Genomic DNA, 56005 nt, shown 5'->3' on the forward strand with positions numbered 1-56005 from the left:
CGGCGTCCATGCTGAGTGCGCGGATAGCGTTGGCAAGCTCTTTACGAGAGGACATAACGAAACTCCAGTGCGATTACAGTTGAGCGGCCAACATGTCTTCCAGCTTCTGCTGGTCGACGGCGAACAGGCGAATGCCTTCGGCGAGTTTTTCCACCGCCATGGCGTCCTGGTTGTGCAGCCAGCGGAACTCCGCTTCGGCCAGCGGAGCCGGTTGGTGGAAGCCCTCGGTAGACGGGGTCAGCTTGCGTTCGACCGGCTGCTCGCTGTTTTTCAGCTGTTCCAGCAGGTTTGGCGCGATGGTCAGGCGATCGCAGCCGGCCAGCGCCAGGATCTGCTCAACCTTGCGGAAGCTGGCGCCCATGATCACCGTCTGGTAACGATGACGCTTGTAGTATTCATAGATGGTGCGCACCGATTTCACGCCCGGATCCCGATCGGCGTCGTAGTCGGCGACAGGCTGTTTGGCCTGGTACCAGTCATAGATGCGGCCGACGAACGGCGAGATCAGATACACGCCGGCTTCGGCGCAGGCGCGAGCCTGGGCGAAGGAGAACAGCAGCGTCAGGTTGGTGTTGATGCCTTCTTTTTCCAGCTCCTCGGCGGCTTTGATGCCTTCCCAGGTGGAAGCCAGTTTGATCAGGATGCGCGATTTGTCGATGCCTTGTTCTTGGTACATGGCGATCAGCTTGCGCGCTTTGGCGACGCACATGCCGCGGTCGAACGACAGGCGGGCGTCCACTTCGGTGGAGATGCGGCCCGGCACGCTTTTGAGGATCTCGACGCCGATATTGACCGCCAGCTTATCGCTGGCGTTGATCAGTTGGGTTTCCTTGCTGCCGCCCTGGCGGCGGGCATACTCCAACGCTTCGGTGATCAGCGCCTTGTACTGCGGCAGCGCGGCGGCTTTCAGGATCAGCGAAGGGTTGGTGGTGGCGTCCTGGGGTTCGAACTGGCGGATGGATTCGATATCGCCGCTGTCGGCGACCACCGTGGTCAGCTGCTTGAGTGCGTCTAATTGATTCATTGATAAGCTCCTTGACCAAGCTCAATGTAGGGAAATGAGAACCTTTTTCATCATAGGGGGAACACACTGCATCATCGGATCGAGAATGAAAATGCGCTTTTTCTGATTGTTGCGATGGATAATAACAATGAATGCCGAATAAACCCAGGCGGAGCGCGGCTTGCGCGCGACCGCCATCGAGACGGCAGGCGGTTTAACGCCGTCCGGCCGCGTTTTCGTAATAGCCGATCCGCTCGACTTTCGGCGCCGATCCCCCCCCTTCAAACTCCGATTCCAGCCAGGCATCGACGATGGTTTTCGCCAGTTCGGCACCGATGACCCGCGCGCCCAGCGTGATGATCTGAGCATCATTGCTTTTGCGCGCCCGCTGGGCGGAGTAGGTATCGTGACATTGCGCCGCACGAATGCCGGGCACTTTATTGGCCACGATGCTCATACCGATGCCGGTGCCGCACAGCAGGATGCCCCGCCGATGTTTTTCCTCCCGTATCGCCTGCGCGACGCGATAGGCGATATCGGGATAGATCCCCGTTTCTGCGGCGCGATCCGTCGTGTAGTCAATGACGGGGATGTCCCGTTGTTGCAGGTGGGCAACGATCAGATCTTTCAGTTCAATGGCGGCATCATCGGCGCCGATGGCGATAGGCAGCATAGCGGTCTCCTGATTGGTAACGAAAAGGGTGGCGATCCTCGGTGGCGCCACGTTCATTACCGTATCCCTGTTTAATCAAATGTTCAATCTGTGTTCTTTTGTTTTTTGCCTGGATTTTCAGTTTGCCACTGTAAAAGGTGATCTTAGTCACTAAAAAAGGGCTTTTAATCGTTATTTACTCTAGTGGAGATGGGTTTTTGAGCGATGTCACACTTTGATAAGTTCACTGTGGGCAAATTGAATGCATGGCGTTAGTGTTCATTTGTTCTTTGTTTGTGTTAATGATCAAAAGAAGTTTCCCTACCAGAGGAGAGTGCTATGTGTCAGACCTGCATAACAGAGGCGAAAATGGCGGCCGGTATCCCCGAGATCATGAAGGCGGTTGTGGCGTACGCCCCGAAAGATTACCGCCTGGAACAGGTGCCGGTACCGAAGATCGGCCCGAAAGAGATCCTGGTGAAGATCGAGGCCTGCGGCATCTGCGCCGGTGATGTTAAAGCGTTCGAAGGGGCGCCCAGCTTCTGGGGTGATGAAAAACAACCGGCGTACATCAAGGCGCCGATGATCCCCGGCCATGAATTTATCGGCCATGTCGTGGGGTACGGTGAAGGCGTCGAGGGCTTCAATCTCGGCGATCGCGTGATATCAGAACAAATCGTTCCCTGCTGGCAATGCCGCTTCTGCAACCGCGGTCAGTATTGGATGTGCGAAAAGCATGACCTGTACGGTTTCCAGAAAAACGCTAACGGCGGCATGGCCGAGTACATGAAGTTCACCAAAGAGGCGATTAACTATCATGTGCCGGCCGACCTGCCGATCGAAAAAGCCATTCTGATCGAACCCTATGCTTGCTCCTTCCATGCGGTGCAACGCGCCAATATCAAACTGGGCGATGTGGTGGTGTTGGCCGGCGCCGGCACCCTGGGGCTGGGCATGATCGGGGCCATCAAGAAATCCGGGCCCTCGAAGCTGGTGGTGCTGGATCTGTCCGACGAACGTCTGGCCTTGGCGAAGCGCTTCGGCGCGGATGTGACGCTCAATCCCACCCGTGACGACGTGCCCGCCGCGGTTAAAGCGATGACCGAGGGCTACGGCTGCGACATCTACATCGAGGCGACCGGCGCACAGAAGTCCGTGGAACAGGGCCTGACGCTGATCCGCAAGCTCGGCACCTTCGTCGAATTTTCCGTGTTTAAGGATCCGGTGACCGTCGACTGGAGCATCATCAGCGACCGCAAGGAACTGGACGTGCTCGGTTCGCACCTCGGCCCTTACTGCTATCCGCTGGTGATCGAAGGCATCGCCAATGGCGATCTGCCGACCGAAGGCGTGGTGACGCATACGTTGCCGCTGGAACAGTTCGCCGAAGGTTTCGAGCTGATGAAGCGCGGTATCGGTTCAATCAAAGTGGTGCTTAATCCAAACCTCTGAAACCTGCGTCGTTCCTCGGGTGCGGGCGAGCCTGCGCCTCCATAATCACATGTGCTGGGGTGTTCTATGTTGCATGGACTGATTCATCGCATTGGTCTGTCACCGAAACTGCTGCTGGGCTATGCCGGCGTGTTGGTGTTCATGATGGGCGAAGGGCTGGAACAGGGCTGGCTGTCGCCGTATTTGATTGGCAAAGGGCTGAGCATTCAGGAATCGGCGCTGCTGTTCAGCGTTTATGGCTTTGCGGCCGCCATCGCCGCCTGGTTTTCCGGCGTGTTGGCGGAAATCTTTACCGCCCGGCGGGTGATGTTGGCCGGCCTGCTGCTGTTTCTGTTCGGTTCGGTGTGTTTTTTGACGTTCGGCCTGCCGAGCAACAACCTGGCGATCATGGTGCCGACCTATGCGCTGCGCGGCTTGGGTTATCCGTTGTTCGCCTACGGTTTTCTGGTGTGGGTGGCGTATGAGGCGCCGCCGGAAAGGCTGGGGTCGGCGGTGGGGATTTTCTGGTTCGTCTACAGCGGCGGGCTCAGCGTGCTGGGCGTGCTGTATTCCAGCATCATGCTGCCTTATCTCGGCGAGATCCACACGCTGTGGAGCGCGCTGATTTTCGTCGTGCTGGGCGCGGTGATTGCGCTGATGCTCAATCGCGACGACGGCGCGGCACAGAGCGGCAACCGGGAAAAAGCGTCGCTGGGTTATGTCTTGAAGGGCATCACCATCGCGTTTGAAAACCCGAAGATTGGCCTGGGCGGCATCGTGCGCACCATTAATACCTCTGCGGCTTACGGCTTCGTCGTATTCATGCCCATGTACATGATGGATATGGGGTTCACCCGCACGCATTGGCTGCAGATGTACGCCGCGCTGTGGACGGTCAACATCATTTTCAACCTGATTTTCGGCGTGATCAGCGACGGGCTCGGCTGGCGCAATGTGGTGATGTGGTTTGGCTGCGTCGGCTGTGCCTTGACCACGCTGATGTTCTACTACGTGCCGCAATTCTTCGGCGCCAACTACCTGTTGACCGTTTGCGCCGCCGGGTTGTTCGGCGCCTGCCTGGCGGCGTTCGTGCCGCTGTCGGCCATCATGCCGTCGCTGGCGCCGGACAATAAGGGGGCGGCGATGTCGATTCTCAATCTGGGCGCCGGCCTGAGCACCTTTGTCGGCCCGGCGGTGGTGGGGCTGTTTATCGGCAGCCTCGGCACCGTTGGCGTGATCTGGATCTTTACCGGTTTGTACCTGTTCAGCGGTGTGCTGATGAAATTTGTCACGCTGCCGAAAGAAAGCGCGACGGTGCAGGAAGAACGCGGCGCGAGTTTGGCGAAAATATCCTGACCGAGGGTGAAGTTCACAGTTTTAAGGGGAAATTTATGATTAATCATCAAACTACGGCGCCGCGCGAGCTCTCGCTGCAGGGCAAGGTGGCGTTGATTACCGGCGGCGCTGCGGGGATCGGTCTCGCTATTGCCGAACGCTATCTGCAAAACGGCGCGCGCGTGGCGCTGCTCGATCGGGCGCCGCAGGTTGCGGAAGTGGCGCGACAGCTGGACGCCGAGGCGGCGGTGGGCGTCGTGGCCGACGTCACCGATGCCGCGTCGGTGGAGCGGGCGATAGCGCAGATTGAGGCGCATTTCGGGCGGCTGGACGTGCTGGTCAACAGCGCCGGCATCGTCGCGCTGCATCCGGCCGAGGAGCTGCCGGAAACGGCGTGGGATGCAACCCTGGCGGTCAATCTGAAAGGCGTGTTTCTTACCTGCCAGGCGGTGGGGCGCCGTTTCATTCGCCAGCGCGGCGGCAGCATCATCAATCTCGCCTCGCAGGCCGGGGTGGTGGCTTTGCCTAATCACCTGGCCTATTGCGCCAGCAAGGCGGGCGTAATCGGTCTGACCCAGGTGTTGGCGCTGGAGTGGGGGCCGCACAACGTGCGGGTCAACGCCATTTCGCCCACCGTGGTTTTGACGGAGCTGGGCCGTAAGGCCTGGTCAGGCGAGGTGGCGGAACAAATGAAGCAGAAAATCCCGCTGCGGCGTTTCGCCGAGCCGCAAGATATCGCCGCCAGCGCCCTGTTTTTGGCCGGCGACGCGGCGGCGATGATCACCGGCGCCAACCTGGTGGTCGACGGCGGTTACACCATTCAATAATTTCTTATTCAGGCGACAGAGAGGCCGCGATGAACAGAATCATTAACGATCCCGATCACGTAGTGGAAGACGCCATTCAGGGCTACAGGCTGGCCCACCCGAACTATTATGCCGCCACCGACAATGCGCGGGTGTTGAAATATCCGCCTGCGCCGATCGCCGGCAAAGTGGGCATCGTCACCGGCGGCGGTTCCGGCCACGAGCCGGCGTTCCTGGGGTATGTCGGCAAAAACATGTTGGATGCCGTCGCGATTGGCGAGATTTTTTCATCGCCTACGGCGGGGGCTTTTCTCGACGCTTTCAAGGCGGCGGACAGCGGTGCGGGCGTCGCTTGCCTGTACGGCAACTACGCCGGCGACAACATGAACGTCAAGATGGCGATCAAGAAGGCCACGGCGGCCGGCATACGGGTGAAAACCGTGGTGGCCAACGATGATGTCGCCTCGGCGCCGGCCAGTGAGATCGATAAACGGCGCGGCGTGGCCGGCGAAATTCTGATGTGGAAGATCGGCGCGGCGGCGGCGGCCAAGGGGTACGATCTGGACGGCGTGATCGGCGCGGCGCAAAAGGCCATCGACCGGTGTCGTTCGATCGGCGTCGGCCTCAGTTCCTGCACCATTCCCGCGGTCGGCAAACCCAATTTTCATATCGAAGACGGCAAGATGGAGATCGGCATCGGCCATCACGGCGAACCGGGCATTGAGGTGTCGCCGATCCAGTCGGCGTCGGCGATGGCCGGCACCATGCTCGATTTCGTGCTCAACGACATGCCGCTGGAACAGGGGCAGGAGGTGGCGTTGCTGATCTCCGGGCTAGGCGCCACGCCGGTGATGGAGCTGTATATCTATTATGCCGAAATAGAGCGTCGGTTGACGGAGAAAGGCGTGCGGGTGCATCGGCGCTACGTCGGCAATTACTTCACGTCGCTGGAAATGATGGGCGTGACGCTGACGCTGATGACGCTGGATGACGAACTGAAAACGCTGCTGGACATGCCGGCGCAATCTTTAGGCTTAACCCAGGTGGAGTGAATCATGACGGAACAAATTTCAACCCGGTACGGCAGTGAGATCGTTACGGGGCTGATAGAAACCATTGTCAGCAACCGCGAGTATCTGAGCGAAATCGACGGCGCCATCGGCGACGGTGACCACGGCATTAATATGTCGAAGGGATTCGCGATGTGCGGCGATGCCATTCGCGGCCGCGAGCTCACGCTGGCGCAGGCGTTCGATGCGGTATCGGATGCGCTGATGGAGGGCATCGGCGGTTCGATGGGGCCGCTGTACGGCAGCCTGTTCATGGGCATGGCGGAGAGCGTCCGTGAGCGCAGCGTGCTGGACAAGCAGGCATTTTTGGCGATGTTGCACGGCGGGTTGCGCGAACTGCAGGACATCAGCAGCGCGGGCGTGGGCGACAAGTGTCTGATGGATACGCTGATACCGGCGGTGGCGGCATTTGAGCAGGCGGTGGGACGCGGTGACGACTTCACCGCTGCGCTGGAACAAATGAAAATCGCCGCAGAGCGCGGGCGGGACTCCACCCGCGAGCTGGTGGCGAAAATCGGCCGCGCCAGCCGTCTGGGCGAGCGTTCGCGCGGCGTACTGGACGCCGGCGCGGTATCTTGCTGCCTGCTCTTGACCCGATTGGCGGACGAGGTGGAGCAACGACTGAATACCGTTGCCGCCTGAACGCGTTATACTAGCGGGCATTCAGCCTTGTCGGAGGGGCGTGTATCGTCCCTCCGCCATCATCAACCGGCCTGCCGTGGGGAAACGTCTAACGGATGGAAAAACAAACTGTGTCCCAGGATAACGAACTGCTGACCGAAATCGCCGTTGCTTATTATCAGGATGAGATCACGCAGGAAGAGATCGCCAAAAAGTTCGGCATCTCACGGATCAAAGTCGGTCGTTTGCTCAAGCGCGCCAAGGAAGAAGGCATCGTCGAGATCAACGTGCGTTATCACCCGGTATTCAGCACCCGGCTGGAACAGCAGATGATGGAACGTTTTCCCATCAGCCGCGCGTTGATCGCGCTCGACCATCAGGACGAAGAGGAACAGCGTCGGCAGGTGGCGGCGCTGGTGTCCAATTATCTGGCGATGTCGCTGAAAGACGATATGGTGTTGGCGGTCGGCCAGGGACGCAACGTGGCGGCGATCGCCGATCATGTCGGCAGCGTGACGGAACGCAACTGCAAGTTCATCTGCGGCATCGGCGGCACCCACCGTCCGGGCGACGCGATCAACGCCGACCATATCAGCCGGCGTCTGGCGAAGAAGTTCGGCGGCAGCAGCGAGACGCTCTATGCGCCGGCCTACGTCGAAAATCGCGCGCTGAAAGACGCCTTCATGCAGAACGGCACGATTAAGGAAACGCTGGATCGTGCGCGTAAGGCCGATGTGGCGTTAGTCGGCATTGGCGACATGAATGAAAACAGTTATATGGTGAAATTGGGGTGGTTTACGCCGCACGAGATTATCGACGCCAGCCTCAATCAGGGCGTGATCGGCGACATCGCCGGCTATGACTTTTTCAATGCTCAGGGGCAGCATGTCGACACGGTGATGAATGACAGAGTGATCGGGCTGAGCATTGATGAGCTGCGCAAAATCCCTTGCGTGATCGCCATTGCTTCCGAGAATACCAAGGCGCTGGCGATTTTGGGCGCTTTGCGCACCGGCGCCATCGACATTATCGCCACCAGCGCGCTCAATGTGCGCACTATCCTCAACATGTCGCAATAGCGGCACCTGCAAAAAAGGGTTCAGCGCCAGGCTGAACCCTCAACGATCTCCTCATTTGACCGATTATTTGCTCAGGTTGACGTCGATCGCCTGATAGAAGGCGTTAGCGGTGTCGGCTATGTCCCACACGGCAAGGATCACGTGCGAACCGCTGCGATCTGCCGGTATGTTGCACTGGTGGGTGACCTGTGCGGCAGGGATGGCGCCGCCGTCGTTGAACTGGCAGAACGGCGTCAGGTCAAAGGAAGCGCGGGTCAGCGGCTGCGAAGCGTCCCAGTTCGGCTTGGTGATGAAATAGCGCCAGCTGGTGGTGCTGTGACGCGCGGTCAGCTTCCAGGTAAAGGAGTTCGGACCGGTTTTCAGGTTGAGCTTGTTCCAGCGCGTCGGCGTTTGCTGATCCAGTTCGAAGAAGGTGGACTTGTCGGCGCTGGCGATATGGCCGTCAGCCGGGCCGGCCTGCGGGAAGCCTTTCAGGCCCTCGACGCTCTGCGGTTCGTACTGCACGCTGCCGCACTGCGTGTTGAGCTGCAGTTTGCACTGATAGGCGCGGCTGGCCGGCGATTCGACATAACCGTGGGCATTCGCCTGTTGCGAAACGCCGAACATGGCCGCGCTCAGCAGGCCCAGAGAGAGCAGGGTACGGGAAGTTTTGTTCATAAGTCACTCCTGACTGAAATTATGTTGTAAGTTGAGCGTATTTCACCGACAAAATGAGAGACTAATAACGCAATTGGAAATAACCATTTCTGTCGGCTTGTTTTATTTTTACCATTCTGGTTTGGCCGTAGATCGGAATGTTTTACCGGCTATTAACGAAAAATATTATGATGACAATCTTTGATCGTTAGGCCGAATTTATTTAACTGTCACAGTGTAAAAGCACGGCGCTATGATGAAATTTATATCAAGTAGTGATGAATAGTATTTAAGATAGCGCTCTCATTTATGAAGTATATTGCTTGTTGCTATGAGTACCCTTGTTCGATTTGATCGATTTTTGTGCGCCACCACCTTGGGAATTTAGTGTCATTTTTCTTATTTTATTTTAAAGAGGAATTTGTATGACTAGATTATCCCTGGACGCGATTAAAATAATCAGCACCATCAAGAGCACCGGATCTTTCTCTATGGCCGCGGAGGCGCTGCATAAAACGCCTTCGGCGATCTCTTATCGGGTTTCCAATATTGAAAGCAAACTTTGCGTGAAACTTTTTCATCGCAATGGCCCCATGATTACCCTGACGGATGAAGGGGAATTTCTCCTGCAGGAAGGCAGTTGGATTTTAAATGCGGTGCAGGATCTGGAAAGCCGGGTGCGCAACATCCCCAAGCTGGACAATAATATCCGCCTGGCGGTAGACACCTTCTTCCCGCTGGAAACGCTGACGCAGGATATCCGCGACTATATTCAGCATTGCCCGAACGCCAATATCTCGGTGCAGCGGGAAGCGTTGAACGGCACCTGGGATGCGCTGAAAAACAACCGGGCGGATCTGATCATCGCCATCGGCCAAATTCCCGACAGCGTGCAGGCCAAAACCCTGATGCTCGGCAAGCTCAACTTTGTGCTGTGCGTATCGCCTTCGCACCCGTTCGCGGCGCAGAGAAAGCCGGTGTGCAAGAAACAGCGGTTGAACGACATCGTGGTGGTGATCGCCGACAGCAGCCATGAGCTGCCCAAGCGCAATCACGGTACGCTGCCCTTGCAGCGTCAACTGGTGGTGTGCGATGTGGAAAGCAACCTGGCGCTGCTCAAGCGCGGCATCGGCCACGCTTTTCTGCCGCCTGCGCTGATCGAAAAAGAACTGGCCAGCGGCGAACTGGTGACGGTGCCGGTGGAGATGCAAAAGGGCGACGAAATGATTTGGCTGGCGTGGCATCCGGCCAGCAAGGGCGCCGGGTTTAACTGGTGGCATGAGCGGCTGACGCGTAAAAGCGATGTCTACAGCCTGATGGGCCGCGAAGTGGTGCGGGATGGCGGCTATCCATGGTGCCACAACTGAAGGAATAGAGACGAAGGGACGCGAAAATCAAACGGTTAACTCAATGAAAACCCCGCAGCATTCGGCTACGGGGTTTTTTTATGGTTTACGCTACGCGGCCCACCTTCAGCCAGGCGCTGTCTGAACCCGGTGCAGAGGTGATGTAACCCCACTTGGTCTGCCAGACGTAGCCCTGGTAGGACACCAGCGCGCCCTGCGCGTAAGTGGTGCCCGGCACATAGGCCGGCGCGGTCATGATAGGCAGGTTGCCGGGGCCGACGCCGGTGTAGCGCAGCCCGGTGCCCATATCCAGCTGGCTGTCGTCGTAGTCTGCGGCGTTGAAATAGCGATCCAGCGAGGCCAGCAGATCGCCGTTGCGGTTGTCTTGCCCCAGATGCCAGAACATCACGCCGCCCAGCTGCTGCTGCTTGATGTACTTCGCTTTGTATTTGAAACTCTCGGCATCGTCATAGGTGACGAACAGCCCGTTCTGCGCATGATACAGATAAGGGGTTTTGGTCTTGTCGTTCCACAACCGCTGATAGCCGTAGTTGCCCTGCAGCATCTGCTCCAACTGGCGATAGGAGGCGATGCGCGGATCCTTGTCGCGCACGCACTCTTCGCAGCCCACCAGCCAGTAGTCGGTGCTCGGATACGGATCTTCGCCCGGCGTGCTGTGGCTGCTGTATTGCCCACCGTTGCCGCCGCTGACGCCCTTGAAGGCGCGGCCATAGAAGGGCACGCCCATGACGATTTTGGCGCTCGGCACGCCTTCCATCATCAGGTGTTGCTGCACGGCGGCGTCGACCGTCAGGCTGAACGGGCTGGGGAAGGCGCGGGTCAGCTCTTCCCAGCTCCAGCCCAGATTGGCTTCGCGCAGCGCGTTGTAGAAGGTCGGCCCGGCCGCGTCGCCGAACAGCGCCGCCTGGTGGTTGGTTACCTTCTCCCAGGGGCCGGCCAGATCGTAGGTCATCAGGTTGATGTAATCGAGCGGCGCGACGATCTGCGCCAGCTTGCTGTAATAGCGCGACAGGAAGAAGGCGCCGCCGGCGCCGGCGATGGTCAACTGGTACGGCAACGCCTGGCGGCCGTCGGCGACGGTTTGCTGATTCAGCAAGGTGCGGATCTCCTGCAGCGCGGCGATGAAGCCGTCCACTTCCGCCGCCTGCGGATACTCCCAGTCGATGTCCACACCGTCGAAACCGTAATCCTTCATGATGCGCACGCAGGATTGGGCGAACTTGGCGCGCGACGCCGGGGTTTTCACCGCGTTGACATAGTTGGCGTGCGACACGCCCAGATCGTTGGAGTAGTACCAGCCGCCGATGGAGAACATGATGCGCAGGCTGGGGTTGTGCGCTTTGAGCGCGGTCAGACGGTTGACCACATCGCGCGCCTTGGCGTCGTTGGTGGCCGGATCCCAGGCGCATTCCAGATTGCTGTTGATATCCAGGAACGAGAAGTTAATGTGCGTCAGCTGTTTGGCTTTGGCCGGCGTAATGTTGGAAACCGGGAATGGCACGACGGACGTATCGGTCTCGGTGTAGTTATTGATTTGGTTGGTTGGAATAAAATAATACCCAATAACGGCTTTGCGTGTGGACATGGTATTTCTCCAGAGTGGATGTTTTTATGATGGGGAAGTATTTCCCACCGCCATTAATGTTTATTTTTCGTAAAAACAAAAGTCGAAATAAATCACCATAAGAATGAATTTTTTATTCACTGCCGCCTGTCTTGGCGTTTATGTGTTGTGCCAACGTTCAGCGTGAATGAATTCGACCATAGGGCCTGTATTTATTCATTTGCTTTGTAATAGCATCCTTAACTAGATTCTGATTATCCGCTGTCCCACCGGCCGTGATTGGCATTTAATTAAAAATAAAAAAGGAGATGAGCTATGTCCAGCATAGAGCCTGACGCTGTTGGCTTAATAGTCCAGCGAGTATGTGAATATCTTCAGCCGGTATTGAACGCCATTCTGGCCGGCGTGATGGCGCTATTACATGGCGCCTACCGCAACGTGGGCATTCGGCGACGCTTATTGAATGCGGCGATGTGCGCGTTATTGGCCTGGACGGTGCGCGATGCGCTGGCGTTGATGGGCCTGGAATTAAAGTGGGCGAATTTGGCCAGCGTATTGATTGGTTTTATGGGGGCGGATTACATCAACGCCTTAATTAAAAAATTCATCGGCAAAAAGACGGGGTTTAAAAATGTTAAATGACATCGAAGAGATTCGCTTTACCGCCCGCAGCGAAGAGAATCTGCGCGGCGTGCATCCGGATCTGGTGCGCGTTATTCGTCTGGCGCTGCGCTATTCGCTGGTGCCGTTTTCCGTCAGCGAGGGGCTGCGCAGCATGGCGCGCCAGCGGGAAATGGTGCGCGCCGGCAACAGCCAAACGCTGCGCAGCCGCCATCTGACCGGACACGCGGTGGACGTGGTGGCGATGCCGGCGGGCGTGGTCTCCTGGGAGTGGGATTACTACGCGCAAATTGCGGTGGCGGTGCGGCGCGCGGCGCGTGAATGCGGCATCAACGTCGAATGGGGCGGTGAATGGAAAACCCTCAAGGATGGCCCGCACTTCCAGCTGCCGTTTCGGGACTATCCGGCATGAGCGGCTGGCTGCAGAAACTGATGCAGGGCGGGTTGCTGCTGCTGTTGCTGGCGGCTATCTGCCTCGGCGGCTACAGCGCGCTGTTGTCGCACCAGTTGGCGTCCGCGCGGCAACAGGCGGCGGAACTGCAAAAAAGCCTGGCGCAGCAGGCGGGGCTTATCGCCACCTTGCAGACACAGGACGCGCAAAATCGTGCGCTGATGGCGGCGCAGCAGCGGCAGGAACAGCAGCTGCGCCAGCAACACGAGGCTTATCAGAGGAAATACCGTGAAGCGATTAAAAACGATCCCTGCGCCGCTCAGCCTCTGCCTGGCGCTGTGTTTGAGCTCCTGCGCCCGGCCGCCGCCGGCGCCGCAGGCCGTGCCGCTGTTGCCCCCTGAGTCGGTGTTCGCGCCCTGTGAGCAGCCGCGGTTGCAGGGGGAGACCTGGGGCGATGCGGTGAGCTATGCCCTGGCATTACAAACCTCGTTACACATTTGCGCCGGCCAGGTGGAGACGCTCAACGCCTGGCGCGCCACGCTGCCGCCGCGCTGACGGCGGCGTTTCTCTGCTCGTCCCGCAGGCCTTCTTTTTTTACTTTTAAAACGCTCTTTCGACCAAGGTTATGGCGCGCTTCAAAGTTTGTGATGTTTCTCTCACTATACTTCAAGGCTGTGCCCTGTCATTGTAATTGGGCGCCATGGCCCACGGCAGGGCGCAGCCTCAAAGCCTTACCTCAACATAAAAGCAAAAAACAAAGGAATCCATAATGGACGAACAGCTCAAACAGAGTGCCCTTGATTTCCATCAGTTTCCTGTCCCAGGGAAGATCCAGGTTTCCCCTACCAAACCGTTGGCGACTCAGCGCGATCTGGCGCTGGCCTATTCGCCGGGCGTCGCCGCGCCTTGCCTCGAGATCGCCGAAGATCCGCTGGCGGCCTACAAATACACCGCGCGCGGCAATCTGGTGGCGGTGATTTCCAACGGCACGGCGGTACTGGGTCTGGGCAATATCGGCGCGTTGGCCGGTAAGCCGGTGATGGAAGGCAAGGGCGTTTTGTTCAAGAAGTTTTCCGGTATCGATGTATTTGATATCGAAGTGGATGAGCATAACCCTGACAAATTAATCGACATTATCGCCGCGCTGGAACCGACCTTCGGCGGCATCAACCTGGAAGATATCAAGGCGCCGGAGTGTTTCTACATCGAACAGAAACTGCGTGAACGCATGAAGATCCCGGTGTTCCACGACGACCAGCACGGCACGGCGATCATTACCACCGCCGCGGTGCTCAACGGCCTGCGCGTGGTGAAGAAGAACATCTCCGATGTGCGGCTGGTGGTGTCCGGCGCCGGCGCGGCGTCCATCGCCTGCCTGAACCTGCTGGTGGCGCTGGGGCTGCGTCAGCAGAACATCACCGTCTGCGACTCCAAAGGCGTCATCTATAAAGGCCGCGACGCCAATATGGAACAGACCAAAGCCGCCTACGCCATCGAGGATAACGGCCAGCGCACGCTGGGCGACGCCATCCCGAACGCCGACATCTTCCTCGGCTGCTCCGGCCCGGGCGTCCTGACGCAGGATATGGTGAAAACCATGGCGCGCGATCCGCTGATCATGGCGCTGGCCAACCCGGAACCGGAAATTCTGCCGCCGCTGGCCAAAGCGGTGCGCCCGGACGCCATCATCTGTACCGGCCGTTCCGACTACCCGAACCAGGTGAACAACGTCCTGTGCTTCCCGTTCATTTTCCGCGGCGCGCTCGACGTGGGCGCCACCACCATCAACGAAGAGATGAAGCTGGCCTGCGTGCACGCCATCGCCGATCTGGCGCTGGCGGAGCAGAGCGACGTGGTGGCTTCCGCGTATGACGATCAGGATCTCTCCTTCGGGCCGGAATACATCATTCCGAAACCGTTCGATCCGCGTCTGATCGTCAAGATCGCGCCGGCGGTGGCCAAGGCGGCGATGGATTCCGGCGTGGCGACGCGCCCGATCGAAGACTTCGACGCCTACGTGGAGAAGCTGGCGGAGTTCGTCTACAAAACCAACCTGTTCATGAAACCGATCTTCTCGCAGGCGCGCAAAGAGATGAAGCGGGTAGTGCTGGCGGAAGGCGAGGAAGAGCGCGTGCTGCACGCCACGCAAGAGCTGGTGTCGCAGGGGCTGGCCTTCCCGATCCTGGTCGGCCGGCCGAGCGTGATCGAGATGCGCTTGAAAAAGCTGGGCCTGCAGCTGACGCCGGGCAAAGATTTCGAAGTGGTGAACAACGAGTCGGATCCGCGCTTCAACGAATACTGGGGCGAGTACTACCAGATCATGAAACGCCGCGGCGTCTCGCAAGAGCAGGCGCGCCGCGCGGTGATCGGCAACCCGACGCTGATCGCCGCCATCATGCTGCACCGCGGCGAAGCGGATGCGATGATCTGCGGCACCATCGGCAGCTACCACGAGCATTACGACGTGGTGAAGAACGTGTTCGGTTTCCGTGAAGGCGCGCACGTCGCCGGCGCGATGAACGCGCTGCTGCTGCCGAGCGGCAACACCTTTATCGCCGACACCTACGTCAACGACGATCCGACGCCGGAACAGCTGGCGGAGATCACCCTGATGGCGGCGGAAACCGTGCGCCGCTTCGGCATCGAACCGAAAGTGGCGCTGCTGTCTCACTCCAGCTTCGGCTCGTCTGACTGCCCGGCGGCGCGCAAGATGCGCAAAACGCTGGAGCTGGTGAACGAGCTGGCGCCGGAGCTGGAGATCGACGGTGAAATGCACGGCGACGCCGCGCTGGTGGAAAGCATCCGTCACGATCTGATGCCGGACAGCCCGCTGAAAGGCTCGGCCAACCTGCTGATCATGCCGAACATGGAAGCGGCGCGCATCAGTTACAACCTGCTGCGCGTCTCCTGCTCGGAAGGGGTGACCGTCGGGCCGGTGCTGATGGGGGTCGCCAAGCCGGTGCACATCCTGACGCCGATCGCCTCGGTGCGCCGCATCGTCAACATGGTGGCGCTGGCGGTGGTGGAAGCCCAGACCGAACCGCTGTAAGGCCGGGATGAATGACTGGCCCCCTGCGCCGTAGGCGCCGGGGGCTTTTTTATGCCTTACAGCGCGCGGCGATGGCGCGAATATCCTGCGGGGTGGTGCGGCAACAGCCGCCGATCAAATGTGCGCCGAGCGCACGCCACTCTACCGCCTGATCGGCCAGGCTGCCGTGTTCGCCGCCGCAGGCGTGCCAGGTTTTGCTCACCGCATCGTAATGCTCCCCGGAGTTCGGGTAGACCAGCAGCGGTTTGTCGGCCAGCGCGCTCAGCTGACGCAGCGCCGGGGCGACCTTGTCCAGCGCGATGCAGTTGATGCCGATCGCCAGCACCTGCGGGTTGCCGCGCAGTGCGGACATGACCTCCGTCAGCGGCGTGCCGTCGCTGAGGTGTTGGCTGTCGCGCAGGGTGAAGGCGAACCAGGCGCCGAGCGTCGGGAACTCCTGCAGCAGCGTCAGCAGCGCCTGCAGTTCAGCGAACGACGGCAGCGTTTCGCAGGCCAGCAGATCGACGCCGGCGGCGGCCAGCGCGGCGAGGCGCGGGCGGTGGAAGGCAATGAAGTCATCCTGCGCCAGCCGATAGTCGCCGCGGTATTCCGAGCCGTCGGCCAGATAGGCGCCGTACGGGCCTACAGAACCGGCGATCAGCAGCGGCGCGGCCTGCGGGTGTTCGGCCAGATAATCGTGGCGCGCGCGTTGCGCCAGCTGCACGCTTTTGGCGATCAGCGCCAGCGACCGATCCTGATCCAGGCCGCGACGCAAGAAGCCCTGCGGCGTGGCCTGATAGCTGGCGGTGATGGCGCATTGAGCGCCGGCGTTGAAATAATCGAGATGCACCTGATAGATAAGCTCGGGATTTTCAATCAGCACCTTGGCCGACCACAGCGGATCGGTCAGATCGCAGCCGCGCGCTTCCAGTTCGGTGGCCAGCGCACCGTCCAGGATCAGCGTCGGCTGTTCGGCCAGCAGGCGGGCGACGGGGTTGTTAACCGACATGTTGTTCTCCCAAAGCATTTTTTTGCCCGGCGCGCCGGGTCAGGAAATAGGTGAGGTAGCACAGGGCGACGAACGGCAGCCCGCAGTAGAGCGCAATGCGCTGCTCCGGATCGAACGCCAGCCCGATACAGGCCAGCAGGCACAACGCAAAGCCGAGGATCGGCGTCAATGGATAGCCGGGGGCGCGGTATTTCAGGCCGCTTATCGGCTGGCCGCTGCGCAGATAGGCGCGGCGGAAAGCATAGTGGGCGGCGCAGATGCTCAGCCACACCGCCACCACCGCAAAGCCGGAGATCGCCGACAGGGCGACGAACACCGTGTCCGGCGCGATCACGCTGGTCAGCAGCGCCAGCACGCCGCCGAGCATGCTGAAGGTCAGGGCGTTGATCGGAATGCCGCGTGCATTGACGCGCGCAAAGTAGGCCGGCAGGGTACGCTGGTGGGCCAGCGACCACAGCATGCGCCCCGAAGCGTACAGGCCGGAGTTGGCCGCCGACAGGATGGCGGTCAGGATCACGAAGTTGAAGATATCGGCGGCGTAAGGCACGCCGATGCGTTCAAACACCAACACGAACGGGCTTTTGACGATCCCCGCCTGATCCATCGGGATCAACGCCGCCAGCACGAAGACCGTGCCGATAAAGAACAGCATCAGGCGGATCACCGTGGTGCGGATCGCCAGCGGCACGACTTTCTCCGGGTTCTCGGTTTCACCGGCGGCGATGCCGATCAGTTCCGTGCCGGAGAAGGCAAAGTTCACCGCCACCATGGTCATCAGGATCGGCAGCGTGCCGTGCGGCAGCCAGCCGGAAGCGGTCAGGTTATGCAGGAACGGCGCCGGCGTGCCGTCTTTCATCGGCAGCAGGCCGAACATGGCGGCGCCGCCCAGAATGATGAACGCCAGAATGGTCACCACTTTGATCAGCGAAAACCAGAATTCGCTTTCGGCAAAAAAACGGGTGGTCACGACGTTGAGCAGGAAAATCGCCGCGCAGAAGATCAGGCACCACAGCCACACCGGCGACTGCGGGAACCAGTACTGCATGCAGAATCCGGCGGCGGTCAGGCTGGAGCCCAGCGCCACCGTCCAGGTGAGCCAATACAGCCAGGCGACGGCATAGCCGGTGGCCGGCCCCAGATAGCGCGAAGCGTAGACGTGAAAGGCGCCGGTTTCCGGCATCGCCACAGACAGCTCACCCAGGCACAGCATCACCAGATACACCACCAGCGCGCCGATCAGGTAAGCCAGCAGGGTGCCGAGCGCGCCGGTGGTGGAGATGATGTAGCCGGTGTTGAAAAACAGCCCGGTGCCGATCACGCCGCCCAGCGACAACATCACCAGGTGCCGGGCCTTCATGCTGCGTTTGAACTGCCCTGCGGCGGGCGCCGATGCGTGCATAATAATCTATCCGTATAGACGTCTAAATATCTGAATGGCTATTGGTTATACCTGTAATGCCTTTTTAACGCAATGCGCCACCGGCGATCGCCGCGTAAAAAAATCGTTAAGTCGGATCTATATGCAAATGATAATTATTATCTATAATGTCGCCATTTTCGCTAATGGGACAACATGATGAGATATCTGATTTTATTGGCGGCCTTGGCGCTCGGCGCCTGCAGCCAAACGCCGGTGAAGGCACCGGCCAATGACATCGCGAGTTTGGGGAGCATCACCGATCTGCACAGCGGTGCGAGCCTGACGCCGGAGCAGCTGTTGACGCGATTGGCGCAGCAGCCGCGGGTGATCGTCGGGGAAAAACATGACAATCCTTACCACCATCAGGTTGAGCAATGGCTGGTGCAGCAACTGCCGGCGCGGCGGCCGCAGGGCAGCGTGCTGATGGAGATGATCAACCCGAACCAGCAGGCGCAGGTGGACAAAGTCAAGCAGTGGCTGCAGAGCGACCCCACAGTGCGTGACGGCCGCGTGGCGGAGCTGATCGCCTGGCAGCCGGGCTGGAAGTGGGAACTGTATGGCGGGGTGACGATGGCGGCGATGCGCGCGCCATACCCGCTGTGGTCAGCCAACCTGGATCGCAGCGAGATTACGGCGTTCTATCAGCAGCCGCAGTTCCCGGCGGGGCAGCTATCGGCGCAGCCGGCGGTGCGCAAGGCGCTGGAAGAGACCATCCGCACTTCGCACGGCGGCAAGATTGAGGCCGACCAACTGCACGCGATGTTGGCGATCCAGCAGCAGCGCGATCGGCGCATGGCGGAACGTTTGCTGGCGGCGCCCACGCCCGCGCTGTTAATCGCCGGCGGCTATCACGCCGCCAAATCGGTGGGCGTGCCGCTGCACGTGCGGGATCTGCAACCGGCGGCGGCGCCGACGGTGCTGATGCTGGCGGAGCCGGGCGTACAGGTCGATGCGAACACAGCGGACTACCTGTGGATCACACCATCAGTGAAATGAATACGTTAAGGCAGTGAAAAGGGGTGTTAATTATAGTTGCAAATGATTATCATTAGTAAATGTGATCTGCAATCATTCGCAATTAAGCAAGCTAATGCCCCTATGTTAAGTCAGTCTTATTCCCTTCCGGCCTTTGAGCTGCCGCAGCCGCGCTGGGCGCGTGGCTTGCTGCTCGCCCTGGCGGCGCACGCGGCTTTGGTGCTGCTGTTTTATTGGCCGCAGACGGCGCTGGAGCCGGTGGCGCTGCCGCCGCCGGCGGTGATGATGAGCTGGGCGGCGCAGATTAAAGCGCCGGAAAGCAAACCGCTGCCGCTGGGCGTGCAGCAGACGGAGTCCGCCGCGGCGCAGCCCGCTGAGCAGCAGCAACAGCCGGATCTGCCCAAGCTGGCGCGCGCCGATAAAGCGAAAATCGTGACGGCGCAGCAGAAGCGGGCCGAACGCCGTCCGCCGCAAAAAACGCAGCCGAAGCCGCAGGAACAGGCCAAAGAGACGCGCAACGCCGCCGCGTCCAGCGCCGCCGCACCGCAGGCGCAGACGCTCTCTCACCAAACCGCCGCCCCGATCAACAGCGACGCCAACAGCAGCGCGCAGGCCAAGCTGTCGTGGGAGAGTCTGGTGAAGGGCAAACTGAACCGCATCAAAGAGTATCCCCCGGATGCCCGCAACCGCCGGCGTAGCGGCATGCCGCTGGTCAGTTTTAGCGTCGACGCGCACGGGCGGGTGTCGAACGTGACTCTGCAGATCCGTTCCGGCACCGCGTCGCTGGATCGGGAAGCGGTAGCGGTGGTGTCGCGCGCGCAGCCGTTGCCGCCGCCGCCGCCGGAGATGCTGCAGCAGGGGGCCGTCAGGGTAAGGATGTCGATCGATTTCAATCTGGCGGAGCTGAACGCCCGCCGTTAATGCCCGCAGACGCCGCCTCGCCGCCGTCCGCCTTTTCAAACTTCGTGAGGGATTATGAATCCGCTGTTATTCACCCCGCGTCGCCGCATCGCGGCCGCGCTCTGGCTTTCTTTAGGCGTCGCCGGCGCCGCGCTGGCGCAACCGCAGCCGCCGTTGGCGGAACGGGCGCCGAAAGCGCTGACGGCCCACGGCGAGACGCGCACCGACGATTATTACTGGCTGCGCGACGACAGCCGAAAAGAGCCGAAGGTGCTGGACTACCTGAAGGCGGAGAACCGCTACACCGAGCAGATGATGGCGCCGTACCAGAAGCTGCGCGCCACGCTGTATCAGGAGATGCTGGGCCGCATGAGCCCTGACGATCGTTCGGTGCCGTATCAGCTCAACGGCTATCGCTATCAGGAAAGCTACGCCGCCGGTAAAGATTTCGCGCGGTATCAGCGCCAGGCGCTCACCGGCGACACGCCGTGGCAAACCCTGTTGGACGCCAATCAGCGCGCGGCAGGCCATGCCTATTATCGCCTGGGGGCGCTGGACGTCAGTCTGGACAACCGCCGCCTGGCGGTAGCCGAAGATCTGCAGGGCCGCCGCCAATACCGCATCTCCCTGCGCGAGATAGACAGTGAGCGTTGGTCGCCGGAAACGCTGGAAAACACCTCCGGCAACATGGTGTGGGCCAACGACAGCCAAACCCTGTTCTACGTGCGCAACCACCCGCAAACGCTGTTGCCGTACCAGGTCTATCGCCATCAGTACGGTACGCCGACGGCGGAAGATAAGCTGGTGTACCAGGAGAACGATCCGGCGTTCTACCTCAGCCTCAGCCGTTCTTCTTCGCGTGACTACTTGATACTCACCATCAGCGGCAACACCACCTCCGAAGTGCGCCTGATCGACGCCAACCAGCCGCAGCGCGAGCCGCAGCTGTTCGCCGCCCGGCAAAATGGCCGCGAGTATTATCTCGATCACTACCGCGGCGAGTTCTATCTGCGTTCCAACCATCAGGATCCGAACTTCGGCCTGTACCGCACGGCGGCGGCGGGCAACCCCTGGCAGACGCTGATTGCGCCGCAGGCGCAGCACGAGGTGGAGAGCTTCAGCCTGTTCCGCGACTGGCTGGTGGTGCAGGAACGCGCCAACGGACTGGTGCAGCTGCGGCAAATCAGCTGGGACCGTAAAACCGAGCGCGCCATCCCGTTCGACGACGCCAGCTACATGGCCTGGTTGGGCTATAACCCGGAGCCGGACAGCGATCGGTTGCGCTACGGCTATTCGGCGATGACCACGCCGACCCGCACCTATGAGTGGGATCTGAACAAGGGCGAGCGCACCCTGCTCAAGCAACAGGAAGTGAAAGGCGTCGATCCCAGCCTGTATCACAGCGAACGCATTTGGATCACGGCGCGCGACGGCGTGAAGGTGCCGGTCTCGCTGGTATATCGCAAATCGCTGTTCAAAAACGGCCATAACCCGCTGCTGGTCTACGGCTATGGCGCTTACGGCATGAGCATGGATCCGGCGTTCAGCGCCAACCGTATCAGCCTGCTGGATCGCGGCTTCGTCTATGCGCTGATCCACGTGCGTGGCGGCGGCGAGTTGGGGCAGAGCTGGTACAAACAGGGCAAGCTGACGCACAAACCGAACAGTTTCAACGATTTCATCGACGCCACTCAGGCGTTGATCAACGGCGGCTACGGCCAACCGGGACGCATCTATGCCATGGGCGGCAGCGCTGGCGGTTTGCTGATGGGGGCGGTGATCAATCAGGCACCGCAGCTGTACAACGCGGTGGTGGCACAGGTGCCGTTCGTCGACGTGGTGACCACCATGCTGGATGACAGCATTCCGCTGACCACCGGGGAATACGAGGAGTGGGGCAACCCGCACCAGCCGGCCGCCTATGCGCTGATGAAGTCCTACAGCCCGTACGACAACGTGCGCAAGCAGCATTATCCGAACCTGCTGGTCACCAGCGGTTTGTACGACTCGCAGGTGCAGTATTGGGAGCCGGCCAAATGGGTGGCGAAGCTGCGGCGTTTCAAACAGGGCGATTCGCTGTTGCTGCTCTCCACCGACATGACCGCCGGCCACGGCGGCAAATCGGGCCGCCTGGCGCGGCTGGAAAACGGCGCGCTGGAGTACGCCTTTATTTTGGCGGCGGATCGGCAGACGCAGAAATAACCTTCAGCGCCGCGGCACGCTGCGGCGCAATAAAACAATAACAATCTTTTACCGCGCGTTTCGGCGGGCTTTTTGCTGGGCATTGTCGGCCATCAAACCTTATTGGCTATTTCTGGGGATATATGAAAATCAAAATGATAGCGAGCCTGATCGGCGCGGGACTGGCGCTGTACGGGCCGGCTGCGGCCGCGCAGGAACAGGCGGAAAATAATAAAGGCAGCGTGGCGTTCAGCCCGCTTAACGTCTCGGCCGCCGACGGCGGCAAGAGCAGTGAAAAAGAGGCGTTGGCGAGGCCTGGCGCATTCAGCTCGCGCGACGAAAACAAAAATCTGGAGTCGGTGGACAGCATTCTGCGCAGCATGCCGGGCACCTATACCCAGATTGACCCCAGTCAGGGGGCGGTCAGCGTCAATATTCGCGGCCTGAGCGGCTTCGGCCGGGTTAACACCATGGTCGATGGCATTACCCAAAACTATTACGGTACTTCCACGTCTGGCGTGATATCGCACGGTTCGACCAATAACCAGGCGGGCGTTTTGATTGACCCCAATTTCATCGTCGGCGTGGATGTGGCGCGCGGTGAGAACAGCGGCGGCAGCGGCGTAAACGCGTTGGCGGGCAGCGCCAACTTCCGCACTATCGGTGTTGATGATGTGATCTTTTCCGGCAATCCTTTCGGCGTGAGAACCAAATTCTCGGTTGGCAGCAACGGCATTGGCCGCAGCGGCATGATCGCCGTCGCCGGCAAGGGACAGGCGTTTACCGATACCGGCAGCATTGGCGCGATGGCCGCGGTCAGTGGGAGCTCTATTTATTCGAACTTCAACAATGGCGACGGTATCAGCAGCGAAGATTTTGGGTACGATGAATTTATGAAGCAAAATCCCAAGTCACAGCTGTTCAAACTGGATATCAAGCCTAACGAGTTCAATAGCATTGAGTTTTCCGCCAGGAACTACCAAAACCGCTTTTCTCGGCGCGATATCGATAGTCATGACCTCTACCTCAAATATCACTATGCGCCGTTTTCGGAGCTGGTGGATTTAAACTTCACCGTCAGCACCAGTAAAGGCAATCAGAAATACGACGGCGGTTCGCTATTCACCTTCTTTAACACCAATGCAAAAAACCGCTCCGATGCGCTGGATATCAACAACACCAGCCGATTCAGCCTGCTGGATACTGATGTAGCCTTCAGTTATGGCGGCAAGCTGATGCGCAACCAATACCGCAAACATGTTGAATCGGCGATAGAGAATGCGCAGACGGCGCAGGAGGCGATAGAAAATAACACCTTCGCGCCATCCGGCGAGCAGCGAATCGGCAGTTTATATACCGGCCTGCAGCTTAACCGGGATATCTATCAGCTCGATCTCAACCTGAACTACACCAGCAACAAGCTGACCGGCTACAAGCCTGAATGCGATTATCGCGTGGAATGCTTCCCGCAAGGGGCCGCGAACATCAATTTGAAAGAGCAAGGGTTCAATCCTTCGGTCATGCTATCGGCGCAGGTGACGCCGTGGTTGCAGCCATTCGTCAGCTACAGCAAATCGATGCGTGCGCCGAACATTCAAGAAGTGTTCTATTCCAACTCGGGTGGCGCATCGATGAACCCGTTCCTCAAGGGGGAACGGGCGGAAACCTGGCAGGCCGGCTTCAATGCCAACGGACACGATCTGTTGGTGAAGGAAGATTCATTGCGCCTTAAGGTCGTGGGCTATACCAGTAAGGTACGTAATTACATCTTCAGCGAGTCCTACATGGTATGCCGCAATGGGCGGAAATGCAGTTATCGCGAAAATCTGGAAAACGATTGGGCCGATGCGAGCGAAGATTACTCGGACAACATGTATATCTACGTCAACTCTCTGACGCCGGTACGCATGCATGGTGTTGAGGTTGAAGCCAACTATGACGCCGGTCGAGCATTCGCCCGCGTCTCTTTCAGCAAGCAACACACCGAGCAGCCGACCTCCATCGCCAGCACCTATTTCGGCGCCGGGGATATCAATGAACTACCGGACATGTATTTTACGTTGGATACCGGGGTGCGTTTCCTTGATGAATCGCTAACCGTCGGCAGCATCGTGAAATACACGGGCAAAACGCGTCGCTTGTCGCCGGATTATGAACAGAGCGAAGTGACCGGTGAAATCCTGAAGCAAGAGATGCCGAACATTCCTACCATTATTGACCTGTACAGCACTTATCAGATCAACCGCAACGTCATGCTGAAATTTAGCGTGCAAAACGTGATGAACAAGAGCTATTCCGAGGCGTTGAACAAACTGAATATGTTGCCGATCCAAGGGGATGACGCGACGGCCGCCAACACCGCCCGTGGGCGGACTTATATCTTCGGCGGGGAGGTGCGCTTCTAAACCGCAGCAGAGCAGGGCGCAGTCACTGCGCCCGTTTCGCCTGCAGCAGCCATTTGTCCAGCTCGTTGGCGAACTGCTGGCGGTCGCGCTGGTTCAGGGCGTTCGGGCCGCCGGTCTGAATGCCGCTGGCGCGCAGGGTATCCATAAAATCGCGCATGTTGAGGCGCTCGCGGATGGTGTCCGGCGTATAGCGCTCGCCGCGCGGGTTCAGCGCCACCGCCCCTTTCTCTATCACCTCCGCCGCCAGCGGGATGTCGGCGGTGATCACCAGATCGCCCGCTTCGCAGCGGCGCACGATCTCGTTATCGGCCACGTCGAAACCGGCCGCCACCTGCAGCGAACGGATGTACTTCGACGGCGGCGTGCGCAATGGCTGGTTCGCCACCAGCGTGACGGTGATGGCGGTGCGATCGGCGGCGCGGAACAGCACCTCTTTGATCACGTTCGGACAGGCGTCCGCATCGACCCAAATCTGCATCATTTCGGCTCCTGCAGCCAGTCGCGCACCGGCAGGAAATCGCGCGTCAGCGCCGCTTCCGGGCTGTCGGCCTCCGGCTGGTAGTTATATTCCCAACGCACCAACGGCGGCATCGACATCAGGATGGACTCGGTGCGCCCGCCGGTTTGCAGCCCGAACAGCGTGCCGCGATCCCACACCAGGTTGAATTCCACATAGCGGCCGCGGCGATACAGCTGGAACTGGCGCTCGCGCTCGCCCCAGGTCAAGGCCTTGCGTTTTTCGACGATCGGCAGATAGGCGTCGAGGAAGCCCTGGCCCACCGCGCGGGTGAAGGCGAAGCAGTGGTCGAAGTCCGGGGTGTTCAGATCGTCGTAGAACAGGCCGCCGATGCCGCGCGCTTCGTTGCGGTGCTTGATGAAGAAGTAATCGTCGCACCATTGCTTGTATTTAGGGTAAACCTCGTCGCCGAACGGCGCACACAGCTCGGCCGCGGTGCGGTGCCAGTGCACGGCATCCTCTGCGAAACCGTAGAACGGCGTCAGGTCAAAACCGCCGCCGAACCACCACACCGGCGCCTCGCCCGGTTTTTCAGCGATGAAGAAGCGCACGTTGGCGTGGCTGGTGGGGACATAGGGGCTGAGCGGGTGGATAACCAACGAGACGCCCATCGCCTGGAAGCTGCGCCCGGCCAGTTCCGGACGGTGCGCGGTCGCCGAGGCCGGCAGGGTGGCGCCGGAGACGTGCGAGAAGTTGACCCCCGCCTGTTCGAACACCGCGCCGTTGGTCAGCACGCGGCTGCGGCCACCGCCGCCTTCTTCACGCGTCCATTGGTCTTCGGTGAACACGGCGCCGCCGTCGGCCTGGGCGAGCTGCGCGCAGATGTGATCCTGCAGCGCCAGCAGGAAGGATTTTACTTCAGCGATGTTAGGTAAACTCATGCGGGGTCTTTATAGCGTCTGGCTGAACAAGGCGCTGAGTATACTCTTATTCGCCGCCCGCGGCATCAGCGGGGTTTGCGTTGGTGTGCGTCGAAATAGTCGAAGAAGTTGATGATGCCGTCCGCGATGGCGCGGGCGATTTTCTCGCGAAACGCGGTGGTGCCCAGCAGCCGTTCTTCGTTCGGGTTGGTGATGAACGAGGTTTCCACCAGCACCGAGGGGATGGACGGGGATTTCAGCACCGCGAACGCCGCCTGTTCGGTGCTGTCGCTGTGCAGATGGTGCACTGGGCGAATTTGACCGAGCACGTGGCGGCCGAGCGTCAGGCTGTTGTTGATGGTGTCGGTTTGCACCAGATCGAACAGCACCTGCTGCAGGTAGTTGTCCTGATCCTTGTACTTGCCTCCCGCCACGTCGTCGGCGGCGTTTTCACGGTTTGACAGGTAGCGCGCCATGGCGCTGCTGGCGCCGCGGTTGGAGAGGGCGAACACCGAAGCGCCTGAGGCCGACGGGCTGGTGAAACCGTCGGCGTGAATCGAAATGAACAGATCGGCCTGGTGCTGGTGGGCGATCTCCACCCGCTGGAACAGCGGAATGAATTCGTCTTCTTCGCGCGTCAGGCGCGCCTCGACGTGATCGTGCTCATGCAGGAATCGGCGCACGTGGTTGGCGATTTCCAGCACGATGTGTTTTTCCTGCGAACCTTCGTGGCCGACCGCGCCGGAGTCGATGCCGCCGTGACCGGGATCGATCATCACCCGCTTCTTGCCGCCGGCCGGTTTCGCCGCCGGTTTGCTGTGCTGATTGCGCAGCAGGCCTTCCGCCTTGGCGTTTTGGCTTTTCACGCCGAACAGCGCCACCGCCAGACCGGAAAGCAAAAGTTGGCGTCGCGTCGGGGAAACGGCAAGCGGTTTAAAATTGAGGAAGGGTTTACCCTGCTTTTTCATTACGCAACGCTCCGTCGACGTTTCTATTTTGCGACGTTATATCGTATTGATAATCATTAATCGACCCGATAACTATTTCCATTTATTACGCCTGTTACCGGCGATTTCCGGGCAAAATAGCGCGCTAAATCGCAGTTTGATATTGCGTAAGTGAATAATCACGCGATAATCAGATAAACACCTTAATTAACAGCGGCCAACATCGATGGAAATTCGCGTATTTCGACAAGACGACTTTGAAGAAGTCATTACCCTGTGGGAGCGCTGCGATCTGCTGCGGCCCTGGAACGATCCGGAGATGGACATCGAGCGCAAGCTGAACCACGACCCGGAGCTGTTTCTGGTGGCGGAAGTCGGCGGCGAAGTGGTCGGTTCGGTGATGGGCGGCTATGATGGGCACCGCGGCTCGGCGTATTACCTCGGGGTGCATCCCGACTATCGCGGGCGCGGCATCGCCAATGCGTTGATCAACCGTCTGGAGAAGAAGCTGATCGCCCGCGGCTGCCCGAAGATCCAGATCATGGTGCGCGAAGACAACGACACGGTGGTTGAGATGTACGAGAAGCTCGGCTACGAAATCCAGGGCATCACCAGCCTGGGCAAGCGGCTGATCGAAGATCAGGAATATTGATCGAGCGGCGGACGGCGGTATAGCCCGCCCGCCGCAGCGCATTACGGCAGCTTTTTGACGGTTTTTACGTCCACTTCCACGCTGCTCCAGTCTTTATCCACTTTCCCTTCCAACTGCACCTTGTCTTTCGGTGTGACGGTTTGGCCGTTCCAGCGCTTGCGATCGATCTCGACCGTCAGGGTGCCGGTGGCGTCGCGGAAGGTGTAGGTATCGTCGCCGATGCGCTGCTCGATGTTGCCCTGCAGCATCACCCAGGTGTCGTCGCTCAGCGATTTCACCTTGTCCACGGTGGTCAGCGCCGCGCTGGGACCGGAGAAACCGCCCTGCGGAGCGGGTTGCGTTTGCGCCTGCGGCGCGGCCGGATCGAGGAACCCGCCTTGTTGCGCCAGTACCGGTGCGCTGCACAGCGCGATCAGAGCGGCCAGAGTCAGTTTTTTCATGTTGCGCTTCCTTATCGTTATTGAAAATCACATCCCGCTGATATCGGGTGCTTGCTAAGTGATAAGGATTAAAACACGCCGATCTTAAGAGCTTCTTAAGCCGACGCATTGAAATTCCCATCGCCGGCGCCCATCTGTAGCCATAGTCTTTATTCTGTTGGCAAGGAACGAACGTTGAAGCCATTCTCCCCCCGGTTTTCCCCGGACGATTACGATCAGCACGGCGCGCTGCGGCTGCCGCTGGGATTTTGGGCCGTGCTGATTTTGCAGGCGCGCACCTGGCTGTTGTTCGTGATGGCCGGCGCTTCACGTGAGCAGGGCGAAAGCCTGTTGGCGCTGTTTTATCCGGATACCCAACGTTTTTGGTACGGCATGCTGCTCGGTCTGCCGGCGGCGCTGGCGTTTTTGCTGAGCGGCCGTCGCCACCAATGGCCGCGGCTGTGGCGCGGCTGGCGCTGGGGGCTGGCTGTCTCGCTGCTGGCGTCGCTCGGCGGCTCGCTGTTCAGCCTGTGGCGCCAGGACGGCGATCCGCCGGGGCTGGAGCTGGCGTTGGTGTTGCTCGACGCGCTGGCGCTGAGCTATCTGCTGCTGAATGCGCGCCTGAAAGCCTGTTTCGCGCCGCCGGAGCAGGCCGACTAATTGCCGAGAAGTGCGGCACTTTTCGCATTTTCCGCACTCCAAGCTGGCAACCGTTGGCGTAGTGCGGGCCGTTGTGAGAGGCTGGCATGCAGCAAAACGCCGAGTGCGGCAGGCGCGGGCTACCGCGCCGTGCCATTGATGTCTAAGGAGCTAGAGATGAATATTCGCCCCCTGTTGTTAGGGCTTCCGTTGTTACTGACCGGCTGTTCGAGCATGTCCAATTTCTCCTGGTCCAGCCTGTCGCCGTTCAACTGGTTCGGCAGCAGCCTGGAGGTCGGCGCCAAGGGCGTCGGCAAGCTCAACGCCGGCACGCCGATGTCGGAAAGCGCCATCAATGACGGGCTGGACGGCAACTACCGCCTGCGCGGCGGCATGGCGACCAACAACGGCCAGATCGTCTCTTATTACCAGGCGCTGTCCGGCGACGAAGTGAAACTGGTGATCACCGGCGAACCGAAAGGGCGCCTGCAGCGCGTGGACGTGCTGGATCCGAAAGTGGCGACGGAGTGGGGCAACAAGCTCGGCACGCCGTTCGGCGATATGTACAGCAAGGCGTTCGGCTCCTGTAAGCCGGGCAGCGGCGAAGACGCCGGTAAAGTGGAGTGCGTGGCGGAGCAGAGCAAGTACGTCACCTACATCTTCAGCGGCAAGTGGGCCGGGGCGCAGGATATCATTCCGCCGGACGACACCCTGAAAAGCTGGACGGTCAGCAAAATCATCTGGCACGCCAAGCCGCAGCAGTAACGTGTTCAACGGGTGCCGGTTCGCGGCGCCTGCCTTTTCAAGCTATTACCCCTATTTTCTTTGCGCTGCTGCAAGGCAATCGTCCGCGCTTGCGGTATGATAGCGCGCGTTTGTAACAGGGAACCCGCGCGTCAACCGCCATACCTGTTGCCTGGTTTTGGTATTGAGGATAACAACATGACACAGGTTCAGAGCGGCATTCTGCTGGAGCACTGCCGTTTCGCCATTTTTATGGAAGCCAGCGTACAGGGCGAATTCGCCGACTTGCGCCAGGGCTGCAAGCAGTTTTGTCAGACCCTGAGCGAGCTGCAGCAGCAGTTCCCCGATGCGCGCCTCGGCGCGGTGATCGCTTTCGGTTACGACGTTTGGCACGATCTCTCCAGCGGCCAGGGCGCGAAAGAGTTGAAGCCGTTCACGCCGCTCGGCAAAGGGTTGGCGCCGGCCACCCAGCGCGATATGCTGATCCACATCCAGTCGCTGCGCCACGACGTCAACTTCACGCTGGCGCAGGCGGCGCTGGCGGCGTTCGGCAATGTCATCAAGATCGAAGAAGAAACCCACGGCTTCCGCTGGGTGGAAGAGCGCGATCTGAGCGGCTTCATCGACGGCACCGAAAACCCGCAGGGCGACCAGCGCCCGGCAGTGGCGACGATCGCCGAAGGCGAAGAGGACGCCGGCGGCAGCTATGTGCTGGTGCAACGCTACGAGCACAACCTGCGCCAGTGGCAGCGCTTTACCACCGAACAGCAGGAGCAGATCATTGGCCGCACCAAGCACGACAGCGAAGAGCTGCCGGCCGATCAGCGCCCGGATACCTCGCACGTCAGCCGCGTCGATCTGAAAGAGAACGGCAAGGGCCTGAAAATTTTGCGCCAGAGCCTGCCTTACGGCACCGCCAGCGGCAAGCACGGCCTGTTCTTCATCGCCTATTGTGCGCGCCTGCACAATATCGAGCAGCAGCTGCTGAGCATGTTCGGCGATCTGGACGGCAAACGCGACGCGATGTTGCGCTTCAGCCGTGCGGTGACCGGCAGCTACTACTTTGCGCCATCGCTGACGCGCCTGCTGTCACTTTGACGCCGTCGCCGAAGCCGGCGCGTCCGGCTTCGGTCTGTTTTCCCTTCCCAAAACGCCTCGCATTCCCTGCCTTATAGCGTTTGATGCTTGTAAATCACTAAACGGTATATAAAAGCGTTACAGCTCCGCACCGAGTTATAAATACACTGGTCGTCAATAAGGCGAAAGCCTGAAGGAATGACTCAGTGATAAGGTGCAGAATGAAACAAAACCGGGTTAAAAATCTCGTGCTGAAAGGTTGGCTGGCGGCTGCGCTGTTGGCGAGCGGCGCCGCGTCGGCGGCGGAATTGCTGAACAGCTCTTATGACGTTTCCCGTGAATTGTTCGTCGCGCTGAATCCCGGCTTTGAACAGCAGTGGAATCAACAGCATCCGAACGACAAGCTGACCATCAAACAATCGCACGCCGGCTCGTCGAAGCAGGCGCTGGCGATCCTGCAGGGCCTGCGCGCCGACGTGGTGACCTACAACCAGGTCACAGACGTGCAGATCCTGCACGATCGCGGGCAGCTGATCCCGGCAGACTGGCAGGCGCGCCTGCCGAACAACAGCTCGCCGTTCTATTCCACCATGGCGTTTTTGGTGCGCAAGGACAACCCGAAGGGCATCCACACCTGGAACGATTTGGTGCGTGACGACGTGAAGCTGGTGTTCCCGAACCCGAAAACCTCCGGCAACGGCCGTTATACCTATCTGGCCGCCTGGGGCGCCGCCAGCCAGGCTGACGGCAACGATGCGGCCAAGACCCGCGCCTTCATGACCCGCTTCCTGAAAAACGTGCTGGTGTTCGATACCGGTGGCCGCGGCGCGACCACCACCTTCGTCGAGCGCGGTTTGGGCGACGTGCTGATCAGCTTCGAGTCCGAAGTGAACAACATCCGCAAGCAATACGGTGAAGACAAGTACGAAGTGATCGTGCCGCCGGTCGATATTCTGGCGGAGTTCCCGGTGGCCTGGGTCGACAAAAACGTAGAGCGCAACGGCACCGAGCAGGCGGCCAAAGCCTATCTGAACTACCTCTACAGCCCGGCGGCGCAGCAGGTGATCACCAGCTTCTACTACCGCGTCTATGACCAGAAAGCGATGGCGGCGGCGAAGGGGCAATTCCCGGACACCCAACTGTTCCGGGTGGAAGACCAGTTCGGCGGTTGGCCGCAGGTGATGAAAACTCACTTCGCCACCGGCGGCGAGTTGGATCAGCTGCTAGCGGCAGGGCGCAAGTAAATGTTGGCGTTGTCGTCCAGTAAACGGGTGCTGCCCGGATTTGGCCTCAGCCTCGGCAGCAGCCTGTTTTATACCTGTTTGATCCTGCTGCTGCCGCTCAGTGCGCTGGTGATGCAGCTGGCGCAGATGAGCCTGGCGCAATATTGGGAAGTGATTTCCAACCCGCAGGTGGTGGCGGCGTACAAAGTGACGCTGCTGGCCGCCGGCGTCGCCAGCCTGTTCAACGCGGTGTTCGGCATGCTGATGGCCTGGATCCTGACGCGCTACCGTTTTCCCGGCCGTTCGCTGCTGGACGGCCTGATCGATCTGCCGTTCGCGCTGCCGACGGCGGTGGCCGGCCTGACGCTGGCCGGTCTGTTTTCCACCACGGGCTGGTACGGTCAGTGGCTGGCGCACTTTGACATTAAGGTCACCTTCACCTGGCTTGGGATTGCGGTGGCGATGGCGTTCACCAGCCTGCCGTTTGTGGTGCGCACCGTGCAGCCGGTTTTGGAAGAGCTGGGGCCGGAATACGAAGAGGCGGCCGAGACGCTGGGCGCCACGCGTTGGCAGAGCTTTCGCCGCGTGGTGTTGCCTGAGGTGGCGCCGGCGCTGCTGGCCGGCACCGCCATTTCCTTTACCCGCAGCCTGGGCGAGTTTGGCGCGGTGATTTTCATCGCCGGCAATATCGCCTGGAAGACGGAAGTGACCTCGCTGATGATTTTTGTGCGTTTGCAGGAGTTCGATTACCCGGCGGCCAGCGCCATCGCCTCGGTGATCCTGGCGGCGTCGCTGCTGCTGCTGTTCAGCATTAACGTCTTGCAAAGCCGCTTCGGCAGACGTTTGGGAGGAGGGCACTGATGGCTGATGTTTCCGCCTTCAACGGCGCCGAGCGCCCGCGCGTCAACTGGGGCAAGTGGACGTTGATCGCCATCGGCGCGCTGTTTTCGGTGCTACTGCTGGTGGTGCCGATGATGTCGATTTTCGCCGAGGCCTTCTCCAAAGGGGTTGGCGCGATGTGGAGCAACTTGCTCGATCCGGACATGCTGCACGCCATCTGGCTGACGGTCTTGATCGCGCTGATCACCGTGCCGTTCAACCTGGTGTTCGGCACGTTGCTGGCGTGGCTGGTGACGCGTTTCACCTTCCCCGGCCGCCAGTTGCTGCTGACGCTGATCGATATCCCGTTCGCCGTCTCACCGGTGGTGGCGGGGCTGATTTATCTGCTGTTTTACGGCAGCAACGGTCTGCTGGGCGGCTGGCTGGATGCGCATAACATCCAGATCATGTTCTCCTGGCCGGGCATGGTGCTGGTGACCATCTTCGTCACCTGTCCTTTCGTGGTGCGCGAGCTGGTGCCGATGATGCTCAGTCAGGGCAGCCAGGAAGACGAGGCCGCCATTCTGCTGGGGGCGTCCGGTTGGCAGATGTTCCGCCGCGTGACGCTGCCCAACATTCGCTGGGCGCTGCTGTACGGCGTGGTGCTGACCAACGCGCGCGCCATCGGCGAGTTCGGCGCGGTGTCGGTGGTGTCCGGTTCGATTCGCGGCGAAACCTACAGCCTGCCGCTGCAGGTTGAGCTGTTGCAGCAGGATTACAACACCGTCGGGGCCTTTACCGCCGCCGCCCTGTTGACCCTGATGGCGATCGTTACCCTATTTTTGAAGAGCGCGCTGCAGTGGCGTCTGGAACGTCAAAACGCGCGTCTCGAGCGGGAGGAAAATCATGAGCATTGAGATTAACGGCATCAACAAGTACTTCGGTCGCACCAAGGTATTGAACGATATCTCGCTCGATATTGCTTCCGGCGAGATGGTGGCGCTGCTCGGGCCATCCGGCTCCGGCAAGACCACGCTGCTGCGCATCATCGCCGGGCTGGAAAGCCAGAGCGGCGGCAAGCTGGGCTTCCACGGCACCGATGTCAGCCACATGCACGCGCGCGACAGGCGCGTGGGCTTCGTATTTCAGCACTATGCGCTGTTCCGCCATATGACGGTGTTCGACAATATCGCCTTCGGCCTGACCGTGCTGCCGCGCCGCGAGCGGCCGAACGCCGCGGCGATCAAACAGAAAGTCACTCAGCTGCTGGACATGGTGCAGCTGGGCCACCTGGCTACCCGCTACCCGTCGCAGCTGTCCGGCGGCCAGAAACAGCGCGTGGCGCTGGCGCGCGCCCTGGCGGTGGAACCGCAGATTCTGCTGCTGGATGAACCGTTCGGCGCGCTGGATGCGCAGGTGCGCAAAGAGCTGCGCCGCTGGCTGCGTCAGCTGCATGAAGAGCTGAAATTCACCAGCGTTTTCGTCACCCACGATCAGGAAGAGGCGATGGAAGTGGCTGACCGCATCGTGGTGATGAGCCAGGGCAATATCGAACAGGTTGGCTCGCCGGAGGAGATTATGCGCGAGCCGGCCAGCCGCTTCGTGCTGGAGTTTATGGGGGAAGTGAACCGTCTGAACGGCGAAATTCGCGGCTCCCAGCTGTTCGTCGGCGCGCACCAGTGGCCGCTGTCGTTCCAGCCGATGCACCAGGGCAGCGTCGATCTGTTCCTGCGCCCGTGGGAAATGGAAGTGGCGACCGAGAGCAGCGAGCGCTGCCCACTGCCGGTTCAGGTGTTGGAAGTCAGCCCGCGCGGCCATTTCTGGCAGTTGACGGTGCAGCCGATCGGCTGGCACCAGGAACCGATCGGCGTGGTGCTGCCGGAAGGCAACGCTACGCCGGTGCGCGGCGGCCGTTATTACGTCGGCAGCCTCAATGCGCGGCTGTATGCCGGCGATCAACTGCTGCAACCTGTTGCGTTAGCCAAAAGCGCCTGATAGGTTTTAGCCAGTCCTTTTCTTTAAGGCAACCCCGGGGTTGCCTTTTTACTTTACGCACACCAACACACAGGCAAAGATCGTGACAACGCTCGAACAATGCATCGGGAATACCCCGCTGGTACAACTGCAACGGCTGGCCGCCCAGGCGGGCAGCGAGGTATGGGTCAAACTGGAAGGCAACAATCCGGCGGGATCGGTGAAGGATCGCGCCGCGTTGGCGATGATCCAGCAGGCGGAGCTGCGCGGTGAGATCAAGCCCGGCGACGTGCTGATCGAGGCTACCAGCGGCAACACCGGCATTGCACTGGCGATGATCGCTGCATTGAAAGGTTATGCGCTGAAGCTGCTGATGCCGGAGAACATGAGCCTGGAGCGGCAGGCGGCGATGCGCGCCTACGGTGCGGAACTGATCCTGGTCAGCCGTGAGCAGGGGATGGAAGGGGCGCGCGATCTAGCGCTGGAGATGCAGCGCCAGGGGCAGGGCAAAGTGCTGGATCAGTTTAACAATTTCGACAATCCCTATGCCCACTTCACCACCACCGGCCCGGAGATCTGGCGCCAGACCGAAGGGCGCATCACGCACTTCGTTTCCAGCATGGGCACCACCGGCACCATTACCGGCGTGGGCGGTTACCTGAAGAGCCAGAATCCGCAGGTGCAGATCATTGGCCTGCAGCCGGCGGAAGGCAGCAGCATCCCCGGCATTCGCCGTTGGGCGCCCGCTTACCTGCCGGGTATTTTCCGCCCGGAGCTGGTGGATCAGGTGTTGGATATCGAGCAGCGCGATGCCGAGCAGACCATGCGCCAGCTGGCGCAGCGTGAAGGCATTTTCTGCGGCGTCAGCTCCGGCGGTGCGGTGGCCGGCGCTCTGCGCGTTGCGGCGGCTAATCCCGGCAGCGTGGTGGTGGCGATCGTCTGCGATCGCGGCGACCGTTACCTCTCCACCGGCGTGTTCGACTGACCGTTCCTTCCCGGCGGTATGTTCCGTCGGGAGAATCTTTCCCCCTTTCCTTCCGACAGACGGCAGCCTCGCTTGCGTGGTAGCTGCCGCTTGCTCGTGCGCCAATCCCCTGACTGAAGTAGAGAAATCGCGCGACAGCGGCCACACTAACGGTGGCGAGACGCCAAGAGCGATGTGTAAGGATTGAGTAAAACCGGCTGCGGGCCGGCGGAATTGGCGGGAAAATAACGAAAATCGGTGAAGGAGCAAGGCATGAAAATTTTACTGGTCGACGATGACCTGGAGCTTGGCACCATGCTGAGCGAATACCTGACGGGCGAAGGCTTCGACGCCACGCTGGTGCTGACCGGCAAGGCGGGGATAGAGGGCGCGCTGTCGGGCGACTATACCGCGATGATCCTCGACATCATGCTGCCGGATATGAGCGGCATCGACGTGCTGCGCGACGTGCGTAAAAAGAGCCGGCTGCCGATCATCATGCTGACCGCCAAAGGCGACAACATCGATCGGGTGATTGGCCTGGAGATGGGCGCCGACGATTACATGCCCAAACCGTGCTACCCGCGCGAATTGGTAGCGCGTCTGCGCGCGGTGCTGCGCCGCTTCGAAGAGCGGCCGCAAGAGGCGGAGGACGAGGCCGCCATCAGCTTCGGCGAGCTGACGCTGAACCCTTCTACCCGCAGCAGCGAATGGCGCGGTAAGGCGTTTGATCTGACGGCTTCGGAATTCAATCTGCTGGAGCTGTTGCTGCGCGCGCCGGATCGCGTGGTGTCGAAGGACGAACTGTCCGAGAAAGGACTGGGGCGCCCGCGCGAGGCCTATGATCGCAGCGTGGACGTGCATATCAGCAATATCCGCCAGAAGCTGAGCGCGTTGGCCGGCAGTAAGCTCAGCATCGAGACGGTGCGCAGCATCGGCTATCGCATACGGTAACCAGACATGCGCGGAAGACTGTTCTGGAAAATTTTGCTCGGCTTTTGGCTGACCTTCCTCATTATGACGCAGGCCTTGTGGGTGGCGTTTTCTCTTTATGGCGATCGCTATGTGCCGCCGGAGAACGCCATGGCGCGGCGGGCGATCGGCCTGCAGCTGACCTCCGCCGCCACCCAGTTGCGCAGCGGCGGCATGCCGGCGCTGGAAGCCCTGATGCGCGACTGGCCGGAGGACGATCGGCGTCTGCTGTCCGTTACGCCGATGATCCAACCGCCGCCTGAGCCGGAAGAACCGCTGTTTGAAGGGCGACGGATGCCGAAAGCGATTTCCGCCTGGGTGCAGACCGGAGAAGGGCAGGGTTACTGGCTGAGTTATAACGTGCGCGGGCTGCGGGAAGAGTATCGGCCGGAGCGGCGTTCCCACGTCTTCAACATTCCAGCACCGATGTTGTGGGTCGGCGGGCTGGGCGGTTTGCTGTTCAGCGCCGTGCTGGCCTGGAACCTGACCCGGCCGATGCGTCAGCTGCGCGGCGGCCTGGATCGGGTGGCGCAGGGCGATCTCTCGGTGCGGCTGTACCCGACGATGCGGCGCCGCCATGACGAGCTGTCCGACGTGGCGCGCGATTTCGACACCATGGCCGAACGCCTGGAGCTGCTGGTCAGCGCCCGCGAGCAGCTGTTGCACGACGTCTCGCACGAGCTGCGTTCACCGCTGGCGCGCCTGCAGCTGGCGATCGGCCTGGCGCGGCAGAATGCCGGCAACGTCGAAACCTCGCTCAAGCGCATCGAACACGAGTCGGGGCGGTTGGACAAAATGATCGGCGAACTGCTGGCGCTGTCGCGTACCGAACACAGCAGCCTGCCGGACGAAGAGTATTTCGATCTGTACGGCCTGGTTGACGCGGTGGTGAGCGATGCGCGCTACGAGGCGCAGGTGCCCGGCGTGGATATCGTGCTGCAGGCCGAGTCGGATGTGGAGTATACCGTCAAGGGCAATGCAGAGCTGATGCGGCGTGCGGTGGATAACGTCGTGCGCAATGCGCTGCGCTTTTCCAGCCACGGGCAGCGGGTGACGGTGGCGCTGTCGCGCGTCGACAATCAGTTTCAGATCGCCGTCAGCGATCAGGGGCCGGGCGTCGAGGAGTCGAAGCTGTCGAGCATCTTCGATCCTTTCGTACGCGTGAAATCGGCGCTGTCGGGCAAGGGCTACGGCCTGGGGCTGGCGATTACCCGCAAGGTGGTATTGGCGCACGGCGGCCAGGTTGAGGCGCGTAACGGCGACAAAGAGGGGCTGATCATCACTCTGCGCGTGCCGCGCTGGTCGTCATGACGCAGCGAGATGGGGATACGACGAAGGAGATAAAAAAAACGGCGCCGAGGGCGCCGTTTATCTTGCTGATTCGCGATTACTTCTTGATGCGGATGATCGGGGTTTCGCCAACGGTCACGCTGCCGGACAGTTTGATCAGCTCTTTGATTTCGTCCATGTTGGAGATAACGACCGGCGTCAGGGTAGACTTGGCTTTTTCTTCCAGCAGTGGCAGGTTGAACTCGATAACGACGTCGCCTTTCTTGACGCGCTGGCCTTCTTCGGCGATGCGTTTGAAGCCTTCGCCTTTCAGTTCTACGGTATCGATGCCGAAGTGGACGAACAGCTCAATGCCGCTGTCGGATTCGATAGAGAATGCATGGTTGGTTTCGAAAATCTTGCCGATGGTGCCGTCAACCGGAGCAACCATTTTGTTGCCGGCCGGTTTGATAGCGATACCGTCGCCAACGATTTTTTCAGCGAACACTACGTCCGGCACATCTTCGATATTGACGATTTCGCCAGAAAGGGGAGCGACGATCTCGATAGTGCCCGTGTCTTTCTTGTCATCAGAAACCAGAGATTTCAGTTTATCGAACAAACCCATGATCTTCTCCTAAGCATTAAATTGGGCGGCGTTCCAGTGTCGTGGAAGTTTAGCAGAGCGTTTTTTCTTCGATGAATTTATTGACGCAATTCATCAGGTCTTGTGCCGTTGGCTGTGCCAAGGCCTGCGCTGCCAACGCCTTCACATCTTCGAAATTCGTGTTACGAATAATTTTCTTGATGCGCGGGATTGAAATCGCACTCATGCTGAACTCATCCAGCCCCATGCCCAATAACAACAGTGTAGCACGCTCATCGCCAGCCAGTTCACCGCACATGCCGGTCCACTTGCCTTCCGCGTGAGATGCATCAATAACCTGTTTAATCAGGCCAAGCACTGATGGGGACATCGGGTTATAGAGATGAGAAATCAGCTCGTTGCCGCGATCTACCGCCAGAGTATACTGGGTTAGATCGTTTGTCCCAATACTAAAGAAGTCGACTTCTTTCGCCAGGTGGTGAGCAATGACCGCCGCAGCCGGTGTTTCCACCATCACGCCCACTTCGATGCTCTCGTCAAACGCCTTGCCTTCTTCGCGCAGCTGCGCCTTCAGCGTCTCGATTTCGCCTTTCAGATCGCGCACTTCTTCCACGGAGATGATCATCGGGAACATGATGCGCAGTTTGCCGAACGCCGAGGCGCGCAGGATGGCGCGCAGCTGGGCGTGCAGGATTTCACGGCGGTCCATCGCGATGCGGATGGCGCGCCAGCCGAGGAACGGGTTCTCTTCCTTCGGCAGGTTCATGTACGGCAGGTCTTTGTCGCCGCCGATGTCCATGGTGCGGACGATCACCGCCTGCGAGCCCATGGCTTCCGCCACGGCTTTATAAGCCTGGAACTGCTCGTCTTCGGTCGGCAGCGAGTCGCGGTCCATGAACAGGAATTCGGTACGATACAGGCCGACGCCTTCCGCGCCGTTGCGCTCTGCACCTGCGACGTCGCGCACGGTGCCGATGTTGGCGCAGACTTCAACCTGATGGCCGTCCAGCGTAATCGCCGGCAGGTCCTTCAGCTTGGCCAGATCGTTTTTCTCGGTGATATATTGGTTCTGGGCGGCTTTCAGCTGATCGATAACGTCAGCGGTCGGGTTAACGTAAATCTGGTTGTTAACCGCGTCCAGAATCAGGTAGTCGTCGTTTTTCACCTGCTTGGTCACGTCGCTGGTGCCGACGATCGCCGGCAGCTCCAGGGAGCGCGCCATGATGGAGGTGTGGGAGGTGCGGCCGCCGAGATCGGTGATGAAGCCCAGCACTTTGTCCAGGTTCAGCTGCGCGGTCTCGGACGGGGTCAGATCGGTGGCCACCAGGATCACTTCGTCCTGAATGGAGCCCAGATCGACGATAGGCATGCCCAGAATGTTCTGCAGCAGGCGCTTGCCGATGTCGCGCACGTCGGCGGCGCGTTCTTTCAGGTATTCGTCGTCCAGCTCTTCCAGCGCTTTCGCCTGACCTTCGATTACGGTGTAGGCGGCGGCGTCAGCGGAGGCCAGATCGTCTTTGATTAGGGCTATGATTTCCTGCTCAAGCTCTTCGTCTTCCAGCAACATGATGTGGCCTTCGAAGATAGCTTCCTTCTCTTCGCCGAAGGTTTCGCCAGCTTTGGTCTTGATCGCTTCCAGCTGTTCGGACGCTTTCGCGCGGCCGGCCAGAAAACGCGAGACTTCCTGCTCTACTTGATCAGCAGAGATTTTCTTCCGGTTGATGACGATGTCGTCTTCTTTCAGCAAGAGAGCCTTACCAAAAGCGATGCCCGGTGATACTAAAATGCCTGAAATCATAACCCTACCTTACTCTTGACTGGTGTTAACTAAAAAGACGGGCCGATTACTCAAGCTCTGCCATCAGTTTTACCAAGTGCTCAACGGCTTTCTGCTCGTCTTCACCTTCAGCGGAGATGGTCACTACGGTCCCTTGAGTCAGCCCCAGAGTTTGCAGTTTGAACAGGCTTTTAGCGCTGGCGCTTTTGCCGTTGGAGGTCACGGTGATGTCAGACGTGAAGCCTTTGGCTTCTTTAACGAACTGAGCGGCAGGGCGAGTATGCAGACCATTCGGAGCGGTAATAGTAACTTCTTGCTGGAACATTGATGTTTCCCCAACTTATTGGATTAATGTTGTGGAGTTAAAGTTTAGCCCAGGGGGCTGACTTTAACTTGTCTGGTTATAGCGCCTGACTATGGACAGGGGCGAACGTTGATGCAACAGAAAACGACGCGTTAGGCACTTCAGATCAAAAAACTCGGCTTTAGACGTCGTTCCAATCCGCTCCCCATTATGCCCGATTCGCCGCGTCGGCGACAGATGAGTAAATCGATTCAGCCTCGACCGGGCTCGGAGAGTGATTAATTTTGCGCATCGAAATAATGCACCGTTAAATACTAAAGGCGACGGGCAAAAGCAATCTTGGACTGCTATAAAGTTTGATCCAGTCCACAAAAAAGCACCCCGCAGGGTGCTTTTTTAGCGATTTGTGCAGTGGCGGAATTACTGCTGCAATTCCTGCTCGGTGAACAGATCGGCGAACAGCGCGGTGCTGAGATAGCGTTCGCCGGAAGAGGGCAGGATGACCACGATAGTCTTGTCGGCGAACGCCGGTTCTTCGGCCAGTTTCACCGCCGCCGCGACCGCTGCGCCGGAGGAGATGCCCGCCAGGATGCCTTCTTCGTCCATCAGGCGGCGCGCCATGCTGATGGCTTCGTCGTTGGAGACTTTCTCGACGCGATCCACCAGATCCAGATCGAGGTTGCCCGGAATGAAGCCGGCGCCGATGCCCTGGATCTTGTGCGGGCCCGGCTTCAGCTCTTCACCGGCCAGCGCCTGGCTGATGACCGGCGAGTCGGTCGGCTCTACCGCCACGGTGGTGATGGCTTTGCCTTTGGTGTTTTTGATGTAGCGGCTAACGCCGGTCAGCGTGCCGCCGGTGCCGACGCCGGAGATGAACACGTCGACTTCCCCGTCGGTGTCTTCCCAGATTTCCGGGCCGGTGGTTTTTTCATGGATGGCCGGGTTGGCCGGGTTGCTGAACTGTTGCAGGATCAGGTAACGGTTTGGATCGGTGGCGACGATCTCTTCCGCCTTGGCGATGGCGCCTTTCATGCCTTTCGCCCCTTCGGTCAGCACCAGGTTGGCGCCCAGCGCTTTGAGCAGCTTGCGGCGCTCAATGCTCATGGTTTCCGGCATGGTCAGCGTCAGCTTGTAACCGCGCGCGGCGGCCACGAAGGCCAGCGCGATGCCGGTGTTGCCGCTGGTCGGCTCCACCAGTTCCTTGCCGGCGGTCAGCACGCCGCGTTGTTCCGCATCCCAAATCATATTGGCACCGATGCGGCATTTGACGCTGAAGCTCGGGTTGCGTGATTCAACCTTGGCCAGAATGCGTCCGTTGCCGATACGGTTCAGACGAACCAGCGGCGTATGGCCGATTGTTAATGAGTTGTCTTCATATATCTTGCTCATAGCCCGTCCTTTAACTCTATGAAAATGTGGGGAACATCGAAAGCATACGCTAACAGTACCGGCAGGGAAGTAAAGAATTGGTATATCTATATGTTATTAGGAAATAAGTTTTAAGCACAATGATAAGGGCGCGAAATGCGCGCCCTGTCGAAAATTTCCGCGCTATCGGCGGCAAAAAACGGCGGTTATCGGATGAATTGCGAGCGGTAGCGATCGACCCACATCGCGGTGGCGCCGCAGACGGCGACCGGCAGGATCACCAGATTGAGGATCGGGATCATGGTGAACAGGCTGACCAGCGCGCCGAACTGCAGGTTGTCGGTTTTGTGCTGGCGCAGTGCGCGGCGCATATCGGCAAAGCTCACCTTGTGGTTGTCGAACGGATAGTCGCAATACTGGATCGCCAGCATCCAGGCGCTGAACAGGAACCACAGCACCGGCGCCACCGTTTGACCGATGCCGGGCACGAAGTACAGCGCCAGCAACAGCAGCGCGCGCGGCAGGTAATACATCAGCTTGCGCCATTCGCGCGCCATGATGCGCGGCAGATCTTTGGCGATGCCGAGCAGGCCGGTGTCCGGCAGCGGTTTGCCGGTCAGGCTGCCTTCGAGCTGTTCGGCCAGCAGGCCGCAGAACGGCGCGGCAATAAGATTGGTGAGGGTGCTGAACAGATAGCTGAACACCAGCAGCACCGAAATGACCGCCAGCGGCCACAGCAGGTAGCTCAACCATTGCAGCCAGTCGGGAACGTGGCTCATCATCGCCGGGATCCAGTCGCCGAGGCGGCTGAACAGCCACCAGAAAGCGGAACCCATCAGCAGCACGTTGACCAGCAACGGCAGAACCACATAGCGTTTAATCCCCGGGCGCGAAATCAGACGCCAGCCTTCGGCGAAATAGTGAATGCCGCTGGTCGATCGGGGAGAGGGCTGCGTATAGGACATATCTTAAGTTATCTCGTTGTCTGAACAGGCATCATTATCATATAGGGATGATTTTCCACTGGCTAGGGTAGGGTTGGCTGAAAAACCAGCAGAAAAAGGCAGTATAATCATCTTTATTGGCATAAAGTTCAGCACGGACTTGCACTTGTGTGCGCGGGCAAATAGAGTTAAAGAGTGAATGTTTGCCGCGGTGGCAATGTATTGGAACAACAGAGATAGCAATGATGCAGGATTTGCGTCTGATATTAATCGTTGTTGGCGCGATCGCCATAATAGCGCTGTTATTGCACGGTCTGTGGACCAGTCGCAAAGAACGGTCAGCGCTCTTCCGCGATCGCCCAGCCAAACGTTCCCAAAAGGAACGTGAACAAACTCCGATCGACGATCTCGAAGAAGGCGTTGGTGAGGTGCGCGTACGCGCCGCTCACCCGCAAGACGAGCCGTCATTCGGCCATTTCGATGCCGCACGCGAAGAACCCGTGGCCGCGCCGAAGCCCGCTCCGGCGGCTGCGCCTGCGCCCCGCGCCGTTCAGCCGGCCGCTCATCAGACGCCGCCTCCGCTGTCTCAGCGGCCGGAGTACGATGACATCCTGCTGAACAACTACGCGCCGGACGAAGAACCGGCCGAACCGCAGCAACCGCAACCGGCCGCGCGCCGTGAGCCGCGCGTCGACGATCTGCCGCATGAACATGAGGCGCCGCAGGGGGCTGAACCGGCATTCCACGCCGAGCCGGCCCCTGTGCAGCCCGCGCCGGAAGTGAAGCCGGCGCAGGAGCCTGCGCCACAGCCACAACAGCCGGCGGCTGCGCCAATTCAGGCCAAGCTGAAAGAGACCGTGCTGGTGCTGCACGTCGCGGCCCATCAGGGCGGCGTAATCGGTGGCGAAGTGCTGCTGCAGAGCGTGTTGCAGGCGGGCTTCCAGTTTGGCGAGATGGGCATCTTCCACCGCCATATCAGCCCGGCCGGCAGCGGCCCGGTGCTGTTCAGCCTGGCGAACATGGTCAAGCCGGGGTCGTTCGATCCTGACATGATGTCCGACTTCTCCACGCCGGGCGTGTCGATGTTCATGATGGTGCCGTCTTACGGCGACGCCAATCAGAACTTCAAGCTGATGCTGCAGTCGGCACAGCGCATCGCCGACGACGTGGGCGGCGTGGTGCTGGACGACGAGCGCCGCATGATGACGCCGCAGAAGCTGGAAACCTACAAAGCGCGTATCCGTGAAGTGTTGGAAAACAACGCCTGACCGGATTGCCGCGCGCACTGAACATCCGTAACAACAAAGCCCCCGCTAGCCGGGGGTTTTTTATCTTTGATGGTGAGCCATGGAATCGATAATCCAACAAATCAATCAACTACGAGCCACACTGCGCCATCATGAATACCAGTATCATGTGCTGGATGCGCCGGAAGTGCCGGATGCGGAATATGACCGCCTGATGCGCGAGCTGCGCGAGCTGGAGAGCGCGCATCCGGAGCTGATCACCGCCGATTCGCCGACCCAGCGCGTGGGCGCGGCGCCGCTGGCGGCGTTTGACCAGGTGCGCCACGAAGTGCCGATGCTGTCGCTGGACAACGTGTTTGACGAAGAGAGCTTCCTGGCGTTTTACAAGCGCGTGCAGGACAGGCTCAAGAGCAGCGATCCGCTGACCTTCTGCTGCGAGCTGAAGCTGGACGGCCTGGCGGTCAGCCTGCTGTACGAAGACGGCGAACTGGTGCGCGCGGCGACGCGCGGCGACGGCACCACCGGCGAGAACATCACTACCAACGTGCGCACCATTCGCGCCATCCCGCTGCGCCTGACCGGCGACAACATCCCGCGCCGGCTGGAAGTGCGCGGCGAAGTGTTCATGCCGCAGGCCGGTTTCGAACAGATGAACGAAGAAGCCCGGCGCAAAGACGGCAAGGTATTCGCCAACCCGCGCAACGCCGCCGCCGGCTCGCTGCGCCAGCTCGATCCGCGCATTACCGCTAAACGCCCGCTGACCTTCTTCTGCTATGGCGTTGGCCTGCTGGAAGGCGGCGAGCTGCCGCGCAGCCACTTTGAGCGCCTGATGCAGTTCAAGGCCTGGGGCCTGCCGGTTAGCGATCGCGCCCAGCGCCGCACCGGCAGCGAGGAAGTGCTGGCGTTTTATCGCCAGGTCGAGCAGGACCGCGCGCAGCTCGGGTTCGACATCGACGGCGTGGTGATCAAGATTGACGATATCGATCTGCAGGAAACGCTGGGCTTTGTGGCGCGTGCGCCGCGTTGGGCGACGGCGTTCAAATTCCCGGCGCAGGAGCAGATCACCGTGGTGCGCGAAGTAGAGTTTCAGGTTGGCCGCACCGGTGCGATTACGCCGGTGGCGCGCCTTGAGCCGGTGCTGGTGGCCGGGGTGACCGTCAGCAACGCGACCTTGCACAACGCCGATGAAATTGAGCGTCTGGGGCTGCGCATCGGCGATACGGTGATCGTGCGCCGCGCCGGCGACGTGATCCCGCAGGTGGTGGGGGTGCTGGAAGACCGCCGGCCGCAGGATGCGCGCGAAGTGGTGTTCCCGCTGCACTGTCCGGTGTGCGGCTCCGACGTTGAGCGCGTGGAAGGCGAGGCCGTGGCGCGCTGCACCGGCGGGTTGATCTGCGGCGCGCAGCGCAAAGAGGCGTTGAAGCACTTCGTTTCCCGTCGCGCGCTGGACGTCGAGGGCATGGGTGACAAGATCATCGAGCAGCTGGTGGACAAGGAGTACGTGAAGAACCCGGCCGATCTGTTCCGCCTGTCCGCCGGCATTCTGACCGGCCTGGATCGCATGGGGCCGAAATCGGCGCAGAATCTGGTCAACGCGTTGGAGAAATCCAAGCAGACCACCTTCGCCCGTTTCCTGTATGCGCTCGGCATTCGCGAGGTCGGTGAAGCGACCGCCGCCAACCTGGCCGCGCATTTCGGATCGCTGGAGAAGCTGTTCGCCGCCGATATCGAGGCGCTGAAAGAGGTGCCGGACGTCGGCGAAGTGGTGGCCAAACACACCCGCAATTTCCTCGATGAAGCGCTCAATCAGCAGGTGATCAACGAGCTGGTGGGCGCCGAGATCGGCATCCGCTGGCCGGCGCCGGTGGTGGTGGTGGCGGAAGAGATAGACAGCCCGTTCGCCGGCAAAACCGTGGTGCTGACCGGCTCGCTGAGCCAGCTGTCGCGCGACGAGGCCAAAGATCGCCTGACGGCGCTGGGCGCCAAGGTCAGCGGCAGCGTGTCGAAGAAAACCGACCTGGTGATCGCCGGCGAGGCGGCCGGCTCCAAGCTGGCGAAGGCGCAGGAGCTGGGTATCGCCGTGATCGACGAAGCGGAAATGATCCGCCTGCTGGGTGACTGATGGAAAAGGAAAACCTGCTGGAGATCGCCAATACCGTGATGCCGTTCGGCAAGTACCAGGGGCGGGTGCTGATCGACCTGCCCGAAGAGTACCTGCTGTGGTTCGCGCGCAAGGGCGAATTCCCCAAAGGCAAGCTCGGCATGCTGATGGAGATGACGCTGGCGATTAAAATCGAAGGGCTTGATCACCTGGTCAAGCCGCTGAAGAAAAGCTGATCTGACGGGCCTTGGCCCGTCTTTTTTTTACCCGCGCGACGTCTGCGCGTTGGGCACCGCCTGTTGCGCCCGCTGCTTGCGCTGGTATCTTTTGGCCAGCACTGCGCAGGTCATCAACTGCACCTGATGAAACACCATCAGCGGCAGCACCATGATCCCCACCGTCGCCGCCGGGAACAGGATATTGGCCATCGGAATGCCGTTCGCCAGGCTTTTCTTCGAGCCGCAGAACACGATGGTGATCTCGTCCGCCTTGCTGAACCCCAGCCAACGTGCCATGTAAGTGTTCACCACCAGCACGATCGCCAGCAGCACGATGCTGCCGCCGACGATAAACGCCAGCGAACCAAGCCCTACCTGATGCCAGATACCGTGCGTGACCGCTTCGCTGAAGGCGGCGTACACCACCAGCAGAATCGAGGTCTGGTCGGTTTTGCCGATCAGCGGGCGATGGCGCTCGATCCAGCCGCCGATCAGCGGCCGCAGCAGGTGGCCGGCGACGAACGGCACCAGCAGCTGCAGCACGATCGAGCCCACCTGCCGCAGGCTGCCGGTATCGCCGTGCACATTCATCAGCAGGCCGACCAACAGCGGCGACACGAAGATCCCCAGCAGGCTGGAGGCGGAGGCGCTGCACACCGCCGCCGCCACGTTGCCGCCCGCCAGCGAGGTGAAGGCGATGGCCGATTGCACGGTGGCGGGCAGGATGCACAGGTAGATGAAACCGGCGTACAGCTCGGGGCTGACGTCGATCGGCGCCCACCAGGCGAACAGCATGCCCAGCGCCGGAAAAATGATGAAGGTGCTGAACATCACCCACAGGTGCAGCCGCCAGTTGTTGCTGCCGGCCAGGATGGCCTCGCGTGACAGCTTGGCGCCGTGCATGAAGAACAGCAGGGCGATGGCGGCGATGGTCAGGGCGTTGAGCCAGCCGACGAACTCGCCGCGCGCCGGCAGGAACGACGCCAGCAGTACGGTGGCGATCAGCGTCAGGGTAAAACGATCGGGCAGAAATCTCATGGCGGTGCGCTCAGGGTAGAAAATCGATGGGGCTATTCTCCCGCGTGGGCATATAATAATTAAATTGATTTATTTAATTCATCTATGAATAAAACACATGAATTACTCACTCAAACAGCTGCGGGTGTTTGTCGCCATCGCTCGCCACGGCAGTTTCAGCCGCGCCGGTGAGGCGATTGGTCTGACGCAATCGGCGGTCAGCCACAGCGTGAAAGAGCTGGAGGCGGAGGTCGGGGTTCGCCTGCTGGATCGCACCACGCGTGAAGTGGTGCTGACCGATGCCGGCCTGCGGCTGGCCAACCGGGTCGAACGGTTGCTGGACGAGCTGCAGACCACTCTGCTGGATGTGCGCAGCTTTGGCGTACAGCGCAGCGGTACGGTGCGGGTGGCGACGAGCCAGACCATTTCCGCCCATCTGATGCCGCAGTGCATCGCCGCCGGCGAGCGCGAATACCCGGAGATCCGCATCATGCTGCGCGATCAGGCGCAGCAGCAGGTGCTGAACAGTGTGCGCAACGCGGAGGTGGATTTCGGCATCGTGGTTGATCCGGTGCAGGCGGTGGATCTGGAGTGCGAAGCGGTGCTGCATGAACCGTTCCTGTTGCTGTGCCGCGACGATCATCCGTTCGCGGCGCAGCAGGCGGTGCGTTGGTCGGCATTGAACGGCTGCCGCCTGGTGTTGCAGGACTATGCGTCGGGCAGCCGGCCGTTGATCGACAGCGCGCTGAGGCAGCAGGGCGTGGAGGCGCAGGTAGTGCAGGAAATCGGCCATCCGGCCACGCTGTTCCCGATGGTGGCGGAGGGGATTGGCATCAGCATCTTCCCGGCGTTGGCGTTGCCGTTGCCGGAAGGGGGGCGGCTCCGGGTGCGGCGGCTGGTGCCGGAGATCAACCGCGCGTTGATGCTGGTGCGGCGCAAGAACCGCTCGCTGACGCCGGCGGCGGAGGCCATCTGGCAGGTGGCGCGCAAGCAGGCGGCGCTGCTGCACCAGCGCCGGCAGGAAACCGCGGCATATTGACTCAGATATAGACGTCCACCGCGTTGAGCGGCGTTGGGCGGTTTACGCCGTCGCCGGCTTGCGCCGCGGCTTTTGCCATTTGCTCCTGCTGTTGCTTTTCCATTTCTTCTTTCTGGATGCGCGCGATCTCGGCCTGCAACATCTTGATCTGCGCTTCGATCAGCTGCTTCTGTTTTTCTATTTCCTTAGGATCGGCGTCGGAGTCCTTTAGCTCCACCAACTTTTGCTGCAGCGACTGAATCTGCCGGTTCAGCGCCTTGATGCGGGCCGAGGCGCGGCTTTCGTTGAGGTTGACCGGTTCGTCATTGCCGTTGGCGCGTTCGTTTTTCTCCATCTTGCCGCCTTGCGGCTGGCTGTTGACCGGTTTGGCCATCAGCAGTTCGCCCTGATGGCCCGGCGCGCTGAACACGTTGCTGACGCCGGGAACGGTATTTTTGATCGGTACGATCATGGTGATGGTGGTCGACATGAATGCTCTCCCTGAGTCTGGATCTCGCTGTTCAGGGTATCGGCAGCGGCGGCTAAATCTTTACCTGCCGCAGGCGCGGCCAACGCTGCAGCCAGCCTTTGTCGAGCACGCGCTGGGCATAGGCCGCGCGATCGCCGTTTTTCGCGTTGAAGGTAATGGTGTCGTCGAATAGCGCCGCGAGCCCGAAGGGGGCCACCAGCGTAATGCTGTCGTCGGCGTTCAGGCGCGCGCCGATCGCCGTTTCCACTTCGGTCCAGAAGCTGATGGCCTCTTCGCTGCCGCGGTAAGGCGCCCGGCCGCCGCGCAGGTGCATGCGCGCCTGGTTCTTGACCGACCAAGGCCGCGGCAGCCACTGTTGCAAACGCACCTCCAGCATACGATCGCGCTCAGCGTCCGCACGCTCCGCATCGAAGTGGATCACGTCGATATCGTTGAGCGGCGTGGGCTCCGTATAGCCATGGCGCCGATCCCACACCAGATTGCGCACAAAGCCGGCGCCGAGGCACCAGTCATTCAGGCCGAGCCGGCGCACGGTGCGCAGGGCGGCCATGCGCGCGTTATCTTGTTGCAGCCAGTCGATAATTTGCCGTTGCGGATCCATCACCCCTCCTGTTTTCGCGGCTACTGTAACCCGAAGCGACAACGGGTGAAATGGGGGAAAGCGTGATGGCGGCGATCGCGTGCAAAATAATTTTCTTTTCCCACTGACTACACTTGGTGCAGGGCTGTTATCTCGTCACGCAGGGCAAGGGAGGGGGCTATGTTTCAGGCAACGGTGGGCCAACGCGGCTATCGCTTTGGCGATCTGCGCCAGCTGATGGCGAAAGCTTCGCCGGCGCGTTCCGGCGATTATCTGGCGGAGGTGGCGGCGGAGAGCGCCGAAGAGCGCATGGCGGCGCGCATCGCGCTGGCGGATGTGCCGCTCAAGGCGTTCCTGCAGCAGGTGCTGGTGCCGTACGAACAGGACGAGGTGACGCGCCTGATCATCGACAGCCACGACGCCGCCGCCTTTGAGCCCATCTCGCACCTCACGGTCGGCGATTTTCGCGACTGGCTGCTGAGCGAGCAGGCGGACAGCGCCATGCTGGCGCAGGTGGCCGCCGGCATTACGCCGGAGATGGCGGCGGCGGTAAGCAAGATCATGCGCAATCAGGATCTGATCCTGGTGGCGAAGAAATGCCGGGTGGTGACGCGCTTTCGCAATACCATCGGCCTGCCGGGCCACCTCAGCGTGCGGCTGCAGCCCAATCACCCGACCGACAGCCTGCAGGGCATCGCCGCCAGCATGCTGGACGGTTTGTTGTACGGCAGCGGCGACGCGGTGGTCGGCATCAACCCGGCCAGCGACAGCCTGCCGCTGCTGGAAAAGCTCAACTACATGCTGGACGACGTGATCCAGCGCTTCGCCATACCCACCCAATCCTGCGTGCTGACCCACGTGACCAACACGCTGCGGCTGATGGAGCGCGGCGCGCCGGTGGATCTGGTGTTTCAGTCGGTCGCCGGCACCGAGGCGGCCAACCGCGGTTTCGGCATCAGCCTGGCGCTGCTGGCGGAGGCGCAGCAGGCGGCACTGAGCCTCAGGCGCGGCACGCTGGGCGATAACGTGATGTATTTCGAAACCGGGCAGGGCAGTTGCCTGTCGGCCAACGCGCATCACGGCGTCGATCAGCAGACCTGTGAGGCGCGCGCCTATGCGGTGGCGCGCCATTTCTCGCCGCTGCTGATCAATACCGTGGTGGGGTTTATCGGCCCCGAATACCTGTATGACGGCAAACAAATTATCCGCGCCGGGCTGGAGGATCATTTCTGCGGCAAGCTGCTCGGCCTGCCGCTGGGCTGCGACGTCTGCTACACCAACCATGCCGAAGCCGATCAGGACGACATGGACACGCTGCTGACGCTGTTGGCCGCCGCCGGGTTGACGTTCCTGATCGGCGTGCCGGGCGCGGACGACATCATGCTCAACTACCAAAGCACCTCGTTCCACGACGCGCTCTATATCCGCGAACTGCTGGGGCTGAAGCACGCGCCGGAGTTTGCCGCCTGGCTGGCGGCGATGAACATCACCGACGAGCGCGGGCGGCTGCGCGACGCCGCCGCCAATCACCCGCTGTTGTTGGCGCTGCAGGGAGAACGGACATGAGCAAACCGGTTCACGTCAACAGTTGGGACTCGCTGCGCGCCTTTACCGACGCGCGCATCGCGTTGGGGCGCACCGGCGCCAGCCTGCCGACCGACGAGCTGCTGCGCTTCGGCCTGGCCCATGCCCAGGCGCGCGACGCGGTGCATCAGCCTTTCGACAGCGAGCGGCTGGCGGCGGATTTGCACCAGGCCGGTTGGCCCTCGCTGGCGGTGCACAGCCAGGCCGCCGACCGCGCCGCCTATCTGCGCCGTCCGGATCTGGGGCGGCGATTGGCGTCGGACAGCCGCAGCCTGCTGCTCGGCTCACCATCGCGCCGTGTCGATCTGCTGCTGGCGGTGGCGGACGGCCTCTCTTCCAAAGCGGTGCACCGCCAGGCGCTGCCGTTGCTGCAGGCGCTTCGGCCCTATCTCGATACGCTGGGGCTGAGCGTCTCACCGGTGGTGTTGGCGCATCAGGCGCGGGTGGCGCTGGGGGATGAGATTGGCGAATGCCTGCAGGCCCGGGCGGTGGCGGTGCTGATCGGCGAACGACCGGGGCTGTCGTCGCCGGACAGCCTGGGCATTTATTTGACCTGGGAGCCGAATGCGCGCAGAACGGACGCCGAGCGTAACTGCATCTCCAACGTGCGGCCGGAGGGGCTGGATTACCCGCAGGCAGCGTTCCGTCTGGCCTGGCTGCTGGAGCAGGCGTTCCAGCGGCGGCTGAGCGGCATCGAGCTGAAGGACGAGAGCGACAATCCGGCGCTGCACAACCGGGTGACACCGCTTTACCCCCAGCTGGGCGGTTGACCGAGGGTTTGCTGTAGCAGGGCGGTGAAGGCCGCCAGCCGGGCGGACACCTTCGCCATCGGGCGCAGCAGATAGATGCCTTGCTGCTCATGGCGCGGATCTTCGAGCATCTGAACCAGTTGCCCATTCTGCACGTCCGGCCCCACCACCCAGTTGGGCAGGAAGGCAATGCCGAGGCCGAGCAGCGCCGCCTGGCGCTGCGCGGTGAAGTCGTCGCAGCGCAGCGCCATGGTGCAGCGGCTCATCAGCGCCGCGTCGAGGATCTGCGCCCAGCAGGCCGGCTGCTGTTTGTGGTAGCGGGCGATCAGCCGATGCTGCGGCAACGCTTCCAGATCGCTCGGCAGGCCATAGCGGGCGACGTAGGCGGGGCTGGCGCACATCACCCAGCGTTGCGTGGCGATACGGCTGGCGTACAGCGCGCTGTCCTTCTGCTCGCCGATGCGGAGGGCGGCGTCCAGCCGTTCCTGCGTCGGATCGGTCTGGCGTTCGGTCAGATCGAGATCGATAGACAGCTGCGGATAGCGTTCCGCCAGCGTCGGCAGCAGCGGCAGCACATAGGTTTTGCCGAAGGTCGGCAGGCAGCTGATGCGTAGCGTGCCCTGCGGCGTTTCGTTCAGCGCGTTCAGCTCGGCGTGAATGCCGGTAATGTCCGTCATCAGCGCGGCGGCGCGCGTCAGCAGCAGCTCGCCGGCGTCGGTCAGCAGCAGCCCACGGGTGGAGCGGACGAACAGCGTGGCGCCGAGCGCGCTTTCCAAGGCGTCGATATGGCGCACCAGCGAGGAGGGCACCATGCCCAGCCGGCGAGCGGCGGCGGAAAAGCTGCCCAGGCGGGCCACGTCGAGAAAGATCGGCAGATGTTCAACATAACGGGCGTCATTCATTTTTGCATTATATGCAAAAGCGTTTCTTATGAATACCCGCTTCTCTGTCGGCGGTGCTGCGGCTACTCTGGCTGCGGGTTGACGGCGGGCTTTAACGCCGCTGCATCCCGGCCGTATAGAGAGAAAACGCATAAACCTCGCGGCGCTTAGCACTAAGTAACAGATGTTTTTCCCAGGTTGCATGAGCCGCCTGCGGAGTTGATTGTCGCTCCAACACCAGATTAACCGTTCAATTTGATATCCGACTCGGCATTAATGATTAGTGAGCCTTTACTTTCACACGTCATGCCGTGGGTTCTGGATATCGGCCGGCCAGCCGTGCCGGTTTTTTTGTCGCCTCAGGCTGAATCGTTCCAACTGATGAACGCGCCTTGGGGGGCATCTTGGCCCACCGTCGGTGGGTCTTTTGAACGCGCGGAATCGCGATCCCGCGCTGGTGGAGGAGTGAGTCATGAACGAAAAACACGGGTGTTCCTGTGCGCGCCATTTGGCGCAGGGTTTTGCCAGGCAGTCGATCAACGCCGGGGAGGGCGAAATCTATCAAATCTCGCTGATGAGCGCGCTCATCGACGGGGTCTACGAGGGTGAAACCACCATTGCCGAGTTGCTCAAACACGGTGATTTCGGCCTCGGCACCTTCAATCACCTGGACGGCGAACTGATCGCTTTCGACCAGGAAATACACCAGCTGCGCGCCGACGGCAGCGCCCGCCCAGCCGGTTTGCAACAGAAAACCCCTTTCGCCGTCGTCACCTTTTTCCAGCCCAGTATCAGCCAGCAGTTCGACCGGCCGATCACCAAGGCGCAGCTGCACCAGTGCATCGATGAACAGGTCGCCTCGCCGAACCTGTTTTGCGCGGTGCGGGTCGACGGTGAGTTCAGCCACGTGGAAACCCGCACCGTGCCGCGTCAGGAACGGCCCTATCGCCCGATGCTGGAAGCGATAGAAGAGCAGCCGACCTTCTCGTTTCATCAACGGCGCGGCACGCTGGTCGGCTTCCGCTCGCCGGATTACATGCAGGGCATCGGCGTGGCCGGCTATCACGAACACTTCGTTACCGACGACCGCAGCGGCGGCGGCCACGTGCTGGATTACCAGCTCGATCACGGCCGCCTGCAGTTCGGCGTCATCACCCGTCTCAATCTTCAGTTGCCGCATGATGCGGATTTCTTGCGCGCCAACCTCTGCCCAGAGGATTTGGATCGCGCGATTCGTTCCGCCGAGGGCTAACCCCGGCGATCGTTTTCTTAGGAGGTGGAACCATGGCACAGGAAAAAACAGGCAATGACTGGCAATGCGGCGCCGATTTGGTGGTGAAAAATCTGGAAGCACAGGGCGTCAAACACGTTTTCGGCATTCCGGGCGCCAAGATCGACCGGGTGTTCGACTCGCTGGAGGACGCGCCATCGATTGAAACGGTGGTGGTGCGGCATGAGGCCAACGCGGCCTTTATGGCGGCGGCGGTCGGCCGCCTGACCGGCAAGGCCGGGGTGGCGCTGGTCACCTCCGGGCCGGGCAGCTCCAACCTGATCACCGGGCTGGCCACCGCCACCTCGGAGGGGGACGCGGTAGTGGCCTTTGGCGGGGCGGTGAAGCGCGCCGACAGCCTGAAGCAGACACACCAGAGCATGGATACCGTCAGCATGTTCCGGCCGGTGACCAAGTATTGCGCCGAAGTGCACGCCGGTTCGGCGATTTCCGAGGTGATCGCCAACGCCTTCCGCCGCGCCGAGTTCGGCCGCCCGGGAGCCTCGTTCGTCAGCCTGCCGATGGATATCGTCAATGAACCGGTCAGCGCGCCGGTGTTGGCCGGCTGCCGCTTGCCGCGCATGGGGGCCGCGGCGGCGGACGACATCCAGGCGGCGGTGAAGCTGATCCGCCAGGCCAAATGCCCGGTATTGCTGCTCGGTTTGCAGGCCAGCCGGCCGGAGAACAGCGAGGCGGTGCGCCATCTGCTGTACCGCACCCACATGCCGGTGGTCGGCACCTATCAGGCGGCGGGGGTGATTGACGTCAACCACTTCGCCCGTTTCGCCGGCCGCGTTGGCCTGTTCAACAATCAGCCGGCCGATCAGCTGTTGCAGAAGGCCGATCTGGTGGTGAGCGTCGGCTATGATCCGATCGAATACGATCCCTGCATGTGGAACAGTCATGGGCGGCTGAAACTGGTGCACATCGACGTGCTGCCGGCGGATATCGACACCTGCTATCGGCCGGACGTCGAACTGGTGGGCAACATCAGCGCCACGTTGAACATGATGACCGAAACGTTCAATGAGGCGGTCTGCGTGCCGCCGGAGGTGGAGCTGATCCTCACCGATCTCGGCCGCCAGCGCACAGAACTGGCGGAGCGCGCCGCGCGCCGCGGCGGCATGCCGATCCACCCGCTGCGCATCGTCAAGGAGCTGCAGGACATCGTCAGCGACGACGTGACGCTGTGCGTGGACATGGGCAGTTTCCACATCTGGATCGCCCGCTATCTTTACAGCTTCCGCGCCCGCCAGCTGTTGATCTCCAACGGCCAGCAAACCATGGGGGTGGCGCTGCCGTGGGCCATCGGCGCGGCGTTGGTGCGCCCCGGCGACAAGGTGGTGTCGATCTCCGGCGACGGCGGCTTCATGCAGTCGAGCATGGAGCTGGAGACCGCGGTGCGGCTGAAAAACAACATCGTGCACGTGATCTGGGTCGATAACGCCTACAACATGGTGGAGATGCAGGAAGTGAACAAATACCAGCGCAAATCCGGCGTGGAGTTCGGGCCGATTGACTTCAAGGCCTATGCGGAATCCTGCGGCGCGGTCGGTTTCGCCGTGCAGTCGGTGGACGATCTGCGGCCGATGCTGCGCAAGGCGATGGCGATCCAGGGGCCGGTGGTGGTGGCCATTCCGGTCGACTACGCCGACAACTATAAGCTGATGGCGCAGATGAACTTCAGCCAGATGATTTAATTTCATCATCGCGTGGTTTCACCGGGGCAGGCCGCTTGCGCGCCTGCCCGTTTTTATGCGCGGAATTTGTCCTTTACATCGCTAACTGCATGATTTATTGCTATCCGTTGGGCTGTTTTTTCACCACTGGGGATAGCGCAATGAAAAGAAAAGCAATAACGATCGGGCTGCTGGCGTTGGCGATTGCCGGCGGCGCGCGGGCCAATACGCTGGTCTACTGTTCTGAAGGCTCGCCGGAAGGCTTCAACCCGCAGCTGTTCACCTCCGGCACCACGGTGGATGCCAGCTCGGCGGCGATCTATAACCGGCTGGTGGATTTCAAACCCGGTACCGTCGAGCTGCAACCCAGCCTGGCGGAAAGCTGGGAGGTCAGCGAAGACGGCAAGCGCTATACCTTCCACCTGCGCAAGGGCGTGGCATTCCAGAGCAATAAATATTTTACCCCCACCCGCGATTTCAACGCGGATGACGTCATCTTCTCGTTTATGCGCCAGAAGGACGCCAACAACCCGTATCACAAGGTCTCCAACGGTGCCTACACCAACTTCGAGTCGATGGAGTTCGGCACGCTGATTGACCG

The 56005-nt window shown here is 60.7% G+C and carries 55 protein-coding genes (1 of these 55 cut by a window edge); 36 read left to right on the forward strand and 19 right to left on the reverse strand.

The annotated features are described in order from the left end of the window. Positions 1-73: 73 nt before the first annotated feature. Positions 74-1024, reverse strand: a complete 951-nt coding sequence (tal, locus tag MMS95_RS18290) for a transaldolase (RefSeq protein WP_060560029.1) — start codon at positions 1022-1024, stop codon at positions 74-76. A 193-nt stretch (positions 1025-1217) separates the two neighbouring features. Then, positions 1218-1676, reverse strand: coding sequence for a ribose 5-phosphate isomerase B (gene rpiB, locus MMS95_RS18295; protein ID WP_004936593.1), 459 nt, complete (start codon positions 1674-1676; stop codon positions 1218-1220). 318 nt (positions 1677-1994) lie between these two features. On the opposite strand from rpiB, the gene MMS95_RS18300 reads away from it, so the two are divergent. From MMS95_RS18300 to MMS95_RS18325, 6 genes are all read left to right on the forward strand, one after another. After that, positions 1995-3107, forward strand: a complete 1113-nt coding sequence (locus tag MMS95_RS18300; protein ID WP_277951871.1) for an alcohol dehydrogenase catalytic domain-containing protein — start codon at positions 1995-1997, stop codon at positions 3105-3107. Between the two features lie 66 nt (positions 3108-3173). Next, positions 3174-4442 (forward strand): MFS transporter, encoded by a 1269-nt coding sequence (locus MMS95_RS18305; RefSeq protein ID WP_033632417.1) that lies wholly within the window; start codon positions 3174-3176, stop codon positions 4440-4442. Positions 4443-4477: 35 nt separating this feature from the next. Further along, positions 4478-5248, forward strand: a complete 771-nt coding sequence (locus tag MMS95_RS18310; protein ID WP_016926758.1) for an SDR family oxidoreductase — start codon at positions 4478-4480, stop codon at positions 5246-5248. Positions 5249-5277: 29 nt separating this feature from the next. Next, entirely contained in the window at positions 5278-6279 is a 1002-nt protein-coding gene (locus tag MMS95_RS18315; protein ID WP_103687125.1) for a dihydroxyacetone kinase subunit DhaK, read from the forward strand. A gap of 3 nt (positions 6280-6282) precedes the next feature. Further along, entirely contained in the window at positions 6283-6939 is a 657-nt protein-coding gene (gene dhaL / locus MMS95_RS18320; protein ID WP_118891798.1) for a dihydroxyacetone kinase subunit DhaL, read from the forward strand. Positions 6940-7034: 95 nt separating this feature from the next. Then, a complete protein-coding gene (locus tag MMS95_RS18325) occupies positions 7035-7997 on the forward strand; it encodes a sugar-binding transcriptional regulator (protein ID WP_004936575.1) in 963 nt (320 codons plus the stop codon). A gap of 63 nt (positions 7998-8060) precedes the next feature. Here MMS95_RS18325 and MMS95_RS18330 read toward each other — a convergent pair whose 3' ends face one another. After that, positions 8061-8654, reverse strand: coding sequence for a lytic polysaccharide monooxygenase (locus tag MMS95_RS18330; RefSeq protein WP_004936574.1), 594 nt, complete (start codon positions 8652-8654; stop codon positions 8061-8063). 404 nt (positions 8655-9058) lie between these two features. Between MMS95_RS18330 and MMS95_RS18335 the strand changes: the two genes are divergently transcribed. Further along, entirely contained in the window at positions 9059-10000 is a 942-nt protein-coding gene (locus tag MMS95_RS18335) for a LysR family transcriptional regulator (protein ID WP_015378692.1), read from the forward strand. An 85-nt stretch (positions 10001-10085) separates the two neighbouring features. On the opposite strand, the gene MMS95_RS18340 is transcribed toward MMS95_RS18335, so the two are convergent. Then, positions 10086-11585, reverse strand: a complete 1500-nt coding sequence (locus MMS95_RS18340) for a glycosyl hydrolase family 18 protein (RefSeq protein WP_044030722.1) — start codon at positions 11583-11585, stop codon at positions 10086-10088. 294 nt (positions 11586-11879) lie between these two features. Between MMS95_RS18340 and MMS95_RS18345 the strand changes: the two genes are divergently transcribed. The 5 genes from MMS95_RS18345 (at position 11880) to maeB (ending at position 15625) form a co-directional block, all read left to right on the forward strand. Continuing rightward, the gene (locus MMS95_RS18345) at positions 11880-12206 is read left to right on the forward strand and encodes a phage holin, lambda family (RefSeq protein WP_004936551.1); all 327 of its coding nucleotides are present in this window, start codon (positions 11880-11882) and stop codon (positions 12204-12206) included. Further along, positions 12196-12597, forward strand: coding sequence for a M15 family metallopeptidase (locus MMS95_RS18350; RefSeq protein ID WP_033643981.1), 402 nt, complete (start codon positions 12196-12198; stop codon positions 12595-12597). The genes MMS95_RS18345 and MMS95_RS18350 overlap by 11 nt, the downstream gene beginning before the upstream one ends. Continuing rightward, on the forward strand, positions 12594-12977 hold the full coding sequence (locus MMS95_RS18355; protein ID WP_242142045.1) for a hypothetical protein: 384 nt from the start codon (positions 12594-12596) through the stop codon (positions 12975-12977). The genes MMS95_RS18350 and MMS95_RS18355 overlap by 4 nt, the downstream gene beginning before the upstream one ends. Continuing rightward, positions 12958-13131, forward strand: a complete 174-nt coding sequence (locus tag MMS95_RS18360) for a hypothetical protein (protein ID WP_162895220.1) — start codon at positions 12958-12960, stop codon at positions 13129-13131. Before MMS95_RS18355 ends, MMS95_RS18360 begins: the two co-directional genes overlap by 20 nt. Positions 13132-13345: 214 nt before the next feature. Further along, positions 13346-15625, forward strand: coding sequence for an NADP-dependent oxaloacetate-decarboxylating malate dehydrogenase (gene maeB / locus MMS95_RS18365; protein WP_004936542.1), 2280 nt, complete (start codon positions 13346-13348; stop codon positions 15623-15625). Positions 15626-15674: 49 nt separating this feature from the next. Here maeB and mmuM read toward each other — a convergent pair whose 3' ends face one another. Together mmuM and mmuP are read right to left on the reverse strand one after the other, a co-directional pair. Then, the gene (gene mmuM / locus MMS95_RS18370; RefSeq protein ID WP_099982391.1) at positions 15675-16613 is read right to left on the reverse strand and encodes a homocysteine S-methyltransferase; all 939 of its coding nucleotides are present in this window, start codon (positions 16611-16613) and stop codon (positions 15675-15677) included. Continuing rightward, positions 16603-18012, reverse strand: a complete 1410-nt coding sequence (mmuP, locus tag MMS95_RS18375) for an S-methylmethionine permease (RefSeq protein WP_033639696.1) — start codon at positions 18010-18012, stop codon at positions 16603-16605. Before mmuP ends, mmuM begins: the two co-directional genes overlap by 11 nt. Positions 18013-18189: 177 nt before the next feature. On the opposite strand from mmuP, the gene MMS95_RS18380 reads away from it, so the two are divergent. The 4 genes from MMS95_RS18380 (at position 18190) to MMS95_RS18395 (ending at position 24494) form a co-directional block, all read left to right on the forward strand. Further along, positions 18190-19029: a ChaN family lipoprotein gene (locus MMS95_RS18380; RefSeq protein ID WP_099982434.1), complete on the forward strand. Its 840-nt coding sequence runs from the start codon at positions 18190-18192 to the stop codon at positions 19027-19029. Positions 19030-19131: 102 nt separating this feature from the next. Continuing rightward, positions 19132-19929, forward strand: coding sequence for a TonB family protein (locus MMS95_RS18385; RefSeq protein WP_242142047.1), 798 nt, complete (start codon positions 19132-19134; stop codon positions 19927-19929). Positions 19930-19983: 54 nt separating this feature from the next. Beyond that, positions 19984-22110 (forward strand): S9 family peptidase, encoded by a 2127-nt coding sequence (locus MMS95_RS18390; protein WP_242142049.1) that lies wholly within the window; start codon positions 19984-19986, stop codon positions 22108-22110. Positions 22111-22232: 122 nt separating this feature from the next. Continuing rightward, entirely contained in the window at positions 22233-24494 is a 2262-nt protein-coding gene (locus tag MMS95_RS18395; RefSeq protein ID WP_049243142.1) for a TonB-dependent receptor, read from the forward strand. 22 nt (positions 24495-24516) lie between these two features. On the opposite strand, the gene MMS95_RS18400 is transcribed toward MMS95_RS18395, so the two are convergent. The 3 genes from MMS95_RS18400 to amiA all read right to left on the reverse strand — a co-directional run bounded on the left by MMS95_RS18400 (position 24517) and on the right by amiA (position 26839). After that, the gene (locus MMS95_RS18400) at positions 24517-24972 is read right to left on the reverse strand and encodes a YaiI/YqxD family protein (RefSeq protein ID WP_004936514.1); all 456 of its coding nucleotides are present in this window, start codon (positions 24970-24972) and stop codon (positions 24517-24519) included. Continuing rightward, on the reverse strand, positions 24972-25892 hold the full coding sequence (gene hemF / locus MMS95_RS18405) for an oxygen-dependent coproporphyrinogen oxidase (RefSeq protein ID WP_015378680.1): 921 nt from the start codon (positions 25890-25892) through the stop codon (positions 24972-24974). The genes MMS95_RS18400 and hemF overlap by 1 nt, the downstream gene beginning before the upstream one ends. Before the next feature lie 65 nt (positions 25893-25957). After that, on the reverse strand, positions 25958-26839 hold the full coding sequence (gene amiA, locus MMS95_RS18410; RefSeq protein WP_021505629.1) for an N-acetylmuramoyl-L-alanine amidase AmiA: 882 nt from the start codon (positions 26837-26839) through the stop codon (positions 25958-25960). Between the two features lie 205 nt (positions 26840-27044). Here amiA and MMS95_RS18415 point away from each other — a divergent pair, with 205 nt between their 5' ends. Continuing rightward, entirely contained in the window at positions 27045-27470 is a 426-nt protein-coding gene (locus MMS95_RS18415) for a GNAT family acetyltransferase (RefSeq protein ID WP_004936504.1), read from the forward strand. 41 nt (positions 27471-27511) lie between these two features. Here the strand turns inward: MMS95_RS18415 and MMS95_RS18420 are convergent, their stop codons facing one another. Continuing rightward, positions 27512-27910 (reverse strand): YgiW/YdeI family stress tolerance OB fold protein, encoded by a 399-nt coding sequence (locus MMS95_RS18420; RefSeq protein ID WP_004936500.1) that lies wholly within the window; start codon positions 27908-27910, stop codon positions 27512-27514. Between the two features lie 174 nt (positions 27911-28084). On the opposite strand from MMS95_RS18420, the gene MMS95_RS18425 reads away from it, so the two are divergent. The 10 genes from MMS95_RS18425 (at position 28085) to MMS95_RS18470 (ending at position 37612) form a co-directional block, all read left to right on the forward strand. Continuing rightward, positions 28085-28549: a DUF2919 domain-containing protein gene (locus tag MMS95_RS18425; protein WP_242142051.1), complete on the forward strand. Its 465-nt coding sequence runs from the start codon at positions 28085-28087 to the stop codon at positions 28547-28549. Positions 28550-28705: 156 nt separating this feature from the next. Next, the gene (locus MMS95_RS18430) at positions 28706-29293 is read left to right on the forward strand and encodes an RpoE-regulated lipoprotein (protein ID WP_004936494.1); all 588 of its coding nucleotides are present in this window, start codon (positions 28706-28708) and stop codon (positions 29291-29293) included. Between the two features lie 177 nt (positions 29294-29470). After that, a complete protein-coding gene (locus MMS95_RS18435) occupies positions 29471-30370 on the forward strand; it encodes a Dyp-type peroxidase (protein WP_004936493.1) in 900 nt (299 codons plus the stop codon). 200 nt (positions 30371-30570) lie between these two features. Continuing rightward, a complete protein-coding gene (locus MMS95_RS18440) occupies positions 30571-31593 on the forward strand; it encodes a sulfate ABC transporter substrate-binding protein (RefSeq protein ID WP_033632428.1) in 1023 nt (340 codons plus the stop codon). Next, positions 31594-32433: a sulfate/thiosulfate ABC transporter permease CysT gene (gene cysT, locus MMS95_RS18445; protein ID WP_004936486.1), complete on the forward strand. Its 840-nt coding sequence runs from the start codon at positions 31594-31596 to the stop codon at positions 32431-32433. Then, positions 32433-33308 carry a sulfate/thiosulfate ABC transporter permease CysW gene (gene cysW, locus MMS95_RS18450; RefSeq protein WP_033632429.1) on the forward strand — a complete coding sequence of 292 codons (876 nt, stop codon included), beginning with the start codon at positions 32433-32435 and terminating at the stop codon, positions 33306-33308. The genes cysT and cysW overlap by 1 nt, the downstream gene beginning before the upstream one ends. Then, positions 33298-34386 (forward strand): sulfate/thiosulfate ABC transporter ATP-binding protein CysA, encoded by a 1089-nt coding sequence (gene cysA, locus MMS95_RS18455; protein WP_033632430.1) that lies wholly within the window; start codon positions 33298-33300, stop codon positions 34384-34386. Before cysW ends, cysA begins: the two co-directional genes overlap by 11 nt. 82 nt (positions 34387-34468) lie before the next feature. Beyond that, a complete protein-coding gene (gene cysM, locus MMS95_RS18460) occupies positions 34469-35350 on the forward strand; it encodes a cysteine synthase CysM (RefSeq protein WP_004936477.1) in 882 nt (293 codons plus the stop codon). 252 nt (positions 35351-35602) lie between these two features. Next, positions 35603-36283 carry a response regulator transcription factor gene (locus tag MMS95_RS18465; protein WP_044030735.1) on the forward strand — a complete coding sequence of 227 codons (681 nt, stop codon included), beginning with the start codon at positions 35603-35605 and terminating at the stop codon, positions 36281-36283. 6 nt (positions 36284-36289) lie between these two features. Then, positions 36290-37612, forward strand: a complete 1323-nt coding sequence (locus MMS95_RS18470) for an ATP-binding protein (protein WP_242142053.1) — start codon at positions 36290-36292, stop codon at positions 37610-37612. A 76-nt stretch (positions 37613-37688) separates the two neighbouring features. Here MMS95_RS18470 and crr read toward each other — a convergent pair whose 3' ends face one another. The 5 genes from crr to cysZ form a co-directional block, all read right to left on the reverse strand. Next, complete coding sequence (gene crr / locus MMS95_RS18475) at positions 37689-38198, reverse strand: PTS glucose transporter subunit IIA (RefSeq protein WP_004936467.1); 510 nt, start codon at positions 38196-38198, stop codon at positions 37689-37691. Between the two features lie 49 nt (positions 38199-38247). Beyond that, positions 38248-39975 (reverse strand): phosphoenolpyruvate-protein phosphotransferase PtsI, encoded by a 1728-nt coding sequence (gene ptsI, locus MMS95_RS18480; RefSeq protein ID WP_004936461.1) that lies wholly within the window; start codon positions 39973-39975, stop codon positions 38248-38250. Between the two features lie 46 nt (positions 39976-40021). Continuing rightward, positions 40022-40279, reverse strand: coding sequence for a phosphocarrier protein Hpr (ptsH, locus tag MMS95_RS18485; protein ID WP_004936458.1), 258 nt, complete (start codon positions 40277-40279; stop codon positions 40022-40024). 399 nt (positions 40280-40678) lie between these two features. Further along, entirely contained in the window at positions 40679-41647 is a 969-nt protein-coding gene (cysK, locus tag MMS95_RS18490) for a cysteine synthase A (protein ID WP_004936453.1), read from the reverse strand. A gap of 185 nt (positions 41648-41832) precedes the next feature. After that, entirely contained in the window at positions 41833-42591 is a 759-nt protein-coding gene (gene cysZ / locus MMS95_RS18495) for a sulfate transporter CysZ (RefSeq protein ID WP_082996526.1), read from the reverse strand. A gap of 221 nt (positions 42592-42812) precedes the next feature. Here cysZ and zipA point away from each other — a divergent pair, with 221 nt between their 5' ends. The 3 genes from zipA to MMS95_RS18510 all read left to right on the forward strand — a co-directional run bounded on the left by zipA (position 42813) and on the right by MMS95_RS18510 (position 46154). Continuing rightward, complete coding sequence (zipA, locus tag MMS95_RS18500; protein ID WP_004936446.1) at positions 42813-43838, forward strand: cell division protein ZipA; 1026 nt, start codon at positions 42813-42815, stop codon at positions 43836-43838. 79 nt (positions 43839-43917) lie between these two features. Beyond that, positions 43918-45939 (forward strand): NAD-dependent DNA ligase LigA, encoded by a 2022-nt coding sequence (ligA, locus tag MMS95_RS18505; protein WP_004936443.1) that lies wholly within the window; start codon positions 43918-43920, stop codon positions 45937-45939. Then, positions 45939-46154, forward strand: a complete 216-nt coding sequence (locus MMS95_RS18510; RefSeq protein WP_004936441.1) for a DUF3820 family protein — start codon at positions 45939-45941, stop codon at positions 46152-46154. The genes ligA and MMS95_RS18510 overlap by 1 nt, the downstream gene beginning before the upstream one ends. Positions 46155-46181: 27 nt before the next feature. Here MMS95_RS18510 and MMS95_RS18515 read toward each other — a convergent pair whose 3' ends face one another. Beyond that, entirely contained in the window at positions 46182-47174 is a 993-nt protein-coding gene (locus MMS95_RS18515; protein WP_048324647.1) for a bile acid:sodium symporter family protein, read from the reverse strand. A gap of 97 nt (positions 47175-47271) precedes the next feature. Here MMS95_RS18515 and MMS95_RS18520 point away from each other — a divergent pair, with 97 nt between their 5' ends. Beyond that, positions 47272-48192 (forward strand): LysR family transcriptional regulator, encoded by a 921-nt coding sequence (locus tag MMS95_RS18520; protein WP_085058801.1) that lies wholly within the window; start codon positions 47272-47274, stop codon positions 48190-48192. 1 nt (position 48193) lies between these two features. On the opposite strand, the gene MMS95_RS18525 is transcribed toward MMS95_RS18520, so the two are convergent. Together MMS95_RS18525 and MMS95_RS18530 are read right to left on the reverse strand one after the other, a co-directional pair. After that, on the reverse strand, positions 48194-48661 hold the full coding sequence (locus MMS95_RS18525) for a FlxA-like family protein (protein ID WP_242142055.1): 468 nt from the start codon (positions 48659-48661) through the stop codon (positions 48194-48196). Positions 48662-48713: 52 nt separating this feature from the next. Further along, on the reverse strand, positions 48714-49262 hold the full coding sequence (locus MMS95_RS18530) for a nucleotidyltransferase family protein (RefSeq protein ID WP_242142057.1): 549 nt from the start codon (positions 49260-49262) through the stop codon (positions 48714-48716). A gap of 159 nt (positions 49263-49421) precedes the next feature. Between MMS95_RS18530 and MMS95_RS18535 the strand changes: the two genes are divergently transcribed. Together MMS95_RS18535 and eutC are read left to right on the forward strand one after the other, a co-directional pair. Next, positions 49422-50807, forward strand: coding sequence for an ethanolamine ammonia-lyase subunit EutB (locus MMS95_RS18535; protein ID WP_242142059.1), 1386 nt, complete (start codon positions 49422-49424; stop codon positions 50805-50807). After that, positions 50804-51595: an ethanolamine ammonia-lyase subunit EutC gene (gene eutC / locus MMS95_RS18540; protein WP_060560010.1), complete on the forward strand. Its 792-nt coding sequence runs from the start codon at positions 50804-50806 to the stop codon at positions 51593-51595. The genes MMS95_RS18535 and eutC overlap by 4 nt, the downstream gene beginning before the upstream one ends. Here the strand turns inward: eutC and MMS95_RS18545 are convergent. Next, positions 51574-52476 carry a LysR family transcriptional regulator gene (locus tag MMS95_RS18545; RefSeq protein ID WP_049188764.1) on the reverse strand — a complete coding sequence of 301 codons (903 nt, stop codon included), beginning with the start codon at positions 52474-52476 and terminating at the stop codon, positions 51574-51576. The two genes, eutC and MMS95_RS18545, sit on opposite strands and share 22 nt — an antisense overlap. Positions 52477-52927: 451 nt before the next feature. On the opposite strand from MMS95_RS18545, the gene budA reads away from it, so the two are divergent. The 3 genes from budA to MMS95_RS18560 all read left to right on the forward strand — a co-directional run. Beyond that, positions 52928-53707 carry an acetolactate decarboxylase gene (gene budA, locus MMS95_RS18550; RefSeq protein ID WP_004936416.1) on the forward strand — a complete coding sequence of 260 codons (780 nt, stop codon included), beginning with the start codon at positions 52928-52930 and terminating at the stop codon, positions 53705-53707. Positions 53708-53739: 32 nt separating this feature from the next. Next, a complete protein-coding gene (gene alsS, locus MMS95_RS18555) occupies positions 53740-55425 on the forward strand; it encodes an acetolactate synthase AlsS (RefSeq protein ID WP_004936413.1) in 1686 nt (561 codons plus the stop codon). Positions 55426-55565: 140 nt separating this feature from the next. Beyond that, positions 55566-56005, forward strand: partial view of an ABC transporter substrate-binding protein gene (locus MMS95_RS18560; protein ID WP_088381828.1) — the start only. It continues 1147 nt past the right edge of the window; the window shows 440 of its 1587 coding nt (coding positions 1-440); its start codon is at positions 55566-55568; its stop codon lies off the right edge, out of view.

Origin of the sequence: Serratia sp. PGPR-27, from assembly GCF_022678525.1 — a bacterium.
Taxonomy (GTDB): Bacteria; Pseudomonadota; Gammaproteobacteria; order Enterobacterales; family Enterobacteriaceae; genus Serratia; species Serratia nematodiphila.

Excerpts from the sequence above, each read along its gene's own strand:
- tal (WP_060560029.1), bottom strand. The coding sequence starts at position 1,024 with ATGAATCAATTAGACGCACTCAAGCAGCTGACCACGGTGGTCGCCGAC.
- rpiB (WP_004936593.1), bottom strand. The coding sequence starts at position 1,676 with ATGCTGCCTATCGCCATCGGCGCCGATGATGCCGCCATTGAACTGAAA.
- MMS95_RS18300 (WP_277951871.1), top strand. The coding sequence starts at position 1,995 with ATGTGTCAGACCTGCATAACAGAGGCGAAAATGGCGGCCGGTATCCCC.
- MMS95_RS18305 (WP_033632417.1), top strand. The coding sequence starts at position 3,174 with ATGTTGCATGGACTGATTCATCGCATTGGTCTGTCACCGAAACTGCTG.
- MMS95_RS18310 (WP_016926758.1), top strand. The coding sequence starts at position 4,478 with ATGATTAATCATCAAACTACGGCGCCGCGCGAGCTCTCGCTGCAGGGC.
- MMS95_RS18315 (WP_103687125.1), top strand. The coding sequence starts at position 5,278 with ATGAACAGAATCATTAACGATCCCGATCACGTAGTGGAAGACGCCATT.
- dhaL (WP_118891798.1), top strand. The coding sequence starts at position 6,283 with ATGACGGAACAAATTTCAACCCGGTACGGCAGTGAGATCGTTACGGGG.
- MMS95_RS18325 (WP_004936575.1), top strand. The coding sequence starts at position 7,035 with ATGGAAAAACAAACTGTGTCCCAGGATAACGAACTGCTGACCGAAATC.
- MMS95_RS18330 (WP_004936574.1), bottom strand. The coding sequence starts at position 8,654 with ATGAACAAAACTTCCCGTACCCTGCTCTCTCTGGGCCTGCTGAGCGCG.
- MMS95_RS18335 (WP_015378692.1), top strand. The coding sequence starts at position 9,059 with ATGACTAGATTATCCCTGGACGCGATTAAAATAATCAGCACCATCAAG.
- MMS95_RS18340 (WP_044030722.1), bottom strand. The coding sequence starts at position 11,585 with ATGTCCACACGCAAAGCCGTTATTGGGTATTATTTTATTCCAACCAAC.
- MMS95_RS18345 (WP_004936551.1), top strand. The coding sequence starts at position 11,880 with ATGTCCAGCATAGAGCCTGACGCTGTTGGCTTAATAGTCCAGCGAGTA.
- MMS95_RS18350 (WP_033643981.1), top strand. The coding sequence starts at position 12,196 with ATGTTAAATGACATCGAAGAGATTCGCTTTACCGCCCGCAGCGAAGAG.
- MMS95_RS18355 (WP_242142045.1), top strand. The coding sequence starts at position 12,594 with ATGAGCGGCTGGCTGCAGAAACTGATGCAGGGCGGGTTGCTGCTGCTG.
- maeB (WP_004936542.1), top strand. The coding sequence starts at position 13,346 with ATGGACGAACAGCTCAAACAGAGTGCCCTTGATTTCCATCAGTTTCCT.
- mmuM (WP_099982391.1), bottom strand. The coding sequence starts at position 16,613 with ATGTCGGTTAACAACCCCGTCGCCCGCCTGCTGGCCGAACAGCCGACG.
- mmuP (WP_033639696.1), bottom strand. The coding sequence starts at position 18,012 with ATGCACGCATCGGCGCCCGCCGCAGGGCAGTTCAAACGCAGCATGAAG.
- MMS95_RS18380 (WP_099982434.1), top strand. The coding sequence starts at position 18,190 with ATGAGATATCTGATTTTATTGGCGGCCTTGGCGCTCGGCGCCTGCAGC.
- MMS95_RS18385 (WP_242142047.1), top strand. The coding sequence starts at position 19,132 with ATGTTAAGTCAGTCTTATTCCCTTCCGGCCTTTGAGCTGCCGCAGCCG.
- MMS95_RS18390 (WP_242142049.1), top strand. The coding sequence starts at position 19,984 with ATGAATCCGCTGTTATTCACCCCGCGTCGCCGCATCGCGGCCGCGCTC.
- MMS95_RS18395 (WP_049243142.1), top strand. The coding sequence starts at position 22,233 with ATGAAAATCAAAATGATAGCGAGCCTGATCGGCGCGGGACTGGCGCTG.
- MMS95_RS18400 (WP_004936514.1), bottom strand. The coding sequence starts at position 24,972 with ATGCAGATTTGGGTCGATGCGGACGCCTGTCCGAACGTGATCAAAGAG.
- hemF (WP_015378680.1), bottom strand. The coding sequence starts at position 25,892 with ATGAGTTTACCTAACATCGCTGAAGTAAAATCCTTCCTGCTGGCGCTG.
- amiA (WP_021505629.1), bottom strand. The coding sequence starts at position 26,839 with ATGAAAAAGCAGGGTAAACCCTTCCTCAATTTTAAACCGCTTGCCGTT.
- MMS95_RS18415 (WP_004936504.1), top strand. The coding sequence starts at position 27,045 with ATGGAAATTCGCGTATTTCGACAAGACGACTTTGAAGAAGTCATTACC.
- MMS95_RS18420 (WP_004936500.1), bottom strand. The coding sequence starts at position 27,910 with ATGAAAAAACTGACTCTGGCCGCTCTGATCGCGCTGTGCAGCGCACCG.
- MMS95_RS18430 (WP_004936494.1), top strand. The coding sequence starts at position 28,706 with ATGAATATTCGCCCCCTGTTGTTAGGGCTTCCGTTGTTACTGACCGGC.
- MMS95_RS18435 (WP_004936493.1), top strand. The coding sequence starts at position 29,471 with ATGACACAGGTTCAGAGCGGCATTCTGCTGGAGCACTGCCGTTTCGCC.
- MMS95_RS18440 (WP_033632428.1), top strand. The coding sequence starts at position 30,571 with ATGAAACAAAACCGGGTTAAAAATCTCGTGCTGAAAGGTTGGCTGGCG.
- cysT (WP_004936486.1), top strand. The coding sequence starts at position 31,594 with ATGTTGGCGTTGTCGTCCAGTAAACGGGTGCTGCCCGGATTTGGCCTC.
- cysW (WP_033632429.1), top strand. The coding sequence starts at position 32,433 with ATGGCTGATGTTTCCGCCTTCAACGGCGCCGAGCGCCCGCGCGTCAAC.
- cysA (WP_033632430.1), top strand. The coding sequence starts at position 33,298 with ATGAGCATTGAGATTAACGGCATCAACAAGTACTTCGGTCGCACCAAG.
- MMS95_RS18465 (WP_044030735.1), top strand. The coding sequence starts at position 35,603 with ATGAAAATTTTACTGGTCGACGATGACCTGGAGCTTGGCACCATGCTG.
- MMS95_RS18470 (WP_242142053.1), top strand. The coding sequence starts at position 36,290 with ATGCGCGGAAGACTGTTCTGGAAAATTTTGCTCGGCTTTTGGCTGACC.
- crr (WP_004936467.1), bottom strand. The coding sequence starts at position 38,198 with ATGGGTTTGTTCGATAAACTGAAATCTCTGGTTTCTGATGACAAGAAA.
- ptsI (WP_004936461.1), bottom strand. The coding sequence starts at position 39,975 with ATGATTTCAGGCATTTTAGTATCACCGGGCATCGCTTTTGGTAAGGCT.
- ptsH (WP_004936458.1), bottom strand. The coding sequence starts at position 40,279 with ATGTTCCAGCAAGAAGTTACTATTACCGCTCCGAATGGTCTGCATACT.
- cysK (WP_004936453.1), bottom strand. The coding sequence starts at position 41,647 with ATGAGCAAGATATATGAAGACAACTCATTAACAATCGGCCATACGCCG.
- cysZ (WP_082996526.1), bottom strand. The coding sequence starts at position 42,591 with ATGTCCTATACGCAGCCCTCTCCCCGATCGACCAGCGGCATTCACTAT.
- zipA (WP_004936446.1), top strand. The coding sequence starts at position 42,813 with ATGATGCAGGATTTGCGTCTGATATTAATCGTTGTTGGCGCGATCGCC.
- ligA (WP_004936443.1), top strand. The coding sequence starts at position 43,918 with ATGGAATCGATAATCCAACAAATCAATCAACTACGAGCCACACTGCGC.
- MMS95_RS18510 (WP_004936441.1), top strand. The coding sequence starts at position 45,939 with ATGGAAAAGGAAAACCTGCTGGAGATCGCCAATACCGTGATGCCGTTC.
- MMS95_RS18515 (WP_048324647.1), bottom strand. The coding sequence starts at position 47,174 with ATGAGATTTCTGCCCGATCGTTTTACCCTGACGCTGATCGCCACCGTA.
- MMS95_RS18520 (WP_085058801.1), top strand. The coding sequence starts at position 47,272 with ATGAATTACTCACTCAAACAGCTGCGGGTGTTTGTCGCCATCGCTCGC.
- MMS95_RS18525 (WP_242142055.1), bottom strand. The coding sequence starts at position 48,661 with ATGTCGACCACCATCACCATGATCGTACCGATCAAAAATACCGTTCCC.
- MMS95_RS18530 (WP_242142057.1), bottom strand. The coding sequence starts at position 49,262 with ATGGATCCGCAACGGCAAATTATCGACTGGCTGCAACAAGATAACGCG.
- MMS95_RS18535 (WP_242142059.1), top strand. The coding sequence starts at position 49,422 with ATGTTTCAGGCAACGGTGGGCCAACGCGGCTATCGCTTTGGCGATCTG.
- eutC (WP_060560010.1), top strand. The coding sequence starts at position 50,804 with ATGAGCAAACCGGTTCACGTCAACAGTTGGGACTCGCTGCGCGCCTTT.
- MMS95_RS18545 (WP_049188764.1), bottom strand. The coding sequence starts at position 52,476 with ATGAATGACGCCCGTTATGTTGAACATCTGCCGATCTTTCTCGACGTG.
- budA (WP_004936416.1), top strand. The coding sequence starts at position 52,928 with ATGAACGAAAAACACGGGTGTTCCTGTGCGCGCCATTTGGCGCAGGGT.
- alsS (WP_004936413.1), top strand. The coding sequence starts at position 53,740 with ATGGCACAGGAAAAAACAGGCAATGACTGGCAATGCGGCGCCGATTTG.